54 protein-coding genes and 3 pseudogenes (2 of these 57 running past the window's edge) are annotated in these 56149 nt (G+C 74.8%); 28 read left to right on the forward strand and 29 right to left on the reverse strand.

All coding sequences use genetic code 11. The annotated features are described in order from the left end of the window. Positions 1–723, reverse strand: partial view of a YihY/virulence factor BrkB family protein gene (locus ACGFYH_RS15485; RefSeq protein ID WP_393803637.1) — the 5' portion only. It extends 333 nt beyond the left edge of the window; only the first 723 of its 1056 coding nucleotides appear in the window; it begins with the start codon at positions 721–723; its stop codon lies beyond the left edge, outside the window. 479 nt (positions 724–1202) lie between these two features. Between ACGFYH_RS15485 and ACGFYH_RS15490 the strand changes: the two genes are divergently transcribed. After that, positions 1203–2042 (forward strand): potassium channel family protein, encoded by an 840-nt coding sequence (locus ACGFYH_RS15490; protein ID WP_393803638.1) that lies wholly within the window; start codon positions 1203–1205, stop codon positions 2040–2042. A 15-nt stretch (positions 2043–2057) separates the two neighbouring features. On the opposite strand, the gene ACGFYH_RS15495 is transcribed toward ACGFYH_RS15490, so the two are convergent. Next, positions 2058–2282, reverse strand: a complete 225-nt coding sequence (locus ACGFYH_RS15495; protein ID WP_393803639.1) for a hypothetical protein — start codon at positions 2280–2282, stop codon at positions 2058–2060. Between the two features lie 227 nt (positions 2283–2509). Between ACGFYH_RS15495 and ACGFYH_RS15500 the strand changes: the two genes are divergently transcribed. Then, positions 2510–3286, forward strand: a complete 777-nt coding sequence (locus ACGFYH_RS15500; RefSeq protein ID WP_393803640.1) for a polysaccharide deacetylase family protein — start codon at positions 2510–2512, stop codon at positions 3284–3286. Between the two features lie 38 nt (positions 3287–3324). On the opposite strand, the pseudogene ACGFYH_RS15505 reads toward ACGFYH_RS15500, so the two are convergent. From ACGFYH_RS15505 to ACGFYH_RS15535, 7 genes and pseudogenes are all read right to left on the reverse strand, one after another. Beyond that, positions 3325–3804 (reverse strand): annotated as a pseudogene (locus ACGFYH_RS15505) (hypothetical protein); the annotation flags it as partial. Between the two features lie 369 nt (positions 3805–4173). Beyond that, entirely contained in the window at positions 4174–4965 is a 792-nt protein-coding gene (locus ACGFYH_RS15510; protein ID WP_393803641.1) for an ABC transporter permease, read from the reverse strand. Next, on the reverse strand, positions 4962–5954 hold the full coding sequence (locus ACGFYH_RS15515; RefSeq protein WP_393803748.1) for an ATP-binding cassette domain-containing protein: 993 nt from the start codon (positions 5952–5954) through the stop codon (positions 4962–4964). The genes ACGFYH_RS15510 and ACGFYH_RS15515 overlap by 4 nt, the downstream gene beginning before the upstream one ends. An 88-nt stretch (positions 5955–6042) precedes the next feature. Further along, on the reverse strand, positions 6043–6885 hold the full coding sequence (locus tag ACGFYH_RS15520) for a DUF4097 domain-containing protein (RefSeq protein ID WP_393803642.1): 843 nt from the start codon (positions 6883–6885) through the stop codon (positions 6043–6045). 118 nt (positions 6886–7003) lie between these two features. Next, positions 7004–7522: a hypothetical protein gene (locus ACGFYH_RS15525; RefSeq protein ID WP_393803643.1), complete on the reverse strand. Its 519-nt coding sequence runs from the start codon at positions 7520–7522 to the stop codon at positions 7004–7006. Between the two features lie 222 nt (positions 7523–7744). Beyond that, positions 7745–9034, reverse strand: a complete 1290-nt coding sequence (locus ACGFYH_RS15530; RefSeq protein WP_393803644.1) for a DUF5933 domain-containing protein — start codon at positions 9032–9034, stop codon at positions 7745–7747. Between the two features lie 79 nt (positions 9035–9113). Next, entirely contained in the window at positions 9114–9734 is a 621-nt protein-coding gene (locus tag ACGFYH_RS15535; RefSeq protein WP_393803645.1) for a VOC family protein, read from the reverse strand. Between the two features lie 130 nt (positions 9735–9864). On the opposite strand from ACGFYH_RS15535, the gene ACGFYH_RS15540 reads away from it, so the two are divergent. Next, the gene (locus ACGFYH_RS15540) at positions 9865–10449 is read left to right on the forward strand and encodes a TerD family protein (protein ID WP_393803646.1); all 585 of its coding nucleotides are present in this window, start codon (positions 9865–9867) and stop codon (positions 10447–10449) included. A gap of 441 nt (positions 10450–10890) precedes the next feature. Here the strand turns inward: ACGFYH_RS15540 and ACGFYH_RS15545 are convergent, their stop codons facing one another. Then, positions 10891–11622, reverse strand: a complete 732-nt coding sequence (locus tag ACGFYH_RS15545; RefSeq protein ID WP_393803647.1) for a ferritin-like domain-containing protein — start codon at positions 11620–11622, stop codon at positions 10891–10893. A 143-nt stretch (positions 11623–11765) separates the two neighbouring features. Here ACGFYH_RS15545 and ACGFYH_RS15550 point away from each other — a divergent pair, with 143 nt between their 5' ends. The 4 genes from ACGFYH_RS15550 (at position 11766) to ACGFYH_RS15565 (ending at position 14733) form a co-directional block, all read left to right on the forward strand. Continuing rightward, the gene (locus ACGFYH_RS15550) at positions 11766–11996 is read left to right on the forward strand and encodes an aldo/keto reductase (RefSeq protein ID WP_393803648.1); all 231 of its coding nucleotides are present in this window, start codon (positions 11766–11768) and stop codon (positions 11994–11996) included. Positions 11997–12276: 280 nt separating this feature from the next. Further along, positions 12277–12480 carry a cold-shock protein gene (locus ACGFYH_RS15555; protein ID WP_055418803.1) on the forward strand — a complete coding sequence of 68 codons (204 nt, stop codon included), beginning with the start codon at positions 12277–12279 and terminating at the stop codon, positions 12478–12480. Positions 12481–12735: 255 nt separating this feature from the next. Next, positions 12736–14295, forward strand: coding sequence for a DEAD/DEAH box helicase (locus tag ACGFYH_RS15560; protein ID WP_393803649.1), 1560 nt, complete (start codon positions 12736–12738; stop codon positions 14293–14295). 117 nt (positions 14296–14412) lie between these two features. Further along, positions 14413–14733: an SCO5918 family protein gene (locus ACGFYH_RS15565; protein WP_393803650.1), complete on the forward strand. Its 321-nt coding sequence runs from the start codon at positions 14413–14415 to the stop codon at positions 14731–14733. A gap of 257 nt (positions 14734–14990) precedes the next feature. Here ACGFYH_RS15565 and ACGFYH_RS15570 read toward each other — a convergent pair whose 3' ends face one another. From ACGFYH_RS15570 to ACGFYH_RS15590, 5 genes are read right to left on the reverse strand one after another with little or no spacing between them, the layout of a single operon-like run. Next, on the reverse strand, positions 14991–15344 hold the full coding sequence (locus ACGFYH_RS15570; RefSeq protein ID WP_393803651.1) for a DUF952 domain-containing protein: 354 nt from the start codon (positions 15342–15344) through the stop codon (positions 14991–14993). Further along, on the reverse strand, positions 15344–15970 hold the full coding sequence (locus ACGFYH_RS15575; protein WP_393803652.1) for a hypothetical protein: 627 nt from the start codon (positions 15968–15970) through the stop codon (positions 15344–15346). The genes ACGFYH_RS15570 and ACGFYH_RS15575 overlap by 1 nt, the downstream gene beginning before the upstream one ends. Beyond that, entirely contained in the window at positions 15954–16445 is a 492-nt protein-coding gene (locus tag ACGFYH_RS15580; RefSeq protein ID WP_003975205.1) for an RNA polymerase sigma factor, read from the reverse strand. The genes ACGFYH_RS15575 and ACGFYH_RS15580 overlap by 17 nt, the downstream gene beginning before the upstream one ends. 45 nt (positions 16446–16490) lie before the next feature. After that, positions 16491–17147: a class F sortase gene (locus ACGFYH_RS15585; protein ID WP_393803653.1), complete on the reverse strand. Its 657-nt coding sequence runs from the start codon at positions 17145–17147 to the stop codon at positions 16491–16493. Then, positions 17144–17524: a sortase-dependent protein gene (locus ACGFYH_RS15590; RefSeq protein WP_393803654.1), complete on the reverse strand. Its 381-nt coding sequence runs from the start codon at positions 17522–17524 to the stop codon at positions 17144–17146. Before ACGFYH_RS15590 ends, ACGFYH_RS15585 begins: the two co-directional genes overlap by 4 nt. A gap of 211 nt (positions 17525–17735) precedes the next feature. Here ACGFYH_RS15590 and ACGFYH_RS15595 point away from each other — a divergent pair, with 211 nt between their 5' ends. Continuing rightward, positions 17736–18737, forward strand: a complete 1002-nt coding sequence (locus tag ACGFYH_RS15595; protein ID WP_393803655.1) for an NAD-dependent epimerase/dehydratase family protein — start codon at positions 17736–17738, stop codon at positions 18735–18737. Between the two features lie 88 nt (positions 18738–18825). Here ACGFYH_RS15595 and ACGFYH_RS15600 read toward each other — a convergent pair whose 3' ends face one another. Both ACGFYH_RS15600 and ACGFYH_RS15605 read right to left on the reverse strand, forming a co-directional pair. Next, entirely contained in the window at positions 18826–19938 is a 1113-nt protein-coding gene (locus ACGFYH_RS15600; RefSeq protein ID WP_393803656.1) for a sensor histidine kinase, read from the reverse strand. Between the two features lie 2 nt (positions 19939–19940). After that, positions 19941–20621 (reverse strand): response regulator transcription factor, encoded by a 681-nt coding sequence (locus tag ACGFYH_RS15605; protein ID WP_393803749.1) that lies wholly within the window; start codon positions 20619–20621, stop codon positions 19941–19943. A 447-nt stretch (positions 20622–21068) separates the two neighbouring features. On the opposite strand from ACGFYH_RS15605, the gene ACGFYH_RS15610 reads away from it, so the two are divergent. Genes ACGFYH_RS15610 through ACGFYH_RS15620 form a run of 3 tightly spaced genes read left to right on the forward strand, consistent with a single transcriptional unit; the run spans position 21069 to position 23211 of the window. Further along, complete coding sequence (locus ACGFYH_RS15610; RefSeq protein ID WP_393803657.1) at positions 21069–21785, forward strand: glycosyltransferase family 2 protein; 717 nt, start codon at positions 21069–21071, stop codon at positions 21783–21785. Continuing rightward, positions 21782–22417 (forward strand): DUF2064 domain-containing protein, encoded by a 636-nt coding sequence (locus ACGFYH_RS15615; RefSeq protein WP_393803658.1) that lies wholly within the window; start codon positions 21782–21784, stop codon positions 22415–22417. The genes ACGFYH_RS15610 and ACGFYH_RS15615 overlap by 4 nt, the downstream gene beginning before the upstream one ends. Next, complete coding sequence (locus ACGFYH_RS15620; RefSeq protein ID WP_393803750.1) at positions 22414–23211, forward strand: class I SAM-dependent methyltransferase; 798 nt, start codon at positions 22414–22416, stop codon at positions 23209–23211. Before ACGFYH_RS15615 ends, ACGFYH_RS15620 begins: the two co-directional genes overlap by 4 nt. Positions 23212–23560: 349 nt before the next feature. Here ACGFYH_RS15620 and ACGFYH_RS15625 read toward each other — a convergent pair whose 3' ends face one another. Next, positions 23561–24829: a molybdopterin-dependent oxidoreductase gene (locus ACGFYH_RS15625; RefSeq protein WP_393803659.1), complete on the reverse strand. Its 1269-nt coding sequence runs from the start codon at positions 24827–24829 to the stop codon at positions 23561–23563. A gap of 113 nt (positions 24830–24942) precedes the next feature. On the opposite strand from ACGFYH_RS15625, the gene ACGFYH_RS15630 reads away from it, so the two are divergent. Then, complete coding sequence (locus ACGFYH_RS15630) at positions 24943–26367, forward strand: hypothetical protein (protein WP_393803660.1); 1425 nt, start codon at positions 24943–24945, stop codon at positions 26365–26367. Between the two features lie 58 nt (positions 26368–26425). Here ACGFYH_RS15630 and ACGFYH_RS15635 read toward each other — a convergent pair whose 3' ends face one another. Both ACGFYH_RS15635 and ACGFYH_RS15640 read right to left on the reverse strand, forming a co-directional pair. Beyond that, the gene (locus tag ACGFYH_RS15635; protein ID WP_393803661.1) at positions 26426–26629 is read right to left on the reverse strand and encodes a cold-shock protein; all 204 of its coding nucleotides are present in this window, start codon (positions 26627–26629) and stop codon (positions 26426–26428) included. Between the two features lie 524 nt (positions 26630–27153). Further along, positions 27154–28404: a sensor histidine kinase gene (locus tag ACGFYH_RS15640; protein WP_393803662.1), complete on the reverse strand. Its 1251-nt coding sequence runs from the start codon at positions 28402–28404 to the stop codon at positions 27154–27156. Positions 28405–28615: 211 nt separating this feature from the next. Here ACGFYH_RS15640 and ACGFYH_RS15645 point away from each other — a divergent pair, with 211 nt between their 5' ends. The 3 genes from ACGFYH_RS15645 to ACGFYH_RS15655 are packed head-to-tail and all read left to right on the forward strand — an operon-like array spanning position 28616 to position 32141. Then, complete coding sequence (locus ACGFYH_RS15645) at positions 28616–28855, forward strand: hypothetical protein (RefSeq protein ID WP_393803663.1); 240 nt, start codon at positions 28616–28618, stop codon at positions 28853–28855. Further along, a complete protein-coding gene (locus tag ACGFYH_RS15650) occupies positions 28852–29604 on the forward strand; it encodes an ABC transporter ATP-binding protein (RefSeq protein WP_393803664.1) in 753 nt (250 codons plus the stop codon). Before ACGFYH_RS15645 ends, ACGFYH_RS15650 begins: the two co-directional genes overlap by 4 nt. 2 nt (positions 29605–29606) lie before the next feature. After that, the gene (locus tag ACGFYH_RS15655; RefSeq protein WP_393803665.1) at positions 29607–32141 is read left to right on the forward strand and encodes an FtsX-like permease family protein; all 2535 of its coding nucleotides are present in this window, start codon (positions 29607–29609) and stop codon (positions 32139–32141) included. A 54-nt stretch (positions 32142–32195) separates the two neighbouring features. On the opposite strand, the gene ACGFYH_RS15660 is transcribed toward ACGFYH_RS15655, so the two are convergent. The 3 genes from ACGFYH_RS15660 to ACGFYH_RS15670 are packed head-to-tail and all read right to left on the reverse strand — an operon-like array spanning position 32196 to position 35223. After that, positions 32196–32831 carry an ATP-binding protein gene (locus ACGFYH_RS15660; RefSeq protein WP_393803751.1) on the reverse strand — a complete coding sequence of 212 codons (636 nt, stop codon included), beginning with the start codon at positions 32829–32831 and terminating at the stop codon, positions 32196–32198. A gap of 32 nt (positions 32832–32863) precedes the next feature. After that, positions 32864–33886: a hemolysin family protein gene (locus tag ACGFYH_RS15665; RefSeq protein WP_393803666.1), complete on the reverse strand. Its 1023-nt coding sequence runs from the start codon at positions 33884–33886 to the stop codon at positions 32864–32866. Further along, a complete protein-coding gene (locus ACGFYH_RS15670; protein WP_393803667.1) occupies positions 33883–35223 on the reverse strand; it encodes a hemolysin family protein in 1341 nt (446 codons plus the stop codon). Before ACGFYH_RS15670 ends, ACGFYH_RS15665 begins: the two co-directional genes overlap by 4 nt. A gap of 285 nt (positions 35224–35508) precedes the next feature. Here ACGFYH_RS15670 and ACGFYH_RS15675 point away from each other — a divergent pair, with 285 nt between their 5' ends. The 3 genes and pseudogenes from ACGFYH_RS15675 to ACGFYH_RS15685 all read left to right on the forward strand — a co-directional run bounded on the left by ACGFYH_RS15675 (position 35509) and on the right by ACGFYH_RS15685 (position 37161). Continuing rightward, positions 35509–36570, forward strand: a complete 1062-nt coding sequence (locus tag ACGFYH_RS15675; RefSeq protein ID WP_393803668.1) for a sporulation protein — start codon at positions 35509–35511, stop codon at positions 36568–36570. A 93-nt stretch (positions 36571–36663) separates the two neighbouring features. Then, a pseudogene (locus tag ACGFYH_RS15680) lies at positions 36664–36837 on the forward strand (TerB family tellurite resistance protein); the annotation flags it as partial. An 87-nt stretch (positions 36838–36924) separates the two neighbouring features. After that, positions 36925–37161, forward strand: coding sequence for a twin-arginine translocase TatA/TatE family subunit (locus tag ACGFYH_RS15685; protein WP_393803669.1), 237 nt, complete (start codon positions 36925–36927; stop codon positions 37159–37161). 130 nt (positions 37162–37291) lie between these two features. Here ACGFYH_RS15685 and ACGFYH_RS15690 read toward each other — a convergent pair whose 3' ends face one another. Together ACGFYH_RS15690 and ACGFYH_RS15695 are read right to left on the reverse strand one after the other, a co-directional pair. Continuing rightward, positions 37292–38929, reverse strand: coding sequence for a penicillin-binding transpeptidase domain-containing protein (locus tag ACGFYH_RS15690; RefSeq protein WP_393803670.1), 1638 nt, complete (start codon positions 38927–38929; stop codon positions 37292–37294). Between the two features lie 75 nt (positions 38930–39004). Next, on the reverse strand, positions 39005–40129 hold the full coding sequence (locus tag ACGFYH_RS15695) for an alpha/beta hydrolase family esterase (protein ID WP_393803671.1): 1125 nt from the start codon (positions 40127–40129) through the stop codon (positions 39005–39007). A gap of 115 nt (positions 40130–40244) precedes the next feature. On the opposite strand from ACGFYH_RS15695, the gene ACGFYH_RS15700 reads away from it, so the two are divergent. From ACGFYH_RS15700 to ACGFYH_RS15725, 6 genes and pseudogenes are all read left to right on the forward strand, one after another. Next, a complete protein-coding gene (locus ACGFYH_RS15700; RefSeq protein WP_393803672.1) occupies positions 40245–41177 on the forward strand; it encodes a LysR family transcriptional regulator in 933 nt (310 codons plus the stop codon). A 187-nt stretch (positions 41178–41364) separates the two neighbouring features. Then, entirely contained in the window at positions 41365–42249 is an 885-nt protein-coding gene (locus tag ACGFYH_RS15705; protein WP_393803673.1) for a serine hydrolase, read from the forward strand. 336 nt (positions 42250–42585) lie between these two features. Then, a complete protein-coding gene (locus ACGFYH_RS15710) occupies positions 42586–42957 on the forward strand; it encodes a DUF6479 family protein (RefSeq protein ID WP_393803674.1) in 372 nt (123 codons plus the stop codon). A 479-nt stretch (positions 42958–43436) separates the two neighbouring features. Next, positions 43437–44595: pseudogene (thrS, locus tag ACGFYH_RS15715) on the forward strand (threonine--tRNA ligase). A gap of 49 nt (positions 44596–44644) precedes the next feature. After that, positions 44645–45625 (forward strand): nucleoside hydrolase, encoded by a 981-nt coding sequence (locus ACGFYH_RS15720; RefSeq protein WP_393803675.1) that lies wholly within the window; start codon positions 44645–44647, stop codon positions 45623–45625. Positions 45626–45725: 100 nt separating this feature from the next. Continuing rightward, positions 45726–47396, forward strand: coding sequence for a glycoside hydrolase family 13 protein (locus tag ACGFYH_RS15725; protein ID WP_393803676.1), 1671 nt, complete (start codon positions 45726–45728; stop codon positions 47394–47396). Between the two features lie 499 nt (positions 47397–47895). Here the strand turns inward: ACGFYH_RS15725 and ACGFYH_RS15730 are convergent, their stop codons facing one another. Together ACGFYH_RS15730 and ACGFYH_RS15735 are read right to left on the reverse strand one after the other, a co-directional pair. Beyond that, a complete protein-coding gene (locus tag ACGFYH_RS15730) occupies positions 47896–48645 on the reverse strand; it encodes a GAF and ANTAR domain-containing protein (RefSeq protein WP_393803677.1) in 750 nt (249 codons plus the stop codon). Between the two features lie 115 nt (positions 48646–48760). Beyond that, positions 48761–50110: a helix-turn-helix domain-containing protein gene (locus ACGFYH_RS15735; protein WP_393803678.1), complete on the reverse strand. Its 1350-nt coding sequence runs from the start codon at positions 50108–50110 to the stop codon at positions 48761–48763. Between the two features lie 111 nt (positions 50111–50221). Here ACGFYH_RS15735 and ACGFYH_RS15740 point away from each other — a divergent pair, with 111 nt between their 5' ends. Continuing rightward, on the forward strand, positions 50222–50410 hold the full coding sequence (locus ACGFYH_RS15740) for a hypothetical protein (RefSeq protein ID WP_393803679.1): 189 nt from the start codon (positions 50222–50224) through the stop codon (positions 50408–50410). A 109-nt stretch (positions 50411–50519) separates the two neighbouring features. Here the strand turns inward: ACGFYH_RS15740 and ACGFYH_RS15745 are convergent, their stop codons facing one another. Together ACGFYH_RS15745 and ACGFYH_RS15750 are read right to left on the reverse strand one after the other, a co-directional pair. Next, positions 50520–51599: a hypothetical protein gene (locus tag ACGFYH_RS15745; protein ID WP_393803680.1), complete on the reverse strand. Its 1080-nt coding sequence runs from the start codon at positions 51597–51599 to the stop codon at positions 50520–50522. A 79-nt stretch (positions 51600–51678) separates the two neighbouring features. After that, positions 51679–52872 carry a PP2C family protein-serine/threonine phosphatase gene (locus tag ACGFYH_RS15750; RefSeq protein ID WP_393803681.1) on the reverse strand — a complete coding sequence of 398 codons (1194 nt, stop codon included), beginning with the start codon at positions 52870–52872 and terminating at the stop codon, positions 51679–51681. A gap of 115 nt (positions 52873–52987) precedes the next feature. Between ACGFYH_RS15750 and ACGFYH_RS15755 the strand changes: the two genes are divergently transcribed. The 3 genes from ACGFYH_RS15755 to ACGFYH_RS15765 all read left to right on the forward strand — a co-directional run. Beyond that, positions 52988–53461 (forward strand): hypothetical protein, encoded by a 474-nt coding sequence (locus ACGFYH_RS15755; protein ID WP_393803682.1) that lies wholly within the window; start codon positions 52988–52990, stop codon positions 53459–53461. Positions 53462–53533: 72 nt separating this feature from the next. Further along, complete coding sequence (locus tag ACGFYH_RS15760) at positions 53534–54475, forward strand: hypothetical protein (protein WP_393803683.1); 942 nt, start codon at positions 53534–53536, stop codon at positions 54473–54475. Between the two features lie 395 nt (positions 54476–54870). Further along, positions 54871–56149, forward strand: partial view of a VWA domain-containing protein gene (locus ACGFYH_RS15765; protein ID WP_393803684.1) — the 5' portion only. The gene runs 308 nt beyond the window's last position; the window shows 1279 of its 1587 coding nt (coding positions 1–1279); its start codon is at positions 54871–54873; the stop codon falls past the right edge of the window.

Consider the following 56149-nt stretch of genomic DNA (forward strand, 5'->3'; position numbering starts at 1 on the left):
CGCCCAGAACAGGATCGCGATCATGACGATGACCAGGACCACCAGCACCGGCCACTTCGCGATCGCCCACACCGTCAGCACGGTGTCCCCGATCCCCACCACGGACCCCGCCTGCCGGGCGATGCCGCCGGTGAAGACCACGATCAGCGCACTGACCACGGCCAGGACCAGCAGGACGACCGTCACGCCGACACGCAGCGGTAGGACCTTCCACACCGGACGCCCCTCCGGCATGTCGTAGACGGCATTGGCCGTACGGATGAACGCCGCGACGTACCCGGAGGCCGACCACACGGCCAGCACGAGGCCGACCACGGCCAGGAACGACCCGACACCGCCACGGCCCTGCAACTGCGTCACCGCGTCGCCGATGATGTCCCTGGCCGAGCCCGGGGCCACCTTCCGCAAGTTCTCCAGGACCTGGTCGGTCGCCGACTTCCCCGCGACGCCCAGCAGCGACACCAGCACGAGCAGCGCGGGAAAGAGCGACAGCACCCCGTAATAGGTCAAGGCCGCCGCCCGGTCGGCGAGCTCGTCGTTCCGGAATTCCCTGACCGTTCCCTTGAGCACCGCCCACCACGACCGCTTTCCCAGCTGCGTGGGCTCGTCGGGCGCCCGGCGCTCCACCTCCGCGTCGGGGCCCACCCGCGGTCCCGGCAACGTCGTCTCACGGCCTGCCGTCCCGCGGGCCCTGCCCCGGTCATCTCCTGAAGTCCCTTCCATGACACCCGGAGTAACCGCCGCTGATGTGAGCATGCCCGAGTGAACGCAAGCTCCTGGCAGATCACTGCGTGTCGCGGGTCCCGGCCCCGGCCCGACCGGGCTGGGGCCGGTCTCGTGGGCAGAGGGAGGACCGGGGGGGCACGGCGCTCCCCGCGCCCCGGCCATGGGCTCGGGCAGGCGCGGCACACGGAGCGGTGAGGGGACCGGACTCGCCGCTCTCAGCCTGGGAGGCTACGGCGCCCGCCCGGACCTGGCGGCCTCGATCCGTGCCGATGCCCGCTCGCCGGGGCGGCGGGCGAGCCAGGTCGCACCGCCCCCGGGCCGTCGGCACGGGGGTTTCCCGTTGCCCGGCCGGCCGGGACCGCGCCCTCGCCTGCCCGGACACGAGACCGTACCCACGGACTCCCTCGCCTCGCACCGGGGTCCGCCCGCATGCCGCCGTGGCCGCCGTACCGGGCCGGGTGCCACAATGGCTTGCCATGTCTGCCACACCCGCCACCAGAGACGAACGACTTCGGCGTTGGGAACAGCGCACCGGCGGCTGGCTCACCGGCCTCGCGGTGGTCTACCTCACGGCCTACGCGGTGCCGATCCTCGACCCGGGACTGCCCCGCGCCTGGCGGAACGCCGCCGAAGACGTGACCTTCGTCATCTGGGCGCTGCTGGCCGTCGAGTTCGTCCTGCGCTTCGCCGCGGCCGGCCGCCGGTGGCAATTCGTCAAGGTGCGGCTGTTCGACCTGGCGACCCTGCTCCTGCCGCCGCTGCGCCCCCTCCGGCTTGTGACGATCATGTTCATGGTGGTGCGCCGCAACTCCTCCGCCCTCGGCCGGGTCCGGCTGCGGCTGGGTACCTACGTGGCAGCCTGCACGGCTCTGCTGCTGTTCCTCTCCAGCCTGACGATCCTCGACGTCGAGCGGCACAATCCGGACGCCTCGATCACGACGTTCGGCGACGCGTTGTGGTGGTCGGTGACCACGGTCACCACCGTCGGTTACGGCGACCTCTATCCCACGACCGGCGAGGGGCGCCTGATCGCCATCGCGCTGATGGTCGGCGGCATCGCGCTCGCGGGTCTGGTCACCGCGACCCTCGCGTCCTGGTTCATGGACCGGTTCTCCGAACTCCGCGCCACCGAGGCGCGGACGAACAGCGAGATCTCCGCCCTCACGGAGGAGGTCCGCCGGCTCCGCGACGAACTGCACGCCCAACGCCGGGCCGCCCCGTCCGCTTCCGCGGAAGTCCCGCACACGGCAGGAGCCACCGGACCCGAGAACAGCCCGGGCATCGCCCCCGACGCCGGCGCCGCCGAGCGCGTCTGAGTCCGCGGCCCCCTTTCAGGACTCGGTACCGCCGCGGCCACGCCGGCTGCGGTCCCACGCCAGGAGGCGGTCCCGCTCGAAGGCCTCCGCGATCCCGCCGACGTGAGCGTGCTGACTGGGCCGCGAGGCCCACATGCCGACCGCGACGACCAGGGCGGTCGCCGGCAAGGCGGAGCGGGAGTCGGCGAACGGGTGGGCGGCGAAACCGACCGCCCGCAGCGCGAGTACGCCGCCGAGCACCCGTCGGCGGCCGAAGCGGTCGATGAGGACGCCCGCTACCGGCGTGCACGGCAGGGCGCGGCCGGGCGCCCCAATCGGGGCCGTAACGCGTCGAGTTGTCCGCGGACTTCCCCGGGATTGTCCGTGATCGGTAACGGGCGCATCCCACGGCCGCCGTCCGCCGTCCTGTCCTGTGGTCCCCGACGTGATCGCGGGCCGGTGGGGAACTACGCGAAGGCAGGGCGGACATGGTGCGGCACAGCGGCGGACGGGGCTGGTACGGCAAGGTGGCCGGGGCCGCGCTCGGGGTGACGGTGCTCGCCGTCGGTGCCTCGATGTGGACCGCGCAGGCCGACCCCGTCGGCGGCGGCGCGTCGCCGAAGGTGTCCGCCTCGGCCACGCCTGACAGTGCCGTCGAGCCGGTCGACGTGACCATCGCGCACGCCTCGGACGCGGGGGCGCGCGGCGTCAACCTCACCATCGACGACGGCCCGGACCCCGCGTGGACCCCCCGAGTACTCGACCTGCTGCGCGAGTACGGGGTGAAGGCCACCTTCTGCATGACCGGCGTCCAGGCGCAGGCCCACCCGGACCTCGTGAAGGACGTCGTCGCGGCCGGGCACCGGCTGTGCGACCACTCGGTGTCGCACGACACCGGCATGGACAGGAAGTCGGAGGCCTACCAGTCCAAGGAGATCCTCGACGCCGAGCGCATGATCACCAAGGCGTCCGGGGGCGTACGGCCCCAGTACTACCGGGCACCCGGCGGGGCCTTCACCCCCTACAGCCGCAAGCTCGCCGCCTCCCGGGGCATGCGCCCGCTGGGCTGGAACGTGGACACCAAGGACTTCGAGCGGCCGGGCACGGACGCCATCGTCGCCACCGTCCGGCGGGAGCTGCCCAACGGACCGACGATCCTCTTCCACGACGCCGGAGGCGACCGCACCCAGACCGTCGAAGCGCTGCGCCGCCTCCTTCCCTGGCTCGAGGAGCAGGGGTACTCCTTCGGCTTCCCGGTGCGCTGACCGCGGGCCCCGGGCCCCGGCCGACGGCCCGTGCGGCACGGGGATGCCGACCGGGGGCCGCGGGCCGGGGACGTGCGGTTTCGCGCGAAGACGACGAGGCGCAGCACCGCGAACCGCGCGACACCGGCGAGCGCGGAGGCGGACAGGTAGACGATCTGCTCGAGCACCGCACCGGGCGCCGCGACCAGCTGGTGCAGAGCGAACACCGCCCCACAGGTCACCGCGTACGCGGCCGCCGCCGACCCGGCCGACCGGGTGTGCTGGTGCCAGGTCGCGTGCCCGCCCGCGCCGAAGGTGAAGCGGGCGTGCAGCTCGGTGGCGAGGACGGTGGAGACCGCGGTGATCAGGGCGTTGGCCAGGGCCCAGGGGATCCAGGAGCCGAGAGCCGCCACGGCGAAACCGGAGGCGAGCCCCACTCCGCCGCCGCAGAGCACGAAGCGGACGAAGGCCGCGAGAGCCTCGGGGGCGGGGACCGCCCGCCGCCGTGCCACCTGCTGCCCGCTTGATGCCGCGTCCATGATCCGACCCCTTCGCTCACTCGTCACGCCGTCGATGGCATCACCACGGCACACATATGGCGCCACATAGAAGCCATTTAACGCCATCCTGCGTCTGGACCGGCACCACAGAAGGCGGCGGGGGCCCCCCGGGGGGGGGGGGGGGCCCCCCCGGCCCCCGGGGGGGGGGGGGGGCCCCCGGGGGGGGGGGGGCCCCCGGGGGGGCGGGGGGCCGCCCCCCCCCCCCCCCCCCCGCCCCGCCCCCGCCCCCCCCCCCCCCCGCCGCGGGGCCCCCCCCCCCCCCCCGGGGGGGGGGGGGGGGCGCGGGGGGGCGCCCCCCCCCCCGCCCGGAAGACCGGTCGCGGGTGCCGGCCCGCGGAGGGCGCGGCCCTACTTCGGGCCGCGGTGGAAGACCGCCCTCGTCCAGAGGCAGCCGAGCACGCAGAGAGCCAGGCACCAGGCCAGGGCGAGCCAGCCGTTGTGGCCGATTCCGCTGCCCAGGAGCAGACCGCGCAGGGTCTCGATGGCGGGCGTGAAGGGCTGGTACCCGGCGAGGGGCCGGAACCAGCCCGGCATCGCGTCGACGGGTACGAAGGCGCTGGAGACGAGCGGGAGGAAGATCAGCGGCATGGCGTTGTTGCCGGCCGCTTCGGCGTTCGGGCTGACCAGGCCCGTGCCGACCGCGATCCAGGTGAGCGCCGTGGCGAACAGGGTGAGCAGTGCGAAGGCCGCGAGCCATTCCAGGACGGTGGCGTCGGTGGAGCGGAAGCCGATGGCCACGGCGACGACGCCGACGAGGACCACGCTGATCACCGACTGCAGCACACTGGCGACGACGTGGCCGGTGATCACGGAGCCCCGGTGGATGGCCATGGTGCGGAAGCGGGCGATGATCCCCTCGGTCATGTCGTTGGACACGGAGACCGCGGTGCCGATCGTGGTGCTGCCGATGGTCATCAGCAGCAGGCCCGGCACGAGGTACGCGATGTAGGCGGAGCGGTCGGCACCGCCGCCACCGATCCCGGCGCTCATCGTGTCTCCGAAGATGTACACGAAGAGGAGCAGCAGCATGATCGGCGTGAGCAGGAGGTTGAGGGTGAGGGAGGGGTAGCGCCGGGCGTGCAGGAGGTTGCGGCGCAGCATGGTGGAGGAGTTGCGCGCGGCGAGGGCGAGGGTGCTCATCGGACCGTCTCCTCGGTCTGGTGCGGACGGGTCGGGCCGGTGCCCGCGGTGAGGGCGAAGAAGACGTCGTCCAGGTCGGGGGTGTGGACGGTCAGCTCGTCGGCCTCGATGCCGGCGTCGTCCAGGCGGTCGAGGACGGCACGCAGGTCGCGCTGGCTGCCGTCGCTGGGAATCCGGAGGGTGAGGGAGGCGTCGTCCCGCGTGCCGGCCGGGAGAGCGGTGGTGGCGTCGCGGTAGGCGTCCGTGGCGGTGAAACGGAGCCGGACGTGTCCGCCGGGAATGCGCCGCTTGAGTTCCTCGGGGGCGCCCTCGGCGGCGATCTTCCCATGGTCGAGAACGGCGACGCGGTCGGCGAGTTCGTCGGCCTCCTGCAGGTACTGGGTGGTGAGGAGGACGGTGACGCCGCCGGTGACGAGTTCGCGGATGATCTGCCACATGGTGTGGCGGGAGCGGGGGTCGAGGCCGGTGGTGGGCTCGTCGAGGAAGATGACCCGGGGGCCGCCGACGAGGGTCATGGCGATGTCGAGTCGGCGCTTCATGCCGCCCGAGTAGGTGGCGGCGGGCTTCTTCGCGGCGTCGCCGAGGTCGAAGCGTTCCAGCAGTTCGGCGGTGATTCGCCGGCCCTCGCGCCGGGGGAGCAGGTGCAGGTCGGCCATGAGGAGCATGTTCTCCTCACCGGTGATCAGACCGTCCACGGCCGAGAACTGCCCGGTGACCCCGATCGCGCCCCGGACCCGCTGACCGGCCGTGGCCAGGTCGTGGCCCGCGACCCGGGCCCGCCCGCCGTCGGCGGGGACGAGGGTGGACAGGATCTGCACGGTGGTGGTCTTGCCGGCCCCGTTCGGCCCGAGCAGGGCGAAGACCGTTCCCGCGGGGACGGTCAGGTCGATGCCGTCGAGGACGGTCTTGTCGCCGTAGGACTTGCGCAGCCCGGTGGCGGAGATGGCGGCGGACATCTGCGGACCGGCCCCCGAAGTAGACGTGGGCATGACAGATGAAGGCATGGAGCCCTCCCGTTCGAGGGGTGGGGTGACGGGGACGAGGGGCGGGTGAGCGGGTGCGTCGGGAGCGCGGCGCTCAGGCCTTGGCGCGGCGGACGTCGATGTTGCCGTACCGGGTACGGGCGCGGATCCTGACGGCGTCCTCGGCCTGACCGGGGCCGCCGGACGCGGTGAGGGAGTTGCGCACCTGCCCGCCGCCCGAGTGCACGTCGAGCCAGGCGGCCGTGCCCTCGCGGACGCCGACCTCGATGGCGCCGTAGGAGGTCTCCAGCCGGACCTCCCCGCGGACCACTTCGTCCACCCGCAGGGTGCCGTGGGCGGTGGTGGCGGTGAGCGAGCCCTCGGCGCGGGCGACGTTGATGTCACCGTTGGCGTGGCTCACCCGCAGGTCGCCGAGTACCGTGCCCACGGTTGTGGCGCCGTGCGAGTTCTTCAGGACGGCCGATCCGTCGATGTGGCCGACGCGCACACTGCCGGAGCTGGTGGTGATCTCGGCCGCGCCCTCGATCCGGTCGACGGTGACCGAGCCGTGGGAGGCGGTGAGCAGGAGCGGCCCGGTCCTGTCCAGGCGTACGTCACCGCCCGAGGTCTTCACCCGGACCTCGCCGAGCCGGCCCTCGCCGAGGACCTGCGTCCAGGAGCCGCCCGTGTCGACGCGCGAGCCGGCGGGCAGCTCCACCGTCACGTCGACGGCGCCGGTGGGGCCGATGAAGCGGCGCTCCTTCGTGCTGATCGTCAGGACGCCGCCGGCGTACGAGACCTCGGTCTGCTCGGCGGCCCGTACGTCCTTGTCCCGCTCGGGGTCGCCGGGGCGCACCTCGACGACCGTGTCGAGCCGGTCGCCCGCGGAGAACCGGATGGAACCGGCGCCCACGTGGGCGGTCACCGCGATGGGCCGGGGCGTGTCGAAAGAAGGCATGGCTGTACCGTCCTCGTGAGTCCTTGGGGTGTCCCCGCTGGTGGGACGCGGTGTGGGCGCTGGGCTTGAGTGGCTTGGGGCGCGGTGCGTGCGCGGACGGGCGGGCGCGGGGGCGGGGCTATCGCACCCAGCCCGTGAAGCTCTGTCCGACGGCGCGCGCCCGGTCCGCCGGGCGCGGGGCGTCACCGCAGTCGACCGCGGCCGACACGGCGCGCACCAGCCAGGCGTTGACCGACAGTCCCTCGCGGCCGGCGGCCTCCTCGGCGCGCGCCTTGAGGTGGGCCGGCAGGCGCAGGTTGACGCGGGCGGTGCCGCCCTCGTCACCCTCGGCGGGGGACTGTGCCCTGAGCGCCTCGACGGGCACGGCCTGCTCCGCGGGACCGCCGGTCTCGGTGGGCGCCGGCGTCACCACGAAGTCGGGGTCGAGCCCGCGCAGTCGTACGTCGACCGAGCCGGGGGCCAGTTCGCGGGTGATCTCGTCCATCGCGGCGGAGAGCACGTTGAGCATGGTCAGCCGGGTCGCCGACTCCAGCGGAGCGATGAGCCGCTCGGCCAGCTCGCGCGCTTCGTCGCCACCGGCTTCGGCGGCCACCGCGAGTTCCCGGCGGAGGGTGTCGACATACGGGGTGAGATCCATGACGCCATAATGGCACCATGATGGCGCCATGCGCAAGCGTCAACGGCACCGGCTTGGGAATCACCACAGAGAGGCGGCCCCTGACCTGCAGAAACGCGCACGGAGCGCCACGGACGACGAGGGCGCCGGTGCACCGAAACCTACAGAGCGAGCCAGGATGGCACCGCTTGGCGCCGAGTGGCGCCAGCGCGCCGACGCGCGGGCCGGTCGCCGCATGACACCTCAGACCGCCTCGAGTCGCGGTTCCGTCCGCTGGGCCGGCACCGCGGCCGTCGGTGCCCATCCGTGCGTGGTGCGCACGTAGCCGTGGATCACCGAGGCCATCGCCAGCAGCAGGAGCGGGCCGAAGACCCATGGGTGCCGGGCCATCTCCAGCGACAGGTAGCGGGTCGACGCCAGGATCGCGGCGAACACGACCGCCCCGTGGGCGACCAGCCGGATCCCCGACCGGTCCCAGCCGCGGTCCAGCGAGCGCAGCGCCGCCTCGACGGTGACCGCGAACACCACACCGGCGATGAGGTCGATGGCGTAGTGGTAGCCGAAGCCCAGCGTCGCGCTCACTGTGGCGACCAGCCAGAACGTTCCGGCGTAACGCAGGACCCGTGGGCCCTTCCGGGAGTGGATGAAGATCACGGTGGCCCAGGCCGTGTGCAGGCTGGGCATGCAGTTGCGGGGCGTGACCCCGTCGTACGTCACCGCGTGGGGCGGGCCGACGGGCGGTGGCGTGTGCGGCCACAGGTCGGCGATCGCCCACTGCTCGCCGCCGGTGCCGAAGGCGCCGGTGCCGTAGGCGAAGACCGGTCCGACGACCGGGAAGACCATGTAGACGGCCGGCCCGAGCAGGCCGATCAGCAGGAAGGTGCGCACCAGGTGGTGGCGCGGGAAGCGGCGCTCGGCCGCCACCCCGCGCAACTGGTACAGCGCGACGACGACCGCGGCCACCGCGAGTTGGACGTAGACCCAGTCGAGCAGATGGCCACCGACCGGGCCCGTGGCCTCGACGACCCGGCCCACCAGCCACGACGGATTGCCCAGCGCGTGATCGGCGGTCGCCACGTACGGGTCGAGCACCGCCGGGCGGGTCTTCGACGTGATCAGCAGCCAGGCGTCGCCCGTCTTGCGGCCGGCCACCAGCAGGAGACCGAGCCCGACCCCTTTCAGCAGGAGGACCCGCTCCCGGCCGGTGCGCCGTGTCACGGCGACGACCGCGCAGCCAAGGATCACCCACAACGCGCCGTTGCCGAAGGAGTGGCTGCCGGACGCGGAGGCGTCCGCCGCCCACCGCACCAGCGCGACGGCGATGTCGACGCCGACCGCGGCGGCCACCGCGACGCACCGCTGCCGCCAGGTCAGGACCACCATCGTCAACGCCATGCCCGCGTACAGCAGGGGCCCCGAGGCGGGCGCGAACACCAGCTCCCTGGCCTGGTTGGTCATCGGCCCCGGCAGGCCGTAACGGCGCGCGGCGATCTCCAGCGCCATGAGGAACGCGAGGGCCGCCGCACCCGCCACGGCCCAGAGTCTCGCCCGTGACCGCCCCCGGAGTATTCGCGGAGTTTCCCGTGATGACATGCACAGGAAGACGAACGGATCACATGCCGAGTTCCGGCTGCCAGGCGAAGCCGTCCGGGTCGTTGAACGGGCGGGTGCCGCCGGAGAGCACGAGGCGGTGGGATCCGGTGCCGCCGGCGGGGACGCCCGCGACCTTGGCGAGGGCCCGGCGCTTGTAGAGGGAGAGCTTCACGGTGCCCGAACCGGTGGCGAACTCGACGTACTTCCCGCCGAAGCTCTTGCCGACGGTCAGGCCCTGCTCTACGTAGAACCGCTTGGTGGCCTTGACGTCCTCCACGCCCAGGAGGAGCACGATCTCGTCGACGTCGCGGGTGACCGGGGCGGTGTCCTTCCTCGCCGACGTGGCGATCTGCCAGACCGTTCCGTCCGGCGCCCGGACGACCCCGCCATAGCCCCACAGCGACTTCGCGGCGGGCTTGAGGACGGTCGCGCCTGCGTCGAGGGCAGTGGCGAAGAGCGCGTCGACGTTGCCCGGCTGGGCCACCACGAGCGACAGGGTGAAGCCGCGGAAGCCGGTCGTCGGGGCGTCGGAGGCGCGTACGCGTACCCGCGACGAGTCCAGTCCGAAGGCCTCGGAGTAGAAGCGGGCGGCGGCCTCGGTGTCGGCCACCTCCAGGGTGACGGAGTCGATGGAGTTCATGTCTCCGACGCTATGGGCGGCGGGGTCCGCGGTGCTTCTCGAAAACTGACCGGCTGCCCCGCCATGTCGGAACGCGGAGGTACCGGGCAGACTCTGCGCAGCAGGCACGACGACGGAGGATGACGCACGCATGATCACGCTCACCAAGGAAGACGGCCCGGCGGACCTGGACGGAGTGACCCATCTGTCCATCGGTGTCTCCTGGGACCCGACCGCCGGCAGCAGCGGCGGGGTGCTCGGCAAGCTGCGGCGCAAGACCGGCACCGACCTCGACCTGATCGCCGTCGCCATGCAGGGCGGTGACCCGGTACGCCTCGCCGGTCTCGACTCGCTCGACCCCATGGGCAACGGCTCCCTGCTCCACAGCGGCGACAACCAGACCGGTCACGGGGACGGTGACGACGAGACGGTGACCGTCGAGTTCGCGCGGCTCCCGAGCGCCATCACGGCCATCGTGTTCGTCGCCGCCGCGTACAAGAAGGGCAGCTCCTTCCAGAAGGCCCGCAACATCAGCTTCAAGGTCTACGACGCGACCGGGGGCAGCACGCAGCAGGTCGCCGACATCTGGCCCAGCCTGCTGAGCCAGGACAACGGCTGCGCCGTGGCCAAGGCCGTGCGGGTCGGCGGCACCTGGAAGCTGGAGGTCATCAACGAGACGGGCAAGGTCAAGCAGGGCGACGAGCACGCCCTGATGCGCTTCGCCGTCAGCAAGTAGTCCGGCCGGCGGTCAGGCCGGTCTTCCGGCCGACGCTCAAGCCGGTCTTCCGGCCGACGCTCAAGCCGGTCTTCCGGCCGACGCTCAAGCCGGTCTTCCGGCCGACGCTCAAGCCGGTCTTCCGGCGGACGGTCAGGCGCGCACGGCGGGCGACGGCGGGCGACGAGGCCCGGCCGGCCTCGTGATCACCGGTCGTGCAGAGGGCGGGCCGGCCGCCGCGAGGGGCGTCGCCGGCACCGGCCAGGTGGGCGCAGGTGTTCCTGCCGCCGGTCCGGGTGCGCGGCGCGAAGGCGCCGTTGCCGTTGCCGTTGCCGTTGCCCCGAGCCGAAGCGCGTCGGCCCGGCCGCGGCGACCATGTCGTCCGCCAGGGCCCAGCGAATGTGGCCGAACAGCGCGCTCGCGCCGGGTCGCCTGTGTGGTCCGCCCCGGTGCCCGGCGTGCTCACTCCCCGCCGGACCAGGCGTCCGGCCGCGGGTCCAGCACCGCGCGGACCACCTCGGCGGACGAGGCCATGACGTCGGCCGTGAACCGGCGCAGGCCGATGCCGAGCCGGCGCAGGCCCGGACCGTGGTCGACGGCGACGACGAGGGTCACCGCGAGCAGGAGCAGCCGCCACAGGGACAGTACGGGGCGCCGAGCGACGCGGGGCAGGCCGGCCAGCGACGCGTGCAGCCGCTCGCAGTGGAAGGGGACGTGACGCCGCTCGTCGGCCAGGATCCGTCCCGCCACCTCCGAGGTGAGCGTGTCGTGGGTGCCGTCCCGCAGGGCCCGGTAGTAACGCAGCGCCACGACCTCGGCGATCATCAGGACCAGAAGCTCCGTGCGCAGGCCCATCAGCCGCCGCAGCCGTACGAAGACGGTGTCGCTCCAGTGGCCGCTCAGCGTCGGCCTGCCGCCCGCGGCCAGCAGTCGGGCGAGGAGCCGGGCGTGGTTCTGTTCCTCGGCGACGAAGAGCCGCACCGCCCGCGCGTAGTCGGCGTCGCCCGCCTCCTCCGCCTTGGCGACGAGGTTCTCGCCGTCACCGTCCTCACCGACCTGGAAGCGCTGGATGCCCGCCCACACCGCCGCAGGGAGCACGGCGCCCCGCCCCCAGTCCGGGTCGCCCAGAGCCCTTCTGCGCTCGCGCTCGTCCTCGAACCGCCGCGTCCACTTGGCGAACCCGTCCGTAGCCACCCCGCCGCCCCTCTCCGGGACACGGCCGCCGTGCCCTGGAAGGGGACGACGCGGACGGACGCCGAATCGTTCCGCCCGGCGCGGTTCCGCACGGCGAATCCGTCGCCGCCCGCTTCGAGTGCGAGGAGGCCGGGACCGCCTGCGTGCCGTGCTTCCCGCTGGGCGGCGACCTCAGCGACCTCAGCGGGGACCGCAGCGCCAGGGTCGCGGACCGGCACGGCGCCACGGTCTCCCAGATCGCCCTGGCCCCGCTGCCGGCATCCTCGCCCGTCACCCTCGCCATCCCCGGCACCGGCTCCCCGGCCCATTCGGAGGAGAACACCGCCGCCGCGTCGATCGTCCTCACCGCCGAGGACCTCGCCGACCTCGGCTGACGTGTCCTTCGTCTCGTTACGGGCGTCCGAGCCGGGGCAAGAGGCCCGAACAGGGCAATATCTGCCATGGCGACAGGAGGAATCAGTTGCCGTCCGGGGAACTATTCCTCGCACAGCCGATCGGGCCGGGATTATGGCCGGCACGTACTCGATCACGGCGTGCTAGTGTCGTTGGAAGTTGCAGTTGTGGTTGCCTGAAGGTTTTGTCCGACGGGGTGATCATCACGGCGACCGGAGTGCACACAGGGTGAACTCCGAGCACCGTACCGAAGGAGAAAACATGGCTTCCGGCACCGTGAAGTGGTTCAACGCCGAAAAGGGCTTCGGCTTCATCGAGCAGGACGGCGGCGGCCCCGACGTCTTCGCCCACTACTCGAACATCAACGCTCAGGGCTTCCGCGAGCTGCTCGAGGGTCAGAAGGTGACCTTCGACATCGCGCAGGGCCAGAAGGGCCCGACGGCCGAGAACATCGTTCCGGCCTGACGCTCACGCGTACTTCGCAGCTGGGGCCCGCACCTTCGGGTGCGGGCCCCAGCTCGCCGCGTTTCCGGGCGCAGAGCGCCCCGCGGGGGTCACGGATTTCCTCCCCGCATTCGATTTTCCCGCTTTCACCAATTCTCCCGGTCCACTCGGCCGCCGCGCCGAAATAGACCGGGGCCGGCTCGTTCTTGCGATTACCTGCGCCGCTCTTCTGCTGCGGGTCTCCCTTGATACGTGCCGTATCAAGGAAGGTTCCCCATGAACCGCGCACGCACCAACGACCGACGCTCCGGCGAAGGCCCCCGCCGCTCCCGGCCCACCGGCCGCTCGCAGAGCTCCGGCCGCCGGCCGGCCGCCGCCCCTCAGGGCGAGTTCGCGCTGCCGAAGACGGTCACCCCGGCGCTGCCCGCCGTCGAGGCGTTCGCCGAACTCGAACTGCCGTCCCGCATGCTGGCCGCGCTCGGCGACGAGGGCGTGACCGAGCCGTTCCCGATCCAGGCGGCGACCCTGCCGAACTCCCTGGCCGGGCGCGACGTACTCGGCCGCGGCCGCACCGGTTCGGGCAAGACGCTCGCCTTCGGTCTCGCCCTGCTGGCCCGCACGGCCGGCCGGCGCGCCGAGCCGCGCCGCCCGCTCGCCCTGGTCCTCGTCCCCACCCGTGAGCTGGCCCAGCAGGTCACCGACGCGCTCGCCCCGTACGCCCGCGCCGTGGGCCTCAGGTCGGCCACCGTGGTCGGCGGCATGTCGATCGGCCGGCAGGCCGGCGCGCTGCGGTCCGGCGCGGAGGTCGTCGTCGCGACGCCCGGACGGCTCAAGGACCTCATCGACCGCGGCGACTGCGCCCTCGGCGACGTCACCATCACGGTCCTCGACGAGGCCGACCAGATGACCGACATGGGCTTCATGCCGCAGGTCACCGCCCTGCTCGACCAGGTGAGCCCCGACGGGCAGCGGATGCTGTTCTCGGCCACCCTGGACCGCAACGTCGACCGGCTGGTCCGCCGCTACCTGACGGACCCGGTGGTCCACTCCGTCGACCCGTCGGCCGGTGCCGTCACCACGATGGAACACCACGTGCTGCACGTCCACGAGGAGGACAAGCAGCGCGCGACCGTGGAGATCGCGGCGCGCGACGGCCGGGTGATCATGTTCCTGGACACCAAGCACCGGGTGGACCGGCTGGTGAAGCACCTGCTGAAGAGCGGGGTGCGCGCCGCCGGCCTGCACGGCGGCAAGTCCCAGCCGCAGCGCACCCGGACCCTCGCCCAGTTCAAGGACGGGCAGGTGACGGCGCTGGTGGCGACCAACGTCGCGGCCCGCGGCATCCACGTCGACAACCTCGACCTGGTCGTCAACGTGGACCCGCCCGGCGACCACAAGGACTACCTGCACCGGGGCGGCCGTACGGCCCGTGCCGGCGAGTCCGGCAGTGTCGTCACCCTGGTGACGCCGGACCAGCGACGCGAGATGACCCGGCTGATGGCCTCGGCCGGTATCACCCCGCAGGTCACCCCGATCCGTTCGGGCGAGGCGGAGCTGTCGCGCATCACCGGTGCCCAGACCCCCTCCGGTGTCCCCGTCATCATCACCGTGCCGGTCGTGGAGCGCCCCCGTCGCACCGCCTCCGGCACGGGGACCTCGTCCCGCGGCCGCCGCGGCCGTACCGCACAGGGACGTGGCGGACAGGGCGCCGGGGCCCAGAGCCGCACCGCTTCACAGCCCCGCACCGGCCAGGGCCGCGCCGCCCAGGGGCGGCCCACCGGCGAAACCCCGCGCCGCAGGCCGCGCCGCCAGTCCGCCGGTGGCTCGGCGGCCTAGGACACCTCCCGGGCCCCCGGGCCACTGCGCCCGGGGCCGCCGGGACCCGTCCGGGCCATACCGGCCACTTCGGTGAACGGCAGAACCCACCCGCCCCATCCCCCTCGTGGAGGCATCATGCGCTGTGTCATCGCCCGGTACCCGTTCGACCTCACCAAGGGTGGGGTGCTGGACTCGATGAAGGGCGTCACGCCCGAACCCGTCACGGGCGAGTCCGTGACGATCGGCCGCCGCCGGTACCCCGTCAAGCAGGTGGGCGAGGTCATCACCCGGCAGGACCGCCGCGACTTCTCCGGCGGTGAGGTCACCCGGGCCATGGCCCGCCTCGGCTTCACCTGCCACCCCGCCCCCGGCGCCGAGCCCGCGCCGGCGCCCGCCGCCACGCCGGTCGAGACGGCGTCCGCGCTGCTCGGCGGCACGACACCGCAGGACGTCTGAGGCCCGGCCCCAGGACTTCCGGGTTCAGCCCCAGGACTTCCGGAACGAGTCCCGAGTTCTCCGGGTTCAGCCCCCCGGACTTCCGGAACGAGTCCCGAGTTCTCCGGGTTCAGCCCCCCGGACCTCCGGAAGCAGTCCCGAGTTCTCCCGGTTCAGCCCCCGGCCCCGCGACTCCCGGGGTCAGGACTCCCGGGGTCAGCCCCAGGGCGTCCGCGGCCGGTCCAGGACAGCTGCGGCCGATCCCGCGCCTTCCGCGGTCAGCCCAGCCCCGTGGCCCGGCCCTCGTCGTCCCAGCGGACCTCCAGCACGCGCCGGACGGCCGCGCGGTCGACGGGGCCGAACACGTGGGGGAACAGCGTGCCCTTGGCCACCCCGGGCGGCGGAGCGGGTTTTGCCGCCTCCCAGACACACCTCGCGGTGAGCCGGCCCTCGTCGAGGAGCAGCGCCACCAGCGGCCGGGGCGCGTCTCGGTAGAAGGCGTTGACGACGGAGAGCGTCGTCTCCTCGTCGGGCGAGCAGTGGACGAACCCGTCCCCGGCGAGGGATGCGGGCGCGTACGGCCGGTCCGGGTCGGCGTGCCACTCCGCGAGCGGCACCACGTGATAGATCATCACCCCGTTGTAACAGCTGTGCCGTCCCGCTCCGAAGTGTCCTGCTCAGAGGGTGTGGGCGCGGTACCGGGGTCGGCCCACGGCTCCTGCCCGGGCCCGTCCGACGGTGCCCGCCCCGCGCGGGGCGCGCTGGTCTCGGCCGACGGCCGGGAGGCCGACGGGTGCGAGGCCGACGGGTGCGAGGCCGACGGCGTGACAGCGGTCGGCGTCGGGGCATCGGTCGGCGCGGGGGCATCGGTCGGCAGGCCGGAACTCGGCCAGGGCGCCCGCGTGGAGTCACGGGGCGGAGCGGGACTCGGTGAGACCTCCGGTGTGGGGGCGGCGGGGGCAGGGGCCAGCGGCGGCGTCGGGCGCGTGGACGGGCCGGGGACCGCCCAGTGCAGCGGCAGCGCGATCAGGGCGGCGGCGGCAGCGGTCGCCGCGGCACCGGCGGCGGCGCGCAGCAGGCGCCGCCGGGACGCCGCACGGCGGATCGCCTCGTAGCGGCCCGGCGGCGGGCCCAGGAACTCGGCACCCGGACGCAGCACGACCAGCAGCGGATCGTCGCCGTCCCGCTCGGACCCCGGCTCGTCCCAGTCGTCGCGGTCGTCATGACCGTCCCGGCCGTCCTCAAGGCGTGTGGTCAAGGCTTCTCCTCAGATGGACGCGCAGCAGTTCCCGGGCCGCGTGCAGGTCGGCCTTGACGGTCCCCTCCTTGCGCCCGGTCAGCACGGACACCTCCCGGATCGGCATGTCGGCGTAGTAGTGCAGCAGGATCGGCACGCGCAGGCGCTCCGGCAGGGACTGTACGAGCAACCGCACCGACGGGTCGGCCTGTTCGGGGTGCGGGCGCACGGCGACCTCCGCGGTGACCCTGCGCACCGCCCGGCGCTCGCGCTCCAGCTTGCGCCAGTGGTCCCGGACGAGGTTGGCGGCCGTGACGTAGAGGAAGCCGCGGGGCTCCTCCACGGACGTCCAGCGGGCCCAGAGCCGGGTGAACGCCTCCGAGGCGATCTCGTGGGCCGTCTCGTCGTCGTCGACGAGCCGGCGGCACCAGCCGGCGAGGCGCGGATACAGGGCGGCGAACAGCTCGGACGCCGCCCTGTCACGGGACCGTTTCAACGCTCTCCATGGTCGTGAGGGTGTTGCGGTACGCGCGCTCCCCGGTCAGGAGCCCGCAGGGCGCCGGGCGGCCGTGGTGGCGCTCAGTCCGGCGAAGACGATGACGTTGTCCCGGTACTCCTCGCCGTCGCGCGGGCCGCCGCAGGTGATGAGCCGCAACTCCGGTCGGGCCACGTCCCCGTAGACGTCGTCCGTCGGGAACCCGGTCTTCGAGACCGTCCGCACGGCGGTGACCGTGAACCGCGCGGTCGTGCCGTTCTCCAGGCGTGTCTCGATCCGGTCGCCGGGGCGCAGCCGTGCGAGGTGCCGGAAGACGCCGTCCCCGTAGGCGCCCACCGTGACGTGGCCGAGGAGGACCGACGGACCCACCTGCCCCGGGGTCGGCGAGTGCCGGTACCAGCCGGCGCGGTCGTCGTGCGTGACCGGCGGGACCTCCACCGTGCCGTCCGGCGCCAGCCCGAGCCGCAGCACCGGGGTGTCGACCCCGATGGCCGGGATGCGCAGCCCCACCGGCACCGAACGCGCCAGGGGCCGCACCGGCTTCGCCGGGGCCTGCGCGGGCGGCGGCGAGGTCGCGCCGGTCGCGGGAGGGGCGGCGGCCTCGTCCTCCTGGCCGCCGCCGCAGCCCGCGAGCAGCACGGCCAGCGCGGCCAGCGCGGCGGCGAGGGCGAGGGCGGGGGCGGGCCAGGGACGCCGGGTCACGCCCCGGTCGCCGCCCGTCGACGGCGTACGACGAAGAGGACCGCGCCGCCCGCGAGGAGCACCCCGCCGGCGCCCGCCCCGACGAGCCCCTCGTCGGTCCCGGAGGACGACGGCGCCGCCACTCCGGTGTCGGCCGCGCCCTCGGGCACGACGGAGACCTGGCCGTCGGCCGGCGCGGGGGCCGGCGTCTGGCCCGGCTCCTGTGCCGGGACACTGGCGGACGGCGCGGGGGCATCGGTCGGTCCGGTGCCGGGGCTCGGGGCCCGCTCGGCGGGGACGGAGGGGGCCGGGGTGGGGTCGTCGGCGAACGCGGGCACGGTGCCCGCCAGTACGGCGGTGCAGGCCAGGGCCACGGCACTGAGGATGGTTCGGCGCATCGGGTCGCTCTCTCCGGTCGTCGGCGCGTCGGCGCGTCGGCGCGCCGCGCGGATGTGCTGCGGATCGGACGGAGAGACGAGGCGGGAACCGAGCGGGTTGCAAAGGAACGGCAAAGTCACCCTCGGCGATGACCGCACCCGCTTCTTACGGACCCGTGACGTGCCGGTCGCGCCACCCGGCCCGGCGCGCCCGCGGGCCTAGCGTGGGCGCATGCGCGTACTGGTCACCGGCAGTGCCGGTTTCATCGGGTCCCACGTCGCGGAGGCCCTGCGGGAGCACGGGCACGAGCCCGTCGGCTACGACGTCCGCGAGGACCCCGGCGCCGACGTGCGCGATCCGGCGGCCGTCGCGCGGGCGCTGGCGGGCGTGGACGCCGTGTGCCACCAGGCGGCGATGGTCGGCCTTGGCAACGGGTTCGCCGACGCGGCGGAGTACGTCTCGCGCAACGACCTCGGCACCGCCGTACTGCTCACCGCGATGGCGGAGGCGGGCGTCCGGCGGCTCGTGCTCGCCGGGTCGATGGTGGTGTACGGGGAGGGGCGGTACGCGTGTCCACGGCACGGGGTGGTGCGGCCCGGGCCGCGCGCCGTCGCCGACCTGGACGCGGGCCGGTTCGAGCCCGTGTGCCCGGAGTGCGGCGCGGACCTGTCCCCCGGGCTGGTCGGCGAGGACGCCCCGGCCGACCCGCGCAACGTGTACGCCACGACCAAACTGGCCCAGGAGCATCTGGCCGCCGCCTGGGCCCGGACGACCGGCGCGACGGCGCTGTCGCTGCGCTACCACAACGTGTACGGCCCCCGGATGCCCCGCGACACCCCGTACGCCGGTGTCGCCTCCTTCTTCCGCTCCGCACTGGCCCGCGGCGAGGCCCCGCGCGTCTTCGAGGACGGCCGCCAGCGCCGGGACTTCGTGCACGTGCGGGACGTGGCCGCGGCGAACGTCGCGGCCCTGGAGGCGCGGCTGCCGGACGGCACCCTCAACGCCCGCAACACCGGCAGCGGTGAGCCGCACACGGTGGGCGAGATGGCCACCGCCCTGGCCGCCGCGTACGGCGGCCCGGAGCCCGTCGTCACCGGCGAGTACCGCCTCGGCGACGTCCGCCACATCACCGCCGACTCCGCGCGCCTGCGGTCCGAGCTGGGCTGGCGGCCCCGGGTGGGATTCGCGGAGGGCATGCGGGAGTTCGCCCACGCGGGACTACGCGGCGAGTGAACCCACCGACAGCAGCCGCAACTCCCCACCACCACGGGCGCCGTCACGGGCTCAGGCCTCCGCCACCACCACGGGCGCCGTCACGGGCTCAGGCCTCCGCCAGGGGCAGCGTCACCTCGAAGCGGCAGCCGCCGGGGATGTTGCGGACCGAGGCGTGCCCGCGGTGGGCCTCCACGATGCCGCGGACGATGGCGAGACCGAGGCCCGCGCCGGCCGGTGGTGTACGAGCGTGGGTGCCGCGCCACCCGGTGTCGAACACGCGCGGCAGGTCCTCCTCGGGGATGCCTCCGCAGCCGTCGGTCACGGAGACCACCACGCCGTCGGCGGACCGCTCGGCGGCGACCGCGACCGTGCCGTCGGCGGGGGTACGGCGGATCGCGTTGACCAGCAGGTTGCCCAAAACCCTGCTCATCTCCTTGCCGTCCACCTCGACGGGCACCGCCGCCACGGCGTCGCCGACCAGCCGTACACCCTGCTCGCGCGCGAGCGGATGCACGCCCGCGAGGGCGTCGCCGACCAGGTCGTAGAGCGAGATCCGGGCCGGGGCGAGGGGGAGCGTGCCGGCGTGGATGCGGGAGAGTTCGAAGAGGTCGCCGACCATGTCGTTGAGGCGTTCCACCTCGGTGCGGATCTGGCGGAGGTAGCGGTCGGGGTCGGCGGCCACCCCGTCCTCCAGCGCCTCGGACATGGCCCGCAGACCGGCCAGCGGGGTACGCAGGTCGTGCGAGATCCACGCGACCAGCTCGCGCCGGGAGGTCTCCAGAGCGCGCTCCCGCTCCCTGGACTGCGCGAGCCGGGCGCTGGTGGCCGCCAGTTCGCGGCTGAGCGCGTCCAGTTCGGCGGTCGCCGGTGTGGTGGGCGCCGCGTAACCGCCGCCGTCGCCGAACGCCCGTGCCGCGATTGTCAGTTCGCGGCTCCGGGCGACCACCCAGCGGCCCAGCAGCAGCGCGGTGGCCAGCGAGACGACCGCCGCCATCGCCACGACGGTCGTGACGACGGACAGGTCGTGCGGGGAAAGGAACATGGCCCACGCGACGGCCAGCGTGCCCGCGAGCATCGCGAGGACGGCGACCGCCGCCACCACGGCCAGCGACGCCGTCAGCGAGCGCCGCCGGATCAGCCGCAGTACGGCCGCGCCCGCCAGGCCGGCGGCGGCGGCGCCGGCGAAGGCGTAGAGGGCGATGAGGAGGGTGTCTTGCATGGTCAGTCCGCCTCCCGTCCGGCCGGGTCGAAGCGGTAGCCCACGCCCCACACGGTCTGGATCAGCCGGGGCCGGGCCGGGTCGTCCTCGACCTTGCCGCGCAGCCGGCGGACATGGACCGTGACGGTGGACAGGTCGCCGAAGTCCCAGCCCCACACCTCGCGCATCAGCTCCTCCCGGGCGAACGCCCGCCCCGGGTGCCGCAGGAAGAAGGCGAGGAGATCGAACTCCCGGAGGGTCAGGGCCAGTTCGGTGCCGTCCTTGGTGGCCCTGCGAGCGGTGGGGTCGGCGGTCAGACCGGCCGCGGACGGCGGGCGCGGTGCCGCGGCGGGCCGGGTGCGGCGCAGTACGGACTCCACCCGCAGCACCAGTTCCCGCGGGCTGAAGGGCTTGGTCACGTAGTCGTCGGCGCCGACCTCCAGGCCGAGGATGCGGTCGTCCTCGTCGCCCCGGGCGGTCAGCATGATGACCGGCACGGGCCCCTGGCCGCGCATCCGCCGGCACACCTCCAGGCCGTCCATGCCGGGCAGCATCAGGTCGAGGACCACCAGGTCCGGCCGGTGCGCGGCGGCCCGGGTGAGCGCGGCCGGACCGTCGTCGGCCCGGTCGACGCGGTAACCCGCGCGGTCGAGGTAGCCGGCCACGACCTCCGCGACGGTGGGGTCGTCGTCGACGACCAGGATCCGGGCGGGGACGGCCGGGCGCCCGCCCGGGGACGGCGAACCGCCAGGAGACGGCTCACCGTTCGCAGACGCTGAACCGCCGCCAGGGGACGGCGAACCATCCGGAGACGCCGAACCGCCCGGAGACGGCAAACCACCCGGAGACGCCGAACCGCCCGGGAACGGCGGACCGCCCGGAGACGCCGAACCATCCGCAGACGCTGAACCGCCGCCAGGGGACGGCGAACCATCCGGAGACGGGGCCGGGGACGCCGAACCGCCCGGGGACGGCGAACCGCCCGGAGGCGGGGCCGGGGACGCTTCCGCGGGAGCGGACTCGTGGGGCTGCTGCATTCCCCCAGCGTCGCACCGCCCCCGCGCCGGTGCCCCTCCCGGGCGCGGCCGGGCCCGCGACGTCCGTGTTTCGTAAGGAGTGGGAACCCGATTCGTCCGATTCCGCTTCGTAGGGTGAGGGCCGTGACCACCTCGCACGCTCCGGACGTCGACGTCGTACTCCCCTGCCTGAACGAGGCCGGAGCCCTCCCCTGGGTCCTGGCCCGCATCCCGGCCGGCTGGCGTGCGCTCGTCGTCGACAACGGCTCCACCGACGGCTCGGCGGACCTCGCCCGCTCGCTCGGCGCGACGGTGGTGACCGAGCCGCGCCGCGGTTTCGGCGCCGCCTGCCACGCCGGGCTGACCGCCGCGTCCGCCGACATCGTCTGCTTCTGCGACTGCGACGCCTCCCTCGACCCGGCCCTGCTGACGCCCTTCGCACGGGAGATCCGCGCCGGCACCTCCGACCTGGTGCTCGGCCGCCGGCGCCCGCAGAGCGTGGGCGCGTGGCCCGCCCACGCCCGCGCGGGCAACCTCGCCCTGGCCCGGATGCTGCGCCACCGCACCGGACTGCGGCTGCACGACCTCGGGCCGCTGCGCGCCGCCCGGCGCGAGCACCTGCTCGCCCTCGGCCTCACCGACCGGCGCAGCGGCTACCCGCTCCAGATGGTGGTGCGGGCCGCCGACGCGGGCTGGCGGATCACCGAGCACGACGTGCCCTACCTGCCCCGCACCGGCGCCTCGAAGGTGACCGGGACGTGGCGCGGCACCTGGCACGCGGTACGGGACATGCGTCGCGTCCTGGCCGAGGCGCCGGTCCGCGGCCCGGTCCGCGAAGGGAGTCCGAGGTGACCGCCACGACCACTCTCCTCGTCATCGCCAAGGAGCCGCGTCCCGGCCGGGTCAAGACCCGGCTGACCCCGCCCTTCACCCCCACCGAGGCGGCCGCGCTGGCCGAGGCGGCCCTCGCCGACACCCTGACCGCCGTGGCCGCGACGCCCGCGCGGCGCCGGGTACTGGTGCTCGACGGCGCCCCCGGCCGCTGGCTGCCGCCCGGCTTCGACGTCGTCCCGCAGTGCGCGGGCGGCCTCGACGCACGGCTCGCGGAGGCGTTCGCGGGCTGCGCGGGCCCGGCCCTGCTGATCGGGATGGACACCCCGCAGGTGACGCCGGACCTCCTGGACGTGGACTTCTCCGACTGCGACGCCTGGTTCGGTCCGGCCGAGGACGGCGGCTTCTGGGCCCTGGGCCTGGCCCGCCCCGCGCCCGCTCTGCTGCGGGGCGTGCCCATGTCGACGCCGGTGACGGGGGCCGTGCAGCGTGAGCGGCTCACGGCGGCGGGACTGCGGGTACGGGACCTGCCGCCCCTGCGCGACGTCGACACCGCCGCCGACGCCCGCGCCGTCGCCGCTCTGGCGCCGCACGGCCGCTTCGCCGACCGGCTGGCGGCGTGCGCGGACACGGACCGGCGGGCGAGCCGGTGAAGGCCGCGCCCGCGGACGCCGGCCTGCGCTCCGCGCTCCCCGCCTCCCAGGCCTGGGACGCCTCCGACCCCTACGCCGCCGCCCTGCGGTCGGGACACGGGCCGCTGTTCCTGCGCCGTACCGACGGATGGCTCCTGCCCCTGGAGGTGGAGCGCTGGTGCGCGCGGGCCGACGCGGTCGACCTGGAGGCGCTGGACCGCTGCGAGGGCGCCGTGCTCGACGTGGGCTGCGGACCCGGCCGGCTGGTGGCGGAACTCGCCGCCCGGGGCCGGACCGTCCTCGGCATCGACGTCAGCGAGGCCGCCGTGACCCGCACCGTGGGGCTAGGCGGGCAGTCGCTGCGGCGCTCCGTGTTCGAGCCGCTGCCCGGCGAGGGACGCTGGGACACCGTCCTCCTCATGGACGGCAACATCGGTATCGGCGGCGACCCCCGCGCCCTGCTCGCCCGCGTCGCCGCCCTGCTGGCACCCGGCGGTCTGCTGATCGCCGAGACGGCCCCGGCCGACGTCGACGAGCGCGCCCACGTACAGGTCGTCGACGTCACCGACGCCGACGCCCACGCCTCCGGCAGCCCGTTCCCCTGGGCGCGGATCGGCACCCGCGCCCTGCTGAGGCGCGCGGGTGCCGCCGGCTGGCGGACGGCCGGTCAGTGGGCCTCGGGGGAGCGCCGCTTCGTCGCACTGCGCAGCAGCCGCAGCGCGAGCAGCAGCGCCGAGCCGCCGAACAGCACGGCCGTGATCAGCAGCCAGCGGGTGAGGAAGCCCTCGGCCGACAGCGCGGCCACCGACCGGTAACGCGCGTCCACCCGGCCGCTGATCAGCGGGAACCACACCAGCAGAAGCAGCCCGGAGTACGCGGCCGGGACCCGCACGTACAGCGCCGACTCCCGGTGGCGCACCGCACCAAGCCCGCGTACGACGGCCCGGTCGGCCACCGCGTACAGCGGCAGCAGCACCAGGTCGTGCAGCAGCGCCGCCCCCACGAACCACAGCGCCACGCCGAGCCAGTCGCCGGCGAGCAGCCGCACTCCGGCGTAGCCCGCGAGCGCGAACGAGCAGGCCAGCAGGAGGATCTGGAAAGGGCTGCCGATCACGGGCCGCAACGACGGCAGCGACGGCCGCGGCCGGGGCCTGCGCAGGAGGTTCATCCCAGCTCTCCGAACGTCATCCGGGCCACCCACTTGGTGTTGAGCACGCCGGGCGCGGCGGGCACGATGGTCCGCGCCGGGTAACCGTGGTCCGGGCTCAGCGGCTCGCCGTTGACGGACAGGGCGAGCAGGGAGCGCGGGTCGGCCACCTGGTTGGCGCGCAGGGCTCCGCGCCGGAAGGCGCCGCGCCGCTGGAGGGACTCGACGAACACGTCCGGCGGGTCGCCGTCGAAGCCGACCAGCGCGGCGAGGTCCCGCAGCCGCACCCCGCGCCACCACTGGTCCGAGGTCGACCAGCCCTCGACGCAGGCGATGGGCAACGCGGCGCTGTGCTGCGGCAGTCGAAGCAGCTCGGCGCGGCCGAGGCGGACCGTGCCGGTGCGGCCCACGACGACGAGCCGCCACGCGTCCTCGCGTGTCTCGGCCGCGTCGATGCCCGCGTAGGCGGCGGTCTTGTTGACCTGGAAGCCGTTCGGGCCGCCGCCCGGTTCGGCCCCGCCGTGCGGTGCCAGCACGGCCGTCGCACGCGCCGCCCCGTCGAAGGAGCGCCCGGAGCCGGTCGCGAGGAGCAGCAGGGAGCCCCCGCCGACCGTCCACAGCGCCCCGCGCCGCGACACGGTCGGCGCGTCGGGCCGCGCCGAGCGCAGTCCGTCCGGGTCCTCCGTGTCCCCGGCGGGCGTGCGCCCTTCGTCGCGCATGCGCCGGACGTTGCGCAGCGCGGCCGGCACCTTCAGCACGGCGTGGGCCACGAACGCGGCGAAGAAGACCCAGGCACCGTAGAAGTGCAGCGGGTAGAAGGAGCCCGGGAACAGGTACTCCAGCTGGATGTTGAGCACACCGGTCACGAACTCGAACAGCGCGCCGCCGACCAGCAGCAGCAGCGAGATCCGCTCCAGCGCGTGGGCGAGCGAGCGGACCGGCGGCAGTGTGAACAGCTTCGGCACCACCGACCACAGCTTGGCCAGCAGCACCGGGATCAGGGCCAGCCCGAGGGTGACGTGGACGCCCTGCGTGAGGCGGTACAGCCACACGGGGCCGGTCGGCCACGCGAAGAGGTAGAAGCCGAGGAGCCCCTTGTCGGGGGTCTTGTCGTTGACCGGGGACAGGCCGGGGTTGTAGGCGGCGTACGAGAGCAGCCCGGTCAGGAACAGCACGGTGATGCCGACGAGCAGGACGAGGCCGAGCACCGAGGTGAACCAGGGGCCGCGCAGCGGGCTGCGCCAGAAGCCCGGAGAGGAAGGAAGCCGTGGGGCGAGGTCGCGCATCTCCCGACCGTAGGCCGGGACCGGCCCTCCGGACGGTCCGCGACCCATGACGAAACGCTGACGTCCGCCATGTGCGCCGCCCGGCGCGCGATCTCCCGGCTTACGGTGCCGAGGTGAACCGCCTGCGCTCCGTTCCCCACGACCTGTACACCGCCGCGGCCGCCGTGCTGCTCGTGACGGCCGCCGTCCTGATCGGCCGGTACCTGTTCACCTACGACGACCTGATCGTCGGCTGGCCGCCCCTGCTGGGCCGCTGGGACCCGCACCTGGGCCCCGGCACCCCGGCCGCCGTCGTGGTCGCGGCGGCGGCCGTGGCGTACGGTCCCGGCGTCGCCGCCCGGCTGCCGTGGCGCGCGCTGCTCCCCGCGGCCTGGGGTGCGGCGATGGCCTGGGTCTGGTCGCTGGCCCTGATCGACGGCTGGCACCGGGGCGTCGCCGGCCGGCTCACGACCCGCCTCGAGTACCTCTCGGTCATCGACCGCTGGCACGACATCCCGGCGACCCTGCGCGACTTCACCGGGCACATCCTCCTCCACTCCCCCGACAACTGGCCCGCCCACATCGCCGGTCACCCGCCGGCGGCCACGCTCACCTACGTACTGCTCGACCGGATCGGGCTCGGCGGCGGGGGCTGGGCCGGGGCCTTCACCATCACCGTGGGCGCGACGGGGTGCGTGGCGGTACTGGTGGCGGTACGGGCACTGGCCGGCGAGCGGCTCGCCCGGCGGGCGGCGCCCTTCCTGGTCCTGGCACCGGCCGCGGTGTGGGCGGGCACGTCCGCCGACGGCTACTTCGCGGCGGTCGCCGCGTGGGCCGTGGCGCTGCTGGCCCTCGCGGTCACCGGACGCTCGCCGTGGTGGGCGGCGGGCTCGGGACTGCTGTTCGGGCTGACCTGCTACCTGTCGTACGGCCTGACGCTGTTCGCGGTGCTCGCGGCGGCGGTGCTGCTGCTCGGCCGGCGCGGGGTGCGGCAGCGGCCGGTGCTGCTGGTGCCGTTGCTGGCGGGTGCGGCGGTGGTGCCGGTGGCGTTCACGGCGGCCGGGTTCGACTGGTGGGAGGCGTACCACCTGCTGGTCACCCGCTACTACGAGGGCGCGGGCGGGATCCGCCCCTACGGCTACTGGGTGTGGGCCAACCTCGCCTGCACGGTGCTGATCACGGGCCTGGCGACGGTGGCGGGCCTGCGGCGGGCCGGGGGCGTACTGGTCCGGCGGCGCGCCGAGGGCGTGCGCGCCGAGGACACGGGGGGCGAGGACACGGGGGGCGTGCACGCCGAGAGCACGGGGGGCGTGCGGGCCGGGAGCGCGGGCGTGCGCGTCGAGGAGGTGCGGCTGGCGGTCCTCGTGGCCGCCGGGCTGCTCGCCCTGCTGGCCGCCGACCTGTCCGGCATGAGCAAGGCGGAGACGGAGCGCATCTGGCTCCCCTTCGCCCTGTGGCTCCTCCCGGCCGGCGCGTTCCTGACCCGTCCGCGCGGCTGGCTGGCGGCGCAGGCGGTGCTGGCGCTGCTCCTCAACCACCTGCTGGCGACCGGCTGGTGAGCACACGCAGAGGGCCCGCACCGTGCGGTGCGGGCCCTCGATGCGTGGTTCGCGCGTGTTACGCGGGAACGATGTTCTCCGCCTGCGGGCCCTTCTGGCCCTGCGTGACGTCGAAGTTCACCCGCTGGCCTTCCTGCAGCTCGCGGAAGCCCTGGGCGGCGATGTTCGAGTAGTGGGCGAAGACGTCGGCGCCGCCGCCGTCCTGCGCGATGAAACCGAAACCCTTTTCGGCGTTGAACCACTTCACGGTACCGGAAGCCATGTCTTTTACTCCTAGGCAGTGCTGGAGACCCGCACTGTGCGAGCCTTCCCATCGCTGCGATGATCACCTGCCCGGAAAACCGGTAACGCATATGGCAACCACAACTGCAACTGATGTCCAGCCTAGCATGAAATGAATCGGCAACCCGGCAAAGGAATCGCCGAAGAAAGCATGGCATTCTGCGGACGGATACTTTTTCCGGCGTGCGGCGAATACCTGTTTCACCGGGATGAGATTTTCCTCCGTCGCGCCGCTCCCTCGGTGCCGCCCCACCGAGGGAGCGGAGAAATCCGGGTGCGGCGCCGATCGGCCCGGCCGCCCCGCCCAAGTACTCGCGTCGGGTGCCGGTCGTCGTCGAGCCGGCCGGCGGCCCGCGGCCGGCCTTCGGCGTTCAGCCCGCGCTCCAGGGGCCCGCCCCCACCTGAACTCCCATCACGCCGGCAGGAGAGTTGTCACGGCGAGCACAGATTCCACCGGGATCACGGGCGCCGGTACCGGCCGCCGGGCGCGTCCCCCGCCGCGGGTCATGTCCCGCAGGGGAGGTCCACCTCCAGGGTGGTGGGGCCGCCGGGTGGGCTGGTCAGGCGGAGGGTGCCGTCCAGTGCCGCGACGCGGCGGCGGATACCGGTCAGGCCCGAGCCGCCGTCCTCGTCGGCGCCTCCCCTGCCGTCGTCCTCGATCACCAGGCGCAGCCGGCCCCCACGGGCCCGGGCCGTGACCGAGGCCCGCTCGGCGCCGCTGTGCTTCGCGATGTTCGTCAACGCCTCCGCCACCACGAAGTACGCCGTCGCCTCGACCGCCGCCGCACACCGCTCCGACGCGTCCGCCTCGACCCGGCACGGCACCCCGCAGTCCGCCGCCAGCCCCGACAGCGCCCCCGCGAGCCCGCGGTCGGCCAGTACCGGCGGCAGGATGCCCCGCGCCACCGAACGCAGCTGAGCCAAGGCCTGCTCCGCGGCGGACTGCGCCCGTTCCAGCAGCTCGTCCGCCCCGGCGGGATCACGCGCCGCCATCCGCCGCGCCGCGCCCAGCAGCACCGTCACCGACACCAGCCGGTTCTGCGCCCCGTCGTGCAGGGACCGCTCGATCCGGCGCAGCTCGGTGGCGTGCGCGTCCAGAGCCGCCGCCCGCGTGGCGGTCAGTTCCGCCACCCGCAGCGAAAGGTCCGTGTCCGGACCGGCCGCCAGCAACCGCCGCGCCGGGCCGGACTGGAGTCGCGCCATCCCCGGGCCCAGGCCCACGACGATCGCGATCCAGCCCACGCCCAGCAGGACCGCCGCGACCGCGTCGAGCCAGGTGTGCGCGGTGCCGACGCCCACCGACGTGGTCGTCGCGTCCCCGGGGCCCAGCCGCCACCACAGCGGAAACGTGGTGTCCCGGAAGGCGAAGAGAGGAAGCAGCAGACCGAGCAGGCCCAGGAGGAACCCCAGCGTGGCGTGCCGGACCAGCCAGCTCAGCTCGCGCCGGGTGGTGGGGTCGGCCAGGGCGGGCCGCAGCCGGGTGGGCGGCGGATCGGGCGGGACGATCCCGGTGCCGCGGCGGGACAGGCGCTCGCGTTCCCGGCGGGCGAGCGCGTGCAGGGCGCGCAGGGCGAGGGGGGCGAGCAGCAGCCCCACGCCGGCCGGCGCGGTCACGGCCGCCACGGCCAGCAGCGCCAGCACGCCCAGCGCCAGGACGGCCGTACCGAACCCGCCGACGAGCTGCCCGATCGCCGCACCGGCGGATCGCAGGGTCCGTACGGCGGTCTCCCGCAAGGATGTGATCGGCACCGTCATCCGCCCGTCTCCCTCCGGCCCGCGGCGCTCCGAGCCGCTCACCGCACCGCGGCGTGTCCGACCCTATGCCGCCCCGTGCCCCGGTGACGCGTACGGAGCCGGAGAGTACAGCCTGCTGTACCTCGGTCCGGGCGCCCACGGGATCGGCCGGACGGGGGCGCGGTCCCTAGCGTCGGAGGCGACCGAGAGCGACACCGACGGAGGCGCAGCCATGACGCACCAGGACCCCTACCGCCTGAGCACACCCCGAACCCCCGGCGACGGCCCGGACGCCGTCTCCCGCGGGGACGTCCTGCGCACGGTGCTGTGGGCCGTCGTCGTGGTCAGCGCGGTCGCCAACATGGCCGCCTCCCTCGCGGGCGCCCCCACCGCGGTGCACCTGGCCAGCGGCGTGGTCACCGTGCTCGCCGCCGGGAGCCTCGTCGTGCGCGGCCTGCGGGGACGGCGGTGAGCAGCGCCCCCACGACGGCCACCGCGCGCAGGGCGCCCGCCATCGCGCTGGCCCACGTCGCCAGGGCCTACCCGGGCGGCGTACGGGCCCTCGACGACGTGTCGCTGACCGTGGAACACGGCACGTTCCTCGCCGTGATGGGGCCCTCGGGCTCCGGCAAGAGCACCCTGATGCACTGCGCCGCCGGGCTGGACTCCCCGACGTCGGGCACTGTCCGCATCGACGGGCAGGAGATCTCGGGGCTGAACGAGACCCGCCGGACCGAACTGCGCCGCGAGCGCGTCGGGTTCGTGTTCCAGGCGTACAACCTGATCCCGTCCCTCAGCCTCGAGGACAACATCACGCTGCCGCTGCGCCTGGCCGGCCGGCGCCCGGACCGGGACTGGCTGCGCACGCTGACCGGGCGGGTGGGGCTGGCCGACCGGCTGTCGCACCGCCCGGCCGAGCTGTCCGGCGGGCAGCAGCAACGGGCCGCCGTCGTACGGGCGCTGGCGGCGAAGCCCGCCGTCGTCTTCGCGGACGAGCCGACCGGTGCGCTGGACCTGCGCAGCGCCCATCAGGTACTCGGCCTGCTGCGGGCACTCGTCGACGATCTCGGCCAGACGGTGGTCATGGTCACCCACGACCCGGCCGCCGCGGCCCGCGCGCACCGGGCACTGGTGATGGCCGACGGCCGGGTCGTCGAGGCACTGGAGCGGCCGTCGGCACCGCAACTGGCCGATCGTCTCGTCGCGTTGGGGGAGCGGTAGCCGTGCTGCACCTCGCCCTGCGCATGGCCGCGCACCGGATCACCGCACTGCTCGCCGTGGCGTGCGCGGTGCTGGGCGGCGCGGCGCTGATCACCACCACCGGCGTACTCGCCGAGTCGGGACTCCGCTCCCGGCTCCCGCCGGGCCGGCTCGGCGGCGCGGACGTCGTGGTCGCCGCCGACCAGGCGTTCCACCCGCGCGGTGACCTGCCGATCGCGCTGCCCGAGCGGGCCACGGTCCCCGGCCGGCTCGTCGGCCGGCTGGCCGTCCTGCCCGGCGTCACCGCGGCGGTCGGTGACATCGGCTTCCCGGCCGCGCTCGCCGACGCCCGCGGACGGATCGTCCCGGTCGCGGCGGACCCGGGGACGGCGGGCCACGGCTGGTCCTCGACCAAGCTGCTGGCGGACGCGCGGGTCGAGGGACGGGCACCGTCCGGCGCCGGTGAGGTCGCCGTGGACGCGGCGGCGGGCCTCGCGGTGGGCGAGCGGGTCCGGGTCGTGGCCAACGGCCGCCCCACCGCCTCCTACCGGGTCTCCGCGCTGGTCGACGCCCCCGGCGCGGGCGTCTACTTCGCGGACGGGACGGCCGCCGGACTGGCCGGACGCGACGCCGGCGGCAAGGGCCCGCGTGCCGGGACCGTCGACCTGATCGGGCTGCGGGTCGGCGAAGGTGCCGGGGAGCGGGTCGCCGCCGCCGTCCGCGCGGAGGTGGCGGGCACGGGTCTGCGGGTCGCCACCGGTGCGGACCGGGGCGAGGCGGTGGAGCCCGGCGTGGGATCGGCGCGCTCGCTGCTGGTCCTGCTCGCCGGTTCACTCGCGGGGATCGTGCTGCTGATCACCGGCTTCGTCGTCGCGGGCGCGCTGGGCGTGACCATCGCCGGGCAGCGCCGCGACCTGGCGCTGATGCGGGCGGTCGGCGCGACCCCGAAGCAGATCCGCCGCCTGGCCGCCGCGCAGTCGACGGTCGTCGCCGCCGTGGCCCTGGCGCCGGGCGTGGCCGTGGGCTACCTGCTGGCGGGCCGCTTCCGCGCACTGCTGGCCGACCGCGGCGTGCTCCCGGACGGCCTCCCCCTCACCGTCGGCCCGCTGCCCGCGCTCGCCACCCTGCTCCTGATCACGGTGGCCGTGCGGATCTCCGCCCGGTGCGCGGCCTGGCGCACCTCCCGCAGACCGGCCACCGAGGCGGTCGCCGAGTCGCGCAGCGAGCCGCGCACCCCGTCCCGGGCGAGGACCCGGGCCGGTTGGCTGCTGATCCTCGGCGCGTGCGCGGCGGCGGCGGCGCCACTGCTCTCCCGGACCGTCATCGCGGCATCGGCCACGTCCATCGCGGGCATCCTCGCCGCGATCGGCCTGGCACTGTCCGGCCCGGCCCTGGTCAAGGGCGCGGCCGAGGCGGTCGTACGGCGACTGCGCCCCGGCGTCGCGGCCCCGACCTGGCTGGCACTGTCCAACGTCCGCGCCTACGCGATCCGCCTGTCGGGCACGGTCAGCCCGCCGGCCATGGCGGTCGTCTTCGTCCTTACCTACACGTTCGCGCAGACCACGGTGCTCGCCGCCACCTCCGCCGACACCCGCGCCGGCACCCTCGCCCAGTACGAGGTGACCGCACCGGGCCTCGGCGGACTGCCCGCGGACACCCTGCCGGCCGTACGGGCGGTGCCCGGCGTGCGGTCGGCGGCGCCGGCCGGGTCGACCACGGTGGTGTGGGAGTACGAGGAGTTCGGCGAGCCCGCTGCCGAGTCGGCCTCCGCGATGATCCTCGCCCCGGGGGCCCGTGCCGTCGTGGACCCGGGCGTCACGGAGGGCTACCTGGACCGGCTGACCGGTGCGACGGTCGCCGTCAGCCGCGAGGCCGCCCGCACGCGCGACGCGGGGCTCGGAAGGCGGATCCGCCTGGTGCTCGGCGACGGGGCCCGCGTCGACGCCCGGGTCGTCGCCGTGTACGACCGCGGGCTGGGCTTCGGCCCGGTCGTCCTCTCCCGCCGGCTGGCCGCCGGGCACACCACGACCGACCTCGACCGGCGCGTCCTGGTCCGCACCGACGGCACGCCCGAGGCCGCGGCGGCCCTGACCGCGCTGGCCGCCGGCCGCACCGGCCTGGCCGTCGCCGGCACGGCCCCGGACGACACCGGCGCGGACGCCCCGCCCGAGGTGTGGATCAACCTGGCCGTCATCGTCGTCCTGCTCGGTTACCTGCTTCTGAGCATCGCCAACAAGCTGGTCGCCGCCACCGCCCAGCGCCGGTCCGAGATCGCCGCCCTGCGCCTGGTCGGCACGACGCCCCGGCAGATCCGCGCGATGATGCGCCGCGAGGCCGCGGTGATCGCCGCCGCGGCCCTCGTCTCCGGCCTTTCCCTGTCCGCCGTCCCGCTCGCCCTGCTGGGCCAGGGCCTCCTCGGCCGCCCCTGGCCCGCGGGTCCCGCCTGGCTGCTCCCGGCAGTGGCGGCCACGGTCGCCCTCACGTCCTGGCTCACCGTCGAACTCCCCACGCGTCACGCCCTGCGGACGCCTCCGGCGGAAGCGCTGCGGGCGGTGTAGGGGGGTGCGGACGTCAGCCCGTCGGGTGCCGGGCGCGGCGGTGCCCGTCGCCGGTCACCGCCGAGTCCGCCCGCCACCGCGCCGGTCGTCGACCCGCACCTCCAGCTGCGGCCAGGCCGTGGCGAGGCGTGCGAGGCCGTCGGCGCCCGGCCCGGTCACCGGCCCCAGTGCCCTGTCCGGCCTGAAGCGCACCAGCGTGCCGGTCGAACCGTCGGCCTCGACGGGCTCCAGCCCGGTGACGGGGATGCCGTGCTCGTACCGCTGCGTCCAGGCCCCGTCGGGGCGCCGGTTGGTGTGGACGAGCCACTCACTGAGCGCCGCGACCACGGACATCCCGCGCCGGGGGCTGCCGTCGGGCAGTGGCTCGGCCTCCGGGAAGTCGAAGAACCGCAGGTCCTTCGTCGCCATGACCGGCTTCTTCACCCTTCGGCCGTGCTCGTCCAGGCGGGTGTCGGTACCCCGTCCGTCGTCCCGGACCGACACGGACCCGTCCGGTCGGACCACGACGACGGCCCGTCCCCCGCCGTCGTCCGACGCCTCGTCGGCGGCGTACGCGAGTACTTCGAGTACGAGGTGCCGGCTGCCGTCCGGAGCGAACTCGGCCGGAGCCCCCCGGACGAGCGCCAGATGCCCGGTGTCGACTTCGGCGGCCCAGTCGTGCGTCGTGTTGGTCCAGGAGGCCCTCGTCATGTCCACCCGCGCAGTCTCCCACCTGCCGGGCGTCAGGCCACCGGCGTCGTCGGGCCCACCAGTTCCGTCAGGACGTCCTCCATCGTCACGAAGCCCAGGACCGCGCCCGTCTCGCCGGTGACGGCGGCCAGGTGGCTGTCCTCGGCGCGCAGGGCCGTGAGGGTGTCGTCCAGGGGGGTGTCGATGCGGACGCGGGTGACCCGGTGCGGGGCCGTGCGCGGGAAGGGGCTCTCGCGGTCGGTCAGGCCCAGGGTGTCCTTGACGTGCAGGTAACCGAGGACGGTGCCGCCGGGGCCGGTGACCGGGAAGCGGGAGTAGCCCGCGTCGGCGGCCACCCGCTCCAGGGCGGCCGGGGTGACCGTGTGCGGGACCGTGCGCATCTTCTGGGCCGGGACCAGGATCTCGCCGACCGGGCGGGTGCCCAGCTCCAGCGCGTCGCGCAGGCGATCGCCGTCGGCCGGGGTGAGCAGTCCGGCCTCGCTGGCGTCGACGACCATGCGGGCCAGCTGGTCGTCGGTGAAGACGGCCTCGACCTCGTTCCTCGGCTCCACCCTGAGCAGCCTGAGGAGGGCGTTGGCGAAGGCGTTGACGCCGAAGACGACCGGCTTCAGGGCCCGGGTGAGGGCGACCAGCGGCGGGGCGAGGAACAGCGCGGTGGTCGCCGGGGCGGCCAGCGCGATGTTCTTCGGGATCATCTCGCCGATCAGCATGTGCAGGTACGTGGCGAGGGCCAGGGCGATCGCGAAGGCGACGGGGTGCACCAGCGCGTGCGGCATGTGGACCGCCTCGAACACCGGCTCCGTCAGATGCGCGATGGCGGGCTCCGCGACCGCGCCGAGCACCAGTGAGGAGACGGTGATGCCCAGCTGGGCCGTCGCCATCATGGCCGACAGGTGCTCCAGACCCCACAGGGTCATCCGGGCCCGCTTGTCACCCTCCTTCGCCCGCGGCTCGATCTGGCTGCGGCGCACGGAGATCAGGGCGAACTCGCCGCCCACGAAGAACGCGTTGGTCAGCAGTGTCAGCGCGCCGATGAACAGCTGTACGGCGGTCATCGGACCGCCTCCGGCTCACGGTCCGCCGACGCCACCCGCGCGGGCGCGGTGACGCGGAGCCGGCCGGCGCGGTGGTGGTCGACGTCGAGGACGTCGAGGCGCCAGCCGTCCAGGTCGATGACGTCGCCCTGGGCGGGGATGCGCGCCAGGTGGGTGGCGACCAGTCCGGCCAGGGTCTCGTACGGCCCGTCCGGTGCGGTCAGGCCGATGCGCTCCAGGTGGTCCAGGCGCAGCGAGCCGTCGGCCTCCCAGGCCGCCCGGCCGTCCGGCTCGGCGGGGGCGGGCAGCAGGTCCGGCACCTCGACCGGGTCGTGCTCGTCGCGCACCTCGCCGACGACCTCCTCGACGATGTCCTCGACGGTCGCCACGCCGGCCGTACCGCCGTACTCGTCGATGACGACGGCCATGGTGCGGGCGCGGCGCATGCGCTCCAGGAGACGGTCGGCGGGCAGGCTGTCCGGTACCAGGAGCGGCGCGGTGGCCAGGTCGGTGACGGGGGTGGCCCGGCGCCTGGCCGGCTCCAGGGCCAGGACGTCGCGGATGTGCACGGTGCCGATGACCTCGTCCAGGCTGTCCCGGTAGACCGGGAAGCGGGACAGGCCGGTGGCGTGCGACAGGTTCGCGGCGTCGGCGGCGGTGGCGTGTGCCTCCAGCGCCTTGACGTCCACGCGCGGGGTCATGACGTTCTCCGCGGTCAGCTCGCCCAGGTGCAGGGTGCGCACGAACAGCTCGGCCGAGTCCGCCTCCAGGGCGCCCTCGGCGGCCGAGTGCTGGGCCAGGGCGACCAGCTCCTCGGCGCTGCGGGCGGACGCCAGCTCCTCGGCGGGTTCCAGGCCGAAGCGGCGCACGAAGCGGTTCGCCGTGTTGTTCAGGTGCCGGATGAAGGGGCCGAAAGCGGTGGTGAAGCCGCGCTGCGGACCCGCGACGACCTTCGCGACGGCCAGCGGGCGGGAGATCGCCCAGTTCTTGGGGACCAGCTCGCCGACGACCATCAGCACGACGGTGGACAGGACCACGCCGAGCACGGTCGCCACCGTCGAGGCGGCACCTCCCAGACCGACCGCCGTCAGCGGGCCGCGCAGCAGCACGGCGATCGACGGTTCGGCCAGCATGCCGATGACCAGCGAGGTGACGGTGATGCCGAGCTGGGCTCCGGAGAGCTGGAGGGTCAGGGAGCGTACGGCCTTCAGGGCGCCGTCGGCGCCGCGCTCACCGGACTCGGCGGCCCGCTCCAGGTCACCGCGCTCGACGGTGGTGAGGGAGAACTCGGCCGCGACGAAGAGCGCGCAGACCAGGGTGAGAAGGAGGGCCAGCAGGAGCAGCAGGACCTCGGTCACCGTGCCACCCCGCTTCCCTCACGCGCATACGGGGGCACGGGCGGGCCGACCGTGGCACGGCCGGTACTGGGAGGCTCCATTGCGGAACGGGACTCCTTAACGGGGTGGTGGGCGCCGGGCCGGCCGGCCGCCCGAGGGTTCTCCCTCAGGGTAAAGGACGAGCAAAGAGATCGGGAGTCCGGAGCCCCCTATGCTTCTACTCGCCTGTAGAGAACGGCCGGACGGTTCGGGTTGTTCCCCGCACGAACGCCGTCCCCGCACGAACGCGAAGGAGTGAACGCCTCGATGGTGTTCAAGCGGCTGCTCGGATCCCTCGGCGTGGGCGGGCCCACGGTGGACACGGTCCTCGACCCGGGCGCCGCCCGGCCGGGAGGCACGCTGTCGGGCCGCGTCCACCTCGCCGCGGGCACCGCCGGCCACGACGTCGAGCACGTCGCGCTGGAACTGGTGGCCCGCGTGGAGACCGAGCACGGGGAGCGGAACGACGACGAGGGCGTCCTCGCCTTCGACCGGCAGGTCGTCGCCGGGGCCTTCCGGCTCGCGGCGGGCGAGCGGAGGAGCGTTCCGTTCACGGTGACACTGCCCTGGGAGACTCCGGTCACCGAACTGCGCGGGCGGCCACTGGGCGTCGTGCTCGGCGTGCGCACCGAGCTGGCGGTCGCCGGTGCCCGGGACACGGGCGGCCTGGACCCGCTCGCCGTGGCACCGCTCCCGGCCCAGGCGGCCGTCCTGGAGGCCCTAGGACAGCTCGGCTTCGGCTTCCGCTCCGCCGACCTGGAGCACGGCCGCATCGGCGGCACCGGGCAACGGCTGCCCTTCCACCAGGAGATCGAGCTGACCCCGCCCCCGCGCTACGCCCACCAGGCCGACGAGATCGAGCTGACCTTCCTGGCCGTGCCCGGCGCCCTCGAAGTGGTGCTGGAGGCGGACAAGCGCGGCGGCCCGTTCTCCGACGGCCACGACGCGCTCAGCCGCTTCACCGTGCCGCACGAGGTCCCGTCCGGTCCGCGGGACTGGAACGCCCTCGTCGACGGCTGGGTCAAGGAACTGGTCGAGCACCGGGCGTCGTACGGCTCCCACGCGGTGTACGGGCACGAAGCCGGGTACGGCGGTCAGGGGCCGGGGCACTCGGGCGGGCCCGGGATCGGGGCCGGGCCCGGGACCGGGATCGGGACCGGGATCGGGACCGGGATCGGGGCCGCCGTCGCGGCCGGTGCGGCGGGGATCGCCGGGGGGATGGTTGCGGCCGAAGTCGTCGACGAGGTGGGGGACTTCTTCGAGGACGAGTCCGACGACGAGGGGGACGGCGGCTCCGCGGAAGGCTTCGAGAGCGGCGGGGAAGACTGATAACTTCTACAGCAGTGTAGAGAGTCATCCCTTCCGACCGGTACGGAGTACGGAGTTCTCATGGCCCTGTGGGACCGCTTCAAGGAGTCCGCGTCGCAGATGCAGACGCAGCTCGTGGCGAAGAAGAAGCCCGCCGAGGCGCGTGCCGTGGTGCAGATCGGCATCGTGATCGGCGGCGCCGGCGGGGACTTCGACAAGGACGAGCGGGCCGTGGTCCGCGAGGCCTGCTATGCCCTCGACCTGCCGCCGCACGAGTTCGACCTCTGAGCCCCCGGCCCCGGACCGGCCATGCCGTAGATTCCGGGTGCGGGTCCGTGCCGCGGGCCCGCACCGTACGCCGACCAGGGGAGCGCCGTGTTCGGACTGAGCGAGCTCGTGATCATTCTCATCGTCGTCGTAGCCGTCCTCGCCGTCAGGAAGCTCCCCGAGCTGACCCGCTCGGCGGGCAAGTCGGCCCGCATCCTCAAGGCCGAGGCCCGCGCGGCGAGGGACCCCGACGAACCGGGGACGCCGCGCGTGGTCCAGGGGGAGACGGTCGAGCGCGAGGACCCCGGCACCGGTAGCGGTAGCGGTACCGGCACCCGGGGCTGAGCCCGTCGCACCTCACGCGCCGGGCTCGCGGTCTCCTGCGCGGCTGCGGTGCGGGCCCGGCTCGCGCAGGACCTCGCCGAGCTCGGCGGCGGTGAGCGCGGGCGCGGACAGGGCCCGCCCGGGTTCGGGCTCAGGACGGGTCCTGCGGCACGGCAGACAGCAGGCTGTGCACGACCGGTCCCGCCGAGCCGCCGCCGGTGACGCCCTCCTCGACGACCACGGCGACGGCGACGTTGCCGCGGTGGGCGACGAGCCAGCCGTTGTTGTCCTGGTCGTCGGAGACCTCGGCGGTGCCGGTCTTGGCGCCGATCTCACCGGGCAGGTCGGCCAGGACGCGCGCGGTGCCTTCGGTGACGGTGGCCCGCATCAGCTCGCGCAGCTGGGTGACGACCTCGTCCGGGAGCGGCTCGGTGCGGGTCTCGTTCTCGTTGCCCACCGTGACGGACGGCTGGTGGAACTCGCCGGAGACCGCGGTGGCCGTCACCGACGCCATGATCAGGGGGTTGGCCTGGACGCGGCCCTGCCCGATCATCGACGCGGCCTTCTCCGTCTCGTCCCCCGGCGCCGGTACGGATCCGTCGTACGTCGGGATGCCGATGTGCCACTCCTGGCCGACTCCGAAGTAGGTGCGCGCGACCTTGCCCAGCTCCCCGTCGTCGAGCTTGCCGCGCAGGCTGATGAAGGCGGTGTTGCAGGATTCCGTGAAGTCCTTGCGGAAGGTGGCGCCGGGGTGTTCGGAGGTCTCCACGTTGTGGAACTCCTTGCCCACCGTCAGGTACTTGGGGCAGTCCACGACGTCGTCGGGCGCGACCGCGCCCTTGAGCAGCAGGGCGCCGCTGGTGACGATCTTCCAGGTGGAGCCGGGGGCGTAGGTGCCGGAGGCGGCGCGGTTGAATCCGGAGGAGGGCGAGTTGGCGAGGGCGAGGACCTCGCCGTTGTCGACGCGCAGGGCGACGAGGGAGGCGTTCTTGCCGCCGGCCTTGCCGAGGGCCTTCTCCGCGGCGGACTGCCAGGTGGCGTCCAGGGTGGTGCGCACGGGCCGGTCCGCCGTCGCCGGGTCGGGCTTCTCGCCGAAGGACGCCTCGGTGCGCACGGTCTCGCCGCTGGCCCGGTCGACCAGCTCGACCGCTCCGCGCGGGCCGCCGCCGCCCGCGTCACCGGCGAGCCGCCCCAGGAGCGGGGCCAGGGACGGATACGCGCCGTCCACGAGGGAGACCCCCTCGCGGTCCGTGACCTTCGGCGGGGTGGTCTCCTCGCGCTCCAGGCGGAACTTCTCCGTGTCGCTCAGCCGCGGGTGCACCAGGGACAGCCGCCAGTCCACCTTCCAGCCGCCGTCGTCCTGCTCGCGCAGCGGCAGCCGCGACCGGTACGTCCAGGTGCCCAGGCCGGTGACCGGCATCCGCGCGGTGAACGCGACGCCGAGGGTGCCGTCGTCATCCTCCTTCGCTCCGCTCGCCGCCGTCAGCTTCGGCTTCTCGATGTCGAGCCCGGCGGTGAAGCTCTGCAGCACCTCCTGCGCCTTGTCCGGCTCGGTGGTGCGGCCGGCCGCGCTCGGCAGGCGCCCGGCGGCCCAGTCGGCGAGGAACGCGCGCGCCTGTTTCATCGCGGCGGGGTCGGGTCCGTCGTCGCCGCGCGCGAAGGGGCCGAACCCGGCGGCGTACGAGCCGCCCGCGGCGATCGCGAGCACGACACCCACGGCGGCGACGGCCCGCACACCGTTGCGGGGCCTGCGGCGGCGGGGAGAGGCGGGGTGGAGGGCGTCGGGCATGAGGAGGTCCTTGTCCGGTCGGCTGGTCGGATCGGGTCGGCTGGTCCGGTCGGCTGGTTCGGTCGGCGGCTCCGGTCAGCGGCCGGGGGCGGCGAAGAAGTCGAGGATCGTGTCGGTGGCGTCGAGGGCCTTGCTGACGGGGCCGAACCCCTCGGGCGGGGGGACGGACGAACCCGGCCAGGTGTGTCCGGCGTCGTGGACGACGAGGAGTCGCACGGTGCCGTGGGGCCGGTCGCCGACCGGCGCGTCGTCCGCGAGCCGCCACACCGTCCGGTCGTAGCCCTTCTCCTCCCGCGTGACGGGCTCGCCCGCGCCCCCGGCCGCCGCGAACGCCTCCGCGCTGTCCCGCGCCGACACGGTCGGCAGGATCGGCTCCTCGGGGTCCGGCGGCGGGGAGGGCAGGCCCGCGAGGGGCCGTACGGGGTCGTCGGCGCCGTAGACGACCATGACGGGGATGGGTCCGGTGGGCTTCACCGCGGCGTCCCCCGCGGGCAGTTGGCCGGACACCGAGGCCGCGCCCGCCAGCAGGGCGGGGCGTTCGGCGGCCATGCGCAGGGCCATCGAACCGCCGTTGGAGAACCCGGCGGCGTAGACCCGCTCGGGATCGGCCCGCTCGGTGCGGACCAGGTGCTTGATCAGCGCCTCGGTGAACCGGACGTCCAGGCCGGGGTCCGGGCGCTGCTTCGTGGCCTGGGCGCCCGCGCCCCAGCCGTGGTCGAGGCCCTCGGGGAAGGCGACGAGCATGCCGCGCGCGGCGGCGGCCCGCTCCAGCCGGGTCTTCGCACGCAGCTCGGCGGCGTCCGCGCCGCGGCCGTGGAAGGCGATGAGGAGGGGCCTCGGGCCGTCGTCGGCGGAGGCGGAGCCGGGGGCGGAGGCAGGGGCCAAGGCGGAGGCGGAGGCAGGGGCGGAGGCAGGCGGCCGGTTCAGGAGGTACTGGCGGATGTCACCGTCCACCCGGAGCTGCCCGCGGACCTGGGGCACCGAGGTGGCCGTACTGCTGCCCGTACCACCGCCGGTACCGGACGGGCCGACGGCCGACGGCACCGCGTCCGGACGGCCGGAGTCGGACCGGGAATCGGTGGCGCAGCCGGCCAGAGGGAGTGCGAGAGCGAGAGCGAGCACGCCGGGCCACCGGCGGACGCGGAGCACGAGATCACGGAGGGCGGGGGCACGGAGCGCGGGGGCACGGAAGGAGCGCATGGCCCGAGGAGAGCAATCCCGGCGACTCCTTGTCCAAGACCGATATGGATGTCGGATCGATCAATCCTCGATATGATTACCGGTCGTGGACCTGGTGCGGCACCTGGAGTGCTTTGTGGCTGTTGCAGAAGAGTCACACTTCGGGCGTGCCGCCGCCCGGCTCGGCATGGCCCAGCCACCCCTGTCGCAGCGCATCCGACGACTGGAGGAGGAGCTGGGCGTCCGGCTCTTCGAGCGCACCAGCCGCCAGGTGACGATCACCGAGGCGGGCACGCTGCTGCTCACCGAGGCCCGTGAACTGCTGGCCCGCGCCGAGTCGTTCAGGACCGCCGCGCGCCGCATCCGGGACGGCGAGAGCGGCCTGCTGCGCGCCGCCCTGTCCCCCGACATCTCCGGCGAGACCGTGGCCGCGCTGCTCGCCGACTTCCGGCGCCGGCACGCGGGCCTTGAGCTGGAGCTGCACGAGCTGACCACCGCCCAGCAGCTCGCCGGTTTCGCCGCCCACGAGCTGGACGTCGGCCTCCTCCACCACCCCTGCGACGTCACCGGTCTGGAGCTGGGCCCCGTGCTGCGCCGCGACCTGGGCGTACTGCTGCCGCGCGGCGCCCCGCAGACGGAGCTGGACGCGGTGCCCCTCGCCGCCCTCACCGGCTACGACCTGGTCCTCTTCCCGCGTGCCGACGCCCCCGCGGTCTACGACGACCTGCTCACCGCCTGCGCCCGGGGCGGCTACACGCCCGCCGCCGTACGGCACGGCCAGGGTGCCAGCTTCGTGCGCGGACTGGTGCTGTCGTCCGGGGCCGTCGCCCTCGGCCCCCGCGACACCCGGCTCGTGACCCCCGGCGACCAGGACCTGGTCTGGCGCCCGCTGGCCGGGGCACCGCCGGCCTGGCGGCACTCCGCGGCCTGGCCCAAGGGTCGCGGCGACGCCGCCGTCGGCGCCTTCGCGGACGCGGCCACCCACGCCCTGCGTACCACGGCAGGCGCCCACTCCGAGACACCCGCCCGGCCCCTGCACCTTCGCCCGGCAGCGGAGTACTGGCTATGACCGCCACCACCGCATTCGGCCACCCACCCGCCCTCCGCGCGGCCGCTCCCGCCCGCGACCGCCGGTCCGCGACGCCCCCCTCCCACGCCCGCCCGTACGCACCGGGCCGCGCCCCGCGGGAGGCACGCGCCCCGTTCGTCGCGGCGCCCCGGCCGGCGGGCACTCGTCCGGCACCGGAGGTCCGGTCATGACCGACACCACCACCGCCACCGCCGCCCGTCTGGACGCGGCCTTCGCCGACGCCGGGGTCACCGGATGGCTGCACGCCGTGGACATCGACTCGGGTGCGCAGGTCGGCGCCGGAGCGGACCGGCCGGTGTGCACGGCCAGTGTCCACAAGGTGTGCGTACTCGTGACGCTGCACGAGCTGGCGGCGGCCGGGGTGCTGGACCTCACCGAGCAGGTCGAGTGCCCGCCGGCCGGACGCACCCCGGGCCCCACGGGTCTCGCGGCCATGCTCGACCCGGTCCGGCTTTCACTGCGCGACGCCGCGCTCCTGATGATGTCCGTCAGCGACAACACCGCGGCCGACCTGCTGCTGCGCCGGGTCGGTCTGGACGCCGTCAACCGCACCGCGGCCCGGCTCGGCCTCACCCGGACGCGGGCGGTGTACGGCTTCGGCGAGATGCTGGGCACCATGCGCGAGGACGCCGGTCCCGCCGGTGCCCAGGCCCTGGCCGACCCGCACGTCATCACCCGGCTGCGCGCCCTGGACCCGGCCCGCACCAACCACAGCACTCCCCGGGACATGACCCGCCTGCTCGGCGCCCTCTGGCGGGACGAGGCATGCCCGCCCGAGTACGGGGCCGCCATGCGCCGCATCATGGGCCTCCAGGTGTGGCCGCACCGCCTGGCCTCGGGCTTCCCCTTCGACGACGTCCACGTGGCCGGCAAGACCGGCAGCCTGCCGACCCTGCGCAACGAGGTCGGCGTCGTCGAATACCCCGACGGCGGCCGCTACGCCGTGGCCGTCTTCACCCGCACCGCCCACACCGCGGCCGTACTCCCGGCGGCGGACGCGGTGATCGGCACCGCGGCCCGGATCGCGGTGGACGCCCTGCGGGCACCGTGAGGCGGGCGGCACGGCCGCCGGTGCCCCCGCCGATGCCACCCGTGGTGGGCGAGGACGAAGCACGTGGCGCCGCGTCCGGCGCCGACCGGCGGGACGCCGCCGCACCAGAGCACCGGCCGGTCCGGCTCACGTACCGCCGGGGGCACGCGCACGGGGCCGCGGCGGTACGTCCACGGCGGTGGCGCCCAGTGCCAGCGGATCCGCCGGCTTCCGCGGGGCAGGCCGGGTGCCGGCCCCGCCCGGTGCCCATCGTGCTCGGTCAAGCGACGCGCTCCCTCACGAGGAGAGCTGGACATATCGGGCGCTTTATCTCATTCGGGGGTACATAATCAGAACATGAGTACGGCAACGTATGTACTGCTGGCCGCGCCCTCGGGCGGGCTGAAAGTGACCGTGGTCTTCATCGTCGGCCTGGTGATCGCCGGTGCGTTGATCTGGGCCGTGCGCATCGGCATGCGGGTCATGGACCGGGAGCCCGACCGCCCCCGCGCCGACGAACAGCCGCACCTCCCCGACGGCGGCGCCGTCCACGAGGAATCGGAGATGCGCGAACCCGACGAGATCCCGCTGAACGCGGACGGGAGCCCGCGGCTCATGCCGTACCAGCTCCACCACTCGGGCAGCCGCCGCGGCGAGGACCAGAACCGCCGCCGGTGGCTGCCGGGGTCCAGCGGAGCCTTCGGCAGCGGCGGGCCGGGACACGTCTGAGCCTCCCGCCCGGCGGCACACGGGACAAGGCTCCCGCCCGGCGGCACACCGGGGGGGCGTGACGGCGCCCTCCCGCCGGGCGCGGATCGGCTGGGCCCGCGGGGCCCGGCCCGTTTCCCGGCGCGCTTCGGCGTCCGCACGCGGGAGGGGCGGCCCGCCGGAGGAAACTCGCTCGCGTGCGCGCCCGGCCCGCCGTACCGTCGTCACCATGAAGCGCGCCTGTCCGTCCTCCATGACGACGCCGGGGAGTGTCCCGGCGCGCTGACTGCTGACCAGAAGTCCGAAGCCCCGGGGCGAGCGCCCCGGGGCTTCGTCGCGCGGTGCTCGTCCTCGGAAACCGTCCCGAGGAGACCACCGTGCACGACCAGGACCAGAACCAGCACCCCACCCCCGCTCCCGCCCCCGTCCCCGTCCCCGTCCCCGTCCCCGACCATCGGCGGCTCGGCCGCGAACTGGCGCTGTTCGACACCGACCCTCTGATGGGCGCGGGCCTGCCGTACTGGCTGCCCGACGGCGCGGTCGTCCGCCACACCCTGGAGGAATACGTCCGCGAGGCGGAGCGGCGGGCCGGCTACCGGCACGTCTACTCACCCGTCCTCGGCAAACGCGAACTGTACGAGATCTCGGGGCACTGGGAGCACTACCGCGACGCCATGTTCCCGCCGATGGAGCTGGGCGCCGAGGAGGTCGTGCTGCGCCCGAGCCTGTGTCCCCACCACGCCCTCGTCTACCGCTCCCGCGCCCGCAGCCACCGGGAGCTGCCGCTGCGCATCGCCGAGCTGGGCGCCATGTACCGCTCGGAGCCCTCCGGCGTGCTCGGCGGACTGACCCGGGTACGGGCCATCCACCTGAACGACGCGCACATCTTCTGCACCCCGGACCAGGCCGCCGGCGAGGCCCGCGCCGCCCTCGGGCTCATCCGCCGCGCCCACGCCGACCTCGGCATCCGGGCCGCCCGGTACCGCCTGTCCCTGCCGGGGCCGGGCGGCAAGTACGTCGCCGGCCCACGGCTGTGGCGACGGGCCACCGCACTGCTCCGGGAGGCCCTGGACGGACTGCCCTACGAGGCGGCCGAGGGCGAGGCCGCCTTCTACGGCCCCAAGATCGACGTGCAGATCGAGGACCCGGCCGGACGCGAGTCCACCCTGTCGACCGTCCAGATCGACTTCCACCAGCCCGCACGCTTCGGCCTGCGCTACACCGGCCCCGACGGCGCCGGGCACCGCCCGGTCATGGTGCACCGCAGCGTCATCGGCAGCGTGGAACGGGCGGTCGCCCACCTGATCGAGGCGCACGGCGGCGCGTTCCCGGCGTGGCTGGCCCCGGTGCAGCTGGTGGTGCTGCCGGTGGCCGGGGCGCAGCGGGACCGGGCGTACGACCTCGTACGGCAGGCCACCGACCGGGGGCTGCGCGCCGAGGACGCCGACCCGGAGCGCGGCAGCCTGGGCGCCCGGGTCCGCGGCGCGCAAGGTGCCGTACCAGGCGGTGATCGGCGCGCGGGAGGCGGAGAGCGGCGACCTGGTCGACGTACGCCTGCGGGACGGCCGCCGGCCGGGACAGGTGCCCGGCGCCGAGCTGCTGCGACGGATCACCGACCGGGTCCGGGCACGCGGCCCCGAGCTGTGGGTGGCGGACTGAGCCCGCGTAGGGTCGCCGGCACCCCACCCGAAACGCGAGGAGCCCCGCCGTGACGACCCCCTCCGACCAGCAGCGGTCCATCCCGGTGATCATCGACTGCGACACCGGTATCGACGACGCCCTGGCCCTGCTGCTGGCGGTCCGCCACCCGCGGCTGGACCTGCGGGCGGTCACCTGCGTGGCCGGGAACACGGACGTCGCGGGGGTCGTGCGCAACACCCTGACCGTGCTCGAACGGGCCGGCGCCCCGGACATCCCCGTCGCCCGGGGGGCCGAGCGCCCGCTGATCGAGTCCGTGCGCACCGCCCGGCACGTGCACGGGCACGACGGCATGGGCGACCTCGGCCTGCCCGCGCCCACCCGCGCCCCCGCGGACGTGGACGCGGTGACGCTGCTGCGCAGGGAGATCCTCGCCTCCCCGCGCCCGGTCACCCTGATCCCCACGGCCCCGCTGACCAACATCGCGCTGCTGCTGCGCACCCACCCGGAGGTCACCGGCAACATCGAGCGGATCGTGTTCATGGGCGGCGCGGTGGCCACCGGGAACGCGACGCCGGTGGCCGAGTTCAACGTCTGGCACGACCCGGAGGCCGCCGCGATCCTGCTCACGGCCGGGGTGCCGATCACGATGTACGGGCTGGACGTGTTCCAGCGGGTGGTCGTGCCCGGTCCTGACGTACGGCGGCTGCGCGCCGGCACCGAGCCCGGCACCCGGCTCGCCGGTGAGCTGCTCGCCCACCGCGGTCCGGCAACCGACGAGTCGGACCCCGGCGGCGGGCTCGGCGACGCGGGCGCGGTCTGCGCGGTGCTCGACCCGGCGGGCCTGACCACGCGGCGGCTGCCCGTCGAGGTGTCCCTCGCCCCCGGTCCCGCGCGCGGCCAGACCCTCGTCGACCGCCGCCTGCGCGCCGGCGAGTCCGAACTGCACGAGGGCATGCGCGAACAGCCCCTGATCGACGTGGCGTTGGACGTGGACGTGGCCCGGTACGTGGAGCTGTACCTGGGGGCGGTCGAGCGCACGGAGGCGTAGCCACCGGCGCGTCGCGGGCGCACGGGTTCGCTTTTCGGGTGATCTGGACAGACATGTCAGATCCGCTCGTGTCGCCCGCACGCATCGCGAAGGAGGCCGCGTGACCGTACGCAGCACCACCAGCACGCCCGATCTGTCGTCGAAGGACCCCGACTGGTGGCGGCAGGCCGTCATCTACCAGGTCTATCCGCGCAGCTTCGCCGACGCCGACGGCGACGGGCTCGGGGACCTGCGCGGCATCACCCAGCGCCTGACCCACCTGGCCGCCCTCGGCGTGGACGCCCTGTGGCTCAGCCCCTTCTATCCCTCCGAACTCGCCGACGGCGGCTACGACGTCGACGACCACCGCGACGTCGACCCGCGTCTGGGCACACTGGACGACTTCGACGCGATGGCCGCCGAGGCCCACCGGCTGGGCCTCAAGGTGATCGTCGACCTGGTCCCCAACCACACCTCGCACCGCCACGTCTGGTTCCGGGAGGCTCTGCGGGCGGGCCCGGGTTCCGCGGCCCGCGACCGCTACGTCTTCCGTGACGGCCGGGGTGAGCGCGGGGAACTGCCGCCCACCGACTGGCAGTCCGTCTTCGGCGGCAGCGCCTGGCAGCGGGTGCCCGACGGGCAGTGGTACCTGCACCTGTTCGCCCCCCAGCAGCCCGACCTGAACTGGGGGAACGAGCAGGTCCGCGCCGACTTCCGGACCACGCTGAGGTTCTGGTGCGACCGGGGCGTCGACGGCTTCCGCGTCGACGTGGCGCACGCGCTGGTCAAGGACCTGTCCGAGCCGCTGCGCGACCTCGGAGCCCCGGAGCTGAGCGGCGAGGCGGCACTGGCCGAGTTCGCGCCGGGCACCCACCCCTTCTACGACCGCGACGACGTCCACGAGGTCTACCGCGACTGGCGCAAGATCCTCGACGCCTACACCCCGCCCCGGACGGCGGTCGCCGAGGCCTGGGTGCCGGGCGCCCGGCGCGTCCTGTACGCCCGCCCGGACGAGCTGGGCCAGGCGTTCAACTTCGAATACCTCCAGGCCGGGTGGGACGCCGCGGAGCTGCGCGAGATCATCACCGGGTCCCTGGCCGACGCCCGTGCCGCCGGCGCCTCGGCGACCTGGGTGCTGTCCAACCACGACGTCGTCCGCCACGCCTCCCGTCTGGTCCTGCCACCGGGCACCGACACCGACGCCTGGCTGCTGTCCGGCGGCCACGCGCCCGCCGTCGACCAGGCGGCCGGCCTGCGCCGGGCCCGCGCGGCGACACTGCTGATGCTGGCGCTGCCCGGCTCGGCGTACGTCTACCAGGGCGAGGAGCTGGGGCTGCCCGAGGTGGCCGACCTGCCCACCGAAGTCCTCCAGGACCCGATCTGGGAGCAGACCGGGCACGTCCGCAAGGGACGCGACGGATGCCGGGTACCGCTGCCGTGGACGACGGACGGACCTTCGTACGGCTTCGGAGCGGGCGCGGCGTGGCTGCCGCAGCCGCCGGGCTTCGCGGCGTACGCCGTCCAGGCCCAGGACGGGGTGGCGGGCTCGACCCTGGAGCTGTACCGCACGGCCCTGCGCCTGCGCCGCAAGCTGCTCGACGGAGAGTCGCTGACCTGGTCGGACGACGTCCCGGACGGAGTCCTGCGGTTCGACCGCTCGGACGGCTGGCGCTGCGTCGCCAACCTCTCCGGCACGACGGTCGACCTGCCGGCCGGGGAGGTCCTGCTGAGCAGTGCGCCACTGGAGGACGGCCGGCTGGGCCCGGACACGACGGTGTGGCTGGGGCTGTAACCGGTCCGCCCGGGGCCGTCCGGACCTCTCACCCGGACGGCCCCGCACGCTGGTGGCCGGGCGGGGACGGTGATGCCGTGGAGGGGTGACCGATCCTGCACGGCGCCGGTCGCACCGGCCCTCCAGGAGGCACCGATGCAGCTCGCCTCCGCTGCCCGCCCGCCGGACGCCTCCGCTACCCGGGAGCTGCACACCCCCGCCACCCGCCCGCCGGACGCCTCCGCTACCCGGGAGCTGCACGCCCCCGCTCCGGGGGCTGCACGGCGTCGCGGTCCCGGCGGTGTTGGCGCTGACGGCGGCCGGGAAGCGCCGCCGCCGGCCGCCGACGGCTCTCGGCCGGGGCGCGACGGGACGGAGCGGGCGCCGCGAAAAGCCGACGCCGACCGCGCCCCCGCTCCGTCCTCCCGCTCCGTCCCACCGCTCCGTCCCACCGCTCCGTCCCGCCGGCCGAGCCGACGACCGAACCGTCGACCGCCCCACCCGAGCGGACACACGCGGTTCAACCGCACCCCGGGTCCTCACCCGAACACTCATGACCCCCACCGAAACGACGCCGGTGACCGAGCACGTCGCGGGCGGCGTCGTGGACGGTGCGGTCGCGGGCGAACGCGTCGGCGCGCAGTCGGACCAGTGCCTCGTCGGCGTCGGTGTGCAGCTGGGCCATGATCATGCCGACCGCGCGGTGGACCTCGTCGTGGTCGCCGGCCAGCTCGTCCAGCCAGGCCTCCTCCCCGTACGGCAGTGCCATCAGGGCCAGCGTGATGACATCGGCCACGATCCGTGCGGTGCGCAGTTGCGGGCCGGTCAGGCCGCCGGGGACGTCGCGGTACAGGTCGAGGGTGCCCAGGCAGGCGGCGTCGCTGCCCAGCGGCAGCGCGTAGACCGCGCGTACGCCTACCGCCGTCGCCTGCTGGGCGAAGACGGGCCACCGGCCGACGTCCGCACCGGACGTCAGATCGCGGGCGAGCACCGGGGCACCCGACTCGGCGGCGCTCACGCCGGGGCCGTCCCCCAGCGTGGCCTGGATCTCCGCCAGGTACGACGCCCGGTCACCGCTGGCGCACAGCCGTACCGGCACGCCCTCGACGCGCAGGGACGCGCTCGCTCCGGTCACCGGCAGCAGCCGTACCGCCGTCGCACACAGCAGGCCCGGCACCTCGCCCGGCGGTGCGCCGCGCACCTGCGCGGTGATGGCCTCGACGGCACGCGAGCCGTCCGGCGGCCACCGGGATTCGTCGCTGGGCGGCACGCGAACCGCCTCCTTCGCTCACGTGGCCGGAGGCTCGACTACCCCTGCCCGCCCGGGGAAAACCGGACGGGCCGCAGGTCGTGGCACCGCGGCGGCGGGCCGGCACGGAGGCCGGTTACAGCGGCGGCTGTGCGGGCGCCGGGCCCAGGGTGGTGGTGCCGGGCGCGGTGCGGTGCCCGAGGCCGGTGCGGTACGCGTCCAGGGCCGCCTCCACCCGGCCGGTGCGGCGCAGCAGGTCGCCGAGGAGCCGGCACAGGTCGGCCAGGTCACCGGCCGCGCCGGCCCGCTCCAGCAGGCTCAGCGCACGGACGTAGTGCTCCTCGGCGGCCTCGGTGTCCCGGGCGTCCTCGGCGATGATGCCGAGCAGCCGGTGCGCGCCCGCGGAGTGCACGGCGCCGCGTTCGGAGGAGAGGTCGTCCAGTACCCCGTGCAGCAGCTCGGCGGCCTCGGCCGACTTGCCGCGCCGGTGCAGTACGTCGGCCAGCTCGACGGCGACCTGGCTGCTGTAGAGGGCCGCGCGGGTGACCGAGAGCATGCCGAGGGCCGCGCGCATCTCCTCCTCGGCGCGCGGAAGCTCGCCGTTCTGGGCGCAGACGTAGCCGCGCATCCAGTGGCAGTTGGCCAGCTCGGTACGGAGTTGCAGCGTGCGGTACAGCTCGGCCGCCTTGGCGAGCGAGGCGTCGGCCTCGGCGAGGCGGCCCTCGGCGAGCAGGGTGCGGGCGACGGAGCGGTGCATGCGGGCCACCAGCGCGGGGTCGCCCACGCTGGGCGCGAGGGAGAGGGCGAGTTCGGCGGCCTGGGCGGCGCGCGCGTGGGCGCCCATGTCCATGTACGGGCCGATCGCGCTGGCGTAGAGCAGCAGCAGCGCGTCGGGATCGTGCAGGCCGCCGCGGTTCAGCTCGTCGAGGGTGGACTCCAGGAGGTAGACGGCGTACCGCAGTTCACCGGCGAGGTAGTGGGCGAGGGCGCGTCCGCGCAGGGCGGGGACCCGGGCGGGCAGCGGGGCACCGGCGTCGGCGAGGCACTGCTCGGCCCGTTCGAAGTACTGCCGGCCCGCGGCCAGTTCGCCGGTCTCCACGGCGCACTCGCCGAGCCCGAGCAGCGCGGCGGCCCGCTCCCCGGCCAGCTCGTACGCCTCGGCCTCGGCGAGCAGTTCGGTGTACTGCCCGGCCGCCTGTTCGGCGCCCTCGGCCGCCAGGGTGCGCTGCGCCTCGGTGAGCCGGAGCCGCAGGTCGGTGGCGAGGCGGGCGGGACGGCCGGTGGCCAGCTCCTCGAAGCCGACGCCGAGCCGCTCGGCGAGGTGCCGCAGCGCCTCGTCGGAGGGGCGGACGCGGCCGGCCTCCAGGGTGGAGATGTAGGCGGGGGTGTACGCCGGCTCGGCGAGCTGGCGCTGGGTCAGCCCGCGTTCGGTCCGCAGTCGCTGCACCCGGCGTCCGATGGCCCCCCGGTCGTCACGGTCCCCCACTGCCCACTCCCTTGAGGCTCTTGCCCTCCGACTCGGACGGCTCTAGGTTAAACCGCGTATTAAGCGCGCTTACAGCGTTTGACGCAATCCCTGGATCCCGCAGAGGACGCCGTGCCCGTACGCACCCGCACCGCCGAACGTTACGCCAGAGCGCTCACCGCCGCCGTCGCGGCCGTGGCCGGCCTGCTGCTGGCCGCGAACGCGGGACCGACGGACACGGCGGGCTCCCCGGCCCCGTCCCCGGCGCCGGCCCGGGAGACCGCTCCCACCATGGGCGACCTGGCGACCGTAAGCCGCTAGGGACGTCCGACGGCGTCGAGCCGGTGCAGGAAGCGCCCTCGCTCTCGGCCCCGGCCGGGCCGACCCGGCCGACCGGCCCAGCCCGGCCGACCGGCCGGGTCCGGTCGTCTCAGCCCTGGGTCTGGAGCCGGCTCAGTTCCCGCTGGACGTGGTCCAGCGCGCCCTCGCGCCGGCCCGGCACGCGGCCGCGCAGCGCGGCGAGCGCCGCGCCCAGTTCGCGGGCCCGCCCGGTGTCCTGAACGCGCCCCCACTGATGGTGGGCCCGGTCGACGGCCGCCTCCACGGCGGGTGCCTGCGGCGGCTGCCCGGCAGCGAGCCGGATCTCGGCCACCGCCAGCCAGGCCCGGCAGCTGCGCACCGGGTCCCCCGCGAACATCGCCAGGTCGGCCCGGACCTCGCTCCAGTGCAGCGCGTCCTGCGAGGCGGGCCCGTGCGCCTGGGCGGCGGCCCGCTCGTGCCGGGCGGCGAGCGCGTCGGCGTCGCCGTGCCGCCCGGACTGCACGGCGGCGGCGATGACGGCGTGCGGGTCGCCCGCCACCGGACCCGGAGCCGTCAGCACCAGGTCCGCGCCGGCCGCCGCGTCACCGCCCGCGCCGTCGGCCGCGGCCCGGGCCAGCGCCTGCTGGTGCAGCTGGTCCGGCGGCGGCCGGAGCCCGCTGCGCAGGATCGTCGCCACGCCCCGCATGTAGGACGGGACGGCCACCGTCCGCCGCGCGGGCGGCGGCGCGATGCGACCGTAGACGGCGTTGTCGCGCCCGCAGTCCAGCGGGTTCACCCGCAGCCACTGCCAGGTCTCCCGGTCGGCGTGCAGATCGAGCAGCAGCGTCGTCGCACCGCTGGGCCGCAGCCGCAGCTCCTCGCGGATCCAGTGCCAGGGCAGGGCGGTGTAGCGGACGGTCGCCGGGGTGGTGCGGGCCAGTGCCAGATGCGGCAGGCGCTGGCGCCGGTCCAGCTGGAGCTGCCCGGCGACGTAGACGGTGAGCGGACCGGGGGCCGCCGCGGCGGCGCGCAGCCGGGTGAGGACGGCCTGCGGCTCCAGCGGATCGGCCAGCTCGACGACGTTCGCCGTCTCGGTGCCGGAGAGCACACCGGGCGCCACGGCCGCGAGCACGGGGAGCACGGAGGCGGCGTCCACCAGGCACCCACGGCCCACCGGCGACGCCGCGAGCAGCAGCACGGTTCCGGGCATGTCCCCTCCCCCTGTCGATCACGTACGGCAGCACCGTAACCGCTGCGGCTGCACGGCGGGGCCTCCAGGGCGTCAGGACCTACGGCCACGCCGACGGGCGCTCCGCCCGGCGGACCGCGAAGACCGTGGTGTCGTCCGTCAGCCGCCCCCGGCAGTGCCGCAGGGCGCCGTCCCGTACGAGGGTCACCAGCCGCTGCGGCGAGGTGTTCGCGGGGTCGGCCTCGACGGCGGCGGCGACGGCCGCGCCGTACCGATAGAAGCACCCGTCGGGATCACGGGCCTCGGTGACCCCGTCGGTGACCAGCAGCAGCGTCTCGTCCCCGGCGAGCGCCGCGCGGCCGACGGCCAGGACGGGGCGAGGGGTGAGGTCGCTCATGCCCAGCGGCAGACCGGCGCCCACCCGCAGGGCGCGGACGCCGCGCGGGCCGGCCACCAGGGGCGGCTCGTGGCCGAAGACGACGACTTCCACGGCGTCCGGCAGGTCGGCGCGGAAGCCGATCAGTACGGCGGTGGCGAACCGGTCGCCGTCGGACCGGCCGAGGGCCGCCGTGTGCGCGCGGTGGCGCAGCATGCGGGTCTCCAGGTGTCCGGCGACCACGGCGAGGTCCGCCTCGTGATACGCGGCCTCGCGGAAGGCGCCGAGCAGCGCGGCGGCCGCGTCCACCGCGCCCAGCCCCTTGCCCTGCACGTCGCCGAGGAGGACGCGGGTGCCGTGCGGACCCGGCTGGATGTCGTAGAAGTCGCCGCCGACGCGGGCCTCGCTGTCCGCGGAAAGGTAGGCGGCGGCGTGCTCCAGACCGCCGAAACCCGCCGGCAGCGAGCGCAGCACGGTACGGCGCGTGGTCTCGGCGATGTCCCGCATGTGCAGCATGCGCCGCTCGCCGCCGACCCGGACCGCGGCGACCACCGTGGCGACGGCACCGCCGATGACGACGAGCATCAGCCCGGGCAGCCCGGTCTCCGCACGGTGCTTCCAGACGGTGTCGGCGAGGACGTAGACCACCAGTGACAGGACGCCGAACACGGCCGTGCTGCGCACACCGCAGATCGCGGCGGCCACGCCCGGGACGAGGACGGTCCACGCGATGATCTGGAACGCGTCGGTGGCCACGTCGGCCACGGCGATGCCGACGAGCATCACCAGGGGGACCAGCCAGGCGGCGCTGTGGCCGCGCACGCTCAGCAACTTGTGCCGGGACACGGCGTCGCCCCGCCCGGCGGCCCGGACGAGCCCGCCGAACAACTCCCACCGGCCACGCACCGGCCCGCGCACGCGACCCCTCACAGGGCACAGCGAAACACGCGCCCCCTCGGCCCGCATCCTGACTTGCCGGCCCGCGTGCCCGGGTGTGCCCTGGTAGACGGGGCGAGGCGAGAGGAGTGCTCTCATGGCTCACGCGGTATCCGCACGCGGAGCGTCCAACGGCGTCCGCACCGGTCCCGGCACGCCCGGCCGGACGACGCCCGACGTCTTCGGCGAGCGCACACACCTGCTGGCGAAGTGGGCGATGCCCCTCGCCGTCGGCCTGGTCTACGGCTACTGGGCCGCGGCCATCCGCCGCCGCGGCGGCCCCGTCACCGGCTGGAACCTGTTCTTCGGCTTCATGACGGTGCTCGCGTTCGTCATCCTCTACTACGCGGTCCGTGCGGTGGCCGAGCGGCTGCCGCGTGAGGGACACGCGGTGCTGTGGGGGGCCTTCGCGGGCAGTGCGCTGGGATTCCTGTACTCGGTCAGCGGGGTGGCCATGTTCACCTGCGTCGTCGTGTCCCTGCTGCTCGCGGCGGCGGTGACGTTGGCGCTGCTCTATCACTACGGCACCCACCAGGACGCGGAGGAGGCGCGGGCGGCCCGCACCACCTGACCGGCTCGTCGTGGGGGGCCATCTGCAGTCACGCAGGTCGCCCGGCGTGACCGCGGGGGTTTGCCTGGGAGGGTGTTCCCACGCCTTCGGAGCGCCCTCTCGGCCGTCATGATCGTCCTCGCCTGCCTGCTCGCGCCGTGCGGCACGCTGGCGGGCTGGGCGATGTACGAGCCGGCCGACACCGGACGGTACGTCGCGGCCATGGCGCCGCTCGCCGACGATCCCGGCGTACGCGACGCGGTCGCCGACACCCTGGGCGCCCGATTCGCCGGCCTCGCCGGACGCGCCGGACTCGCCGACGAGGCCGCGGCCGGTCCGGTGAACGGCGGCGTGCGCCTCTTCGTACGGGACGCGGCCCGCTCCTTCACCCGGACCGAGGCCTTCCACGAGGGCTGGGACACGGCCAACCGGACCGTCCACGACGCCGTACTGCGCGCGCTGCGGGACGACGGGGCGGCCGGACGGGCGGTCACCGTCGACCTGGCCCCCGTCACCGAACGCGTGCGGGACCGGCTCACCGAGGACCACGTGGCCTTCGCCCGGCGCATCCCGGTCCGGCACACCGAGGTCACCGTGCTTCCGGCCCGCGCCGCGGACCGGCTCAGGAAGGGCTACCACGTGCTCGACGTCGCCGCCTTCTGGCTGCCGCTGGCGGCCGTCGTCTTCGCGGTCACCGGCATCGTCCTCGCCGCCTGCCGCCGCCGCGCCGTCACGGCCGCCGGGATCGGCACGGCCCTCGGCGGGGCGTTGCTCGCCCTCGCCGTCGTGGTCGGCCGCAGGCTCACCGTCGCCGGACTCACCGGTCCGGTGGACGGCCCCACCACGGGCGCCGTCTACGACGCGCTCACCGAAACCCTGCGCACGGCCGCCTGGCTCCTGGTCGCCCTCGGCCTCACGGTCGCCCTGGTCTCCTGGCTCACGGGCCGGTACGGGCATCTGCTGCGCCACCGCCGGGCCCCCGCCGAGTCCCCCGCCGAGCCCGCCCCGCCCCGGCCGACGCGCACCCGGCTCTGAACGCGCTCGGCGGCTCCGGTACCCGGACGGCAGGCGCCACCGGCCATGACCGGGACGACGACCCCGCGGCGCCCCACGGGCCGGAGGAGCCGGCGCTCGTCGAGGCATCCGACCGGACGGCCCGGCGTCGGGACCTCCCACCGGACGGCCCGGCCACCATGCCCTGGTGTCAGCGTGACCGTAGGTGCACATACGTGCGGGAGCCGGGCGCCGTGGTGAACGGAGGGTGAACCCGCGGAAGCCGTGGGGGAATTGCGGCGGCGTCTCGATCCCGCCTTGACGCGTCCGTGCGTTCGTGGCAGACCCTGCACAAGATCACAAGTCGGGACCGCTAACCTTACGTGTCCGTCCTGGCCAGGGATTGACGGCACCAACTCACTCGAAGGGTTGCGCACATGGGCATTCTCACTCTCCTGCGGAACACGTTCGGCCGGTCACGCAAAGAACGGACCGCCCAGGCGGAGGGTGCGACGCAGGAGACGGCACCGCCGGTCACCGCGCCGGAGCCGAAGCTCCCGTCCCAGCCCACCGCACCCCCGGAGCCGACCGGGCTTCCGGACCGGCCGGAGGCTACGCAGGTCCCCGAGCCCCGCTCGGAATCCACCCCCGACGAGCACGACCTCGTCAAGGCCGCCTTCGCCAACCTCACGGTCCCGACACCGACGGACCCGACCGACACCCGGCCGGATCCGGCCTCGGCGCAGACCCCGGAACCGGAGGCCGAGACGGAGCCCGAGACGCGGGGACCCGAAGCCGAGGCCAAGCCCGAAGCGAAGCCGGAGCCGGAGCCCGAGGCGAAACCCGAACCCGCCCCGGACCCGGAAGCCAAGGCGACCCCGGACCCGGAGGCAGACCCCAAGCCGGATCCCGCCCCGGAGCCGGGGGCCAAGGCGACCCCGGAGCCGGAAACCGAGGCTGGACCGGAACCCGAGGCTCGACCGGAAGCCAAGGCGGAACCGGCACCCGAGGCTGAGCCCAAGGCCAAGACGGAGCCCAAGGCCAAGACGGAGCCCAAGGCCAAGGCAGAACCCGAGACCAAGGCAGAACCCAAGGCCAAGACGGAGCCCGAGACCAAGACGGAGCCCGAAGCCACGGCGGAGCCCGAGACCAAGACGGAGCCCAAGCCGCAGCAGAAGCCCGAGCCGACCGAGGCCCCGGAGGCCCCGGACGCCCAGGACGCCGCCCCGGAACCCGCAGCCGCCGACGGCGTCGAGCCCCCACAGGGGCCACCCGCGCCCGACGACGAAACCGGCACGGGCGGTGCGGGTGGGAACACGAACGCCGAAGGCGAAGCCGAGGCGTCCCCGGACGCCACCCCCCAGCCGGAGGCAACCGCGTCGCGCCTCCGCTCCCACGCCCCCGGCCTCACCACCGCCCACAAGGCCGCCGCCACCGCCCTCGGGAAGCACGACCTCACCGGCACCCGGGCCAAGGTCCACCTGGTCCTCGACCGCTCCGCCTCCATGCGCCCGTACTACAAGGACGGCTCCGCCCAGGCCCTCGCCGAGCAGACCCTCGCGCTCGCCGCCCACCTGGACCCGGAGGCCACGGTCCACGTCACGTTCTTCTCCACGGAAGTGGACGGCACCGGCGAGCTGACCCTCACCGACCACGAGAACAAGATCGACGACCTGCACGCGGCACTCGGCCGCATGGGCCGCACCAGCTACCACG

It is taken from the genome of Streptomyces sp. NPDC048392, assembly GCF_043200575.1.
GTDB lineage: Bacteria > Actinomycetota > Actinomycetes > Streptomycetales > Streptomycetaceae > Streptomyces.

Bases quoted from the DNA above. Each gene is read 5' to 3' on its own strand.
- ACGFYH_RS15490 (WP_393803638.1), top strand. From the start codon at position 1,203: ATGTCTGCCACACCCGCCACCAGAGACGAACGACTTCGGCGTTGGGAA.
- ACGFYH_RS15500 (WP_393803640.1), top strand. From the start codon at position 2,510: ATGGTGCGGCACAGCGGCGGACGGGGCTGGTACGGCAAGGTGGCCGGG.
- ACGFYH_RS15510 (WP_393803641.1), bottom strand. From the start codon at position 4,965: ATGAGCACCCTCGCCCTCGCCGCGCGCAACTCCTCCACCATGCTGCGC.
- ACGFYH_RS15515 (WP_393803748.1), bottom strand. From the start codon at position 5,954: ATGCCCACGTCTACTTCGGGGGCCGGTCCGCAGATGTCCGCCGCCATC.
- ACGFYH_RS15520 (WP_393803642.1), bottom strand. From the start codon at position 6,885: ATGCCTTCTTTCGACACGCCCCGGCCCATCGCGGTGACCGCCCACGTG.
- ACGFYH_RS15525 (WP_393803643.1), bottom strand. From the start codon at position 7,522: ATGGATCTCACCCCGTATGTCGACACCCTCCGCCGGGAACTCGCGGTG.
- ACGFYH_RS15535 (WP_393803645.1), bottom strand. From the start codon at position 9,734: ATGAACTCCATCGACTCCGTCACCCTGGAGGTGGCCGACACCGAGGCC.
- ACGFYH_RS15540 (WP_393803646.1), top strand. From the start codon at position 9,865: ATGATCACGCTCACCAAGGAAGACGGCCCGGCGGACCTGGACGGAGTG.
- ACGFYH_RS15555 (WP_055418803.1), top strand. From the start codon at position 12,277: ATGGCTTCCGGCACCGTGAAGTGGTTCAACGCCGAAAAGGGCTTCGGC.
- ACGFYH_RS15560 (WP_393803649.1), top strand. From the start codon at position 12,736: ATGAACCGCGCACGCACCAACGACCGACGCTCCGGCGAAGGCCCCCGC.
- ACGFYH_RS15565 (WP_393803650.1), top strand. From the start codon at position 14,413: ATGCGCTGTGTCATCGCCCGGTACCCGTTCGACCTCACCAAGGGTGGG.
- ACGFYH_RS15570 (WP_393803651.1), bottom strand. From the start codon at position 15,344: ATGATCTATCACGTGGTGCCGCTCGCGGAGTGGCACGCCGACCCGGAC.
- ACGFYH_RS15590 (WP_393803654.1), bottom strand. From the start codon at position 17,524: ATGCGCCGAACCATCCTCAGTGCCGTGGCCCTGGCCTGCACCGCCGTA.
- ACGFYH_RS15595 (WP_393803655.1), top strand. From the start codon at position 17,736: ATGCGCGTACTGGTCACCGGCAGTGCCGGTTTCATCGGGTCCCACGTC.
- ACGFYH_RS15600 (WP_393803656.1), bottom strand. From the start codon at position 19,938: ATGCAAGACACCCTCCTCATCGCCCTCTACGCCTTCGCCGGCGCCGCC.
- ACGFYH_RS15625 (WP_393803659.1), bottom strand. From the start codon at position 24,829: ATGCGCGACCTCGCCCCACGGCTTCCTTCCTCTCCGGGCTTCTGGCGC.
- ACGFYH_RS15635 (WP_393803661.1), bottom strand. From the start codon at position 26,629: ATGGCTTCCGGTACCGTGAAGTGGTTCAACGCCGAAAAGGGTTTCGGT.
- ACGFYH_RS15640 (WP_393803662.1), bottom strand. From the start codon at position 28,404: ATGACGGTGCCGATCACATCCTTGCGGGAGACCGCCGTACGGACCCTG.
- ACGFYH_RS15645 (WP_393803663.1), top strand. From the start codon at position 28,616: ATGACGCACCAGGACCCCTACCGCCTGAGCACACCCCGAACCCCCGGC.
- ACGFYH_RS15660 (WP_393803751.1), bottom strand. From the start codon at position 32,831: ATGACGAGGGCCTCCTGGACCAACACGACGCACGACTGGGCCGCCGAA.
- ACGFYH_RS15665 (WP_393803666.1), bottom strand. From the start codon at position 33,886: ATGACCGCCGTACAGCTGTTCATCGGCGCGCTGACACTGCTGACCAAC.
- ACGFYH_RS15675 (WP_393803668.1), top strand. From the start codon at position 35,509: ATGGTGTTCAAGCGGCTGCTCGGATCCCTCGGCGTGGGCGGGCCCACG.
- ACGFYH_RS15690 (WP_393803670.1), bottom strand. From the start codon at position 38,929: ATGCCCGACGCCCTCCACCCCGCCTCTCCCCGCCGCCGCAGGCCCCGC.
- ACGFYH_RS15695 (WP_393803671.1), bottom strand. From the start codon at position 40,129: ATGCGCTCCTTCCGTGCCCCCGCGCTCCGTGCCCCCGCCCTCCGTGAT.
- ACGFYH_RS15705 (WP_393803673.1), top strand. From the start codon at position 41,365: ATGACCGACACCACCACCGCCACCGCCGCCCGTCTGGACGCGGCCTTC.
- ACGFYH_RS15710 (WP_393803674.1), top strand. From the start codon at position 42,586: ATGAGTACGGCAACGTATGTACTGCTGGCCGCGCCCTCGGGCGGGCTG.
- ACGFYH_RS15745 (WP_393803680.1), bottom strand. From the start codon at position 51,599: ATGCCCGGAACCGTGCTGCTGCTCGCGGCGTCGCCGGTGGGCCGTGGG.
- ACGFYH_RS15755 (WP_393803682.1), top strand. From the start codon at position 52,988: ATGGCTCACGCGGTATCCGCACGCGGAGCGTCCAACGGCGTCCGCACC.